This is a genomic window from Lysobacter sp. H21R4 (genome assembly GCF_015277535.1).
Lineage (GTDB): Bacteria > Pseudomonadota > Gammaproteobacteria > Xanthomonadales > Xanthomonadaceae > Novilysobacter > Novilysobacter ciconiae.
Genome location: NZ_CP063772.1, coordinates 1,851,747 through 1,909,417, shown reverse-complemented (window position 1 = coordinate 1,909,417; position 57,671 = coordinate 1,851,747). Strand labels below are relative to the sequence as shown.

At 64.8% G+C, this 57,671-nt stretch carries 40 protein-coding genes and 2 tRNA genes (2 of these 42 cut by a window edge); 35 read left to right on the top strand and 7 right to left on the bottom strand.

The annotated features are described in order from the left end of the window. The 18 genes from INQ40_RS08655 to INQ40_RS08565 form a co-directional block, all read left to right on the top strand. A protein-coding gene (locus tag INQ40_RS08655) for a CpsB/CapC family capsule biosynthesis tyrosine phosphatase (protein WP_194340122.1) crosses the window boundary here: on the top strand, positions 1 to 321 show its 3' portion. It extends 513 nt beyond the left edge of the window; 321 of the gene's 834 nt are visible here — the last part of the coding sequence; its start codon lies beyond the left edge, outside the window; it ends in the stop codon at positions 319 to 321. A gap of 62 nt (positions 322 to 383) precedes the next feature. Further along, a complete protein-coding gene (locus INQ40_RS08650; protein WP_194340121.1) occupies positions 384 to 1,064 on the top strand; it encodes a polysaccharide biosynthesis/export family protein in 681 nt (226 codons plus the stop codon). Next, positions 1,061 to 3,238: a polysaccharide biosynthesis tyrosine autokinase gene (locus INQ40_RS08645; RefSeq protein ID WP_194340120.1), complete on the top strand. Its 2,178-nt coding sequence runs from the start codon at positions 1,061 to 1,063 to the stop codon at positions 3,236 to 3,238. The genes INQ40_RS08650 and INQ40_RS08645 overlap by 4 nt, the downstream gene beginning before the upstream one ends. Positions 3,239 to 3,323: 85 nt before the next feature. After that, positions 3,324 to 3,596 (top strand): hypothetical protein, encoded by a 273-nt coding sequence (locus INQ40_RS08640; RefSeq protein WP_194340119.1) that lies wholly within the window; start codon positions 3,324 to 3,326, stop codon positions 3,594 to 3,596. A gap of 16 nt (positions 3,597 to 3,612) precedes the next feature. After that, on the top strand, positions 3,613 to 4,842 hold the full coding sequence (locus INQ40_RS08635) for a hypothetical protein (protein ID WP_228481973.1): 1,230 nt from the start codon (positions 3,613 to 3,615) through the stop codon (positions 4,840 to 4,842). A gap of 89 nt (positions 4,843 to 4,931) precedes the next feature. Further along, positions 4,932 to 5,276: a hypothetical protein gene (locus tag INQ40_RS08630; RefSeq protein ID WP_194340117.1), complete on the top strand. Its 345-nt coding sequence runs from the start codon at positions 4,932 to 4,934 to the stop codon at positions 5,274 to 5,276. A gap of 86 nt (positions 5,277 to 5,362) precedes the next feature. Then, entirely contained in the window at positions 5,363 to 6,706 is a 1,344-nt protein-coding gene (locus INQ40_RS08625; RefSeq protein WP_228481972.1) for an O-antigen ligase family protein, read from the top strand. Between the two features lie 2 nt (positions 6,707 to 6,708). Next, positions 6,709 to 8,145: an undecaprenyl-phosphate glucose phosphotransferase gene (locus INQ40_RS08620; RefSeq protein ID WP_228481971.1), complete on the top strand. Its 1,437-nt coding sequence runs from the start codon at positions 6,709 to 6,711 to the stop codon at positions 8,143 to 8,145. Positions 8,146 to 8,948: 803 nt separating this feature from the next. Beyond that, on the top strand, positions 8,949 to 9,617 hold the full coding sequence (locus tag INQ40_RS13070) for a hypothetical protein (RefSeq protein ID WP_228481970.1): 669 nt from the start codon (positions 8,949 to 8,951) through the stop codon (positions 9,615 to 9,617). Beyond that, positions 9,614 to 10,126, top strand: a complete 513-nt coding sequence (locus INQ40_RS13155) for an acyltransferase (RefSeq protein ID WP_194340114.1) — start codon at positions 9,614 to 9,616, stop codon at positions 10,124 to 10,126. The genes INQ40_RS13070 and INQ40_RS13155 overlap by 4 nt, the downstream gene beginning before the upstream one ends. Positions 10,127 to 11,223: 1,097 nt before the next feature. Then, a complete protein-coding gene (locus tag INQ40_RS08600) occupies positions 11,224 to 12,495 on the top strand; it encodes an O-antigen ligase family protein (protein ID WP_194340112.1) in 1,272 nt (423 codons plus the stop codon). A gap of 104 nt (positions 12,496 to 12,599) precedes the next feature. Beyond that, the gene (locus tag INQ40_RS08595) at positions 12,600 to 13,424 is read left to right on the top strand and encodes a WecB/TagA/CpsF family glycosyltransferase (RefSeq protein WP_194340111.1); all 825 of its coding nucleotides are present in this window, start codon (positions 12,600 to 12,602) and stop codon (positions 13,422 to 13,424) included. Continuing rightward, on the top strand, positions 13,421 to 14,413 hold the full coding sequence (locus INQ40_RS08590; protein WP_194340110.1) for a glycosyltransferase family 2 protein: 993 nt from the start codon (positions 13,421 to 13,423) through the stop codon (positions 14,411 to 14,413). The genes INQ40_RS08595 and INQ40_RS08590 overlap by 4 nt, the downstream gene beginning before the upstream one ends. 293 nt (positions 14,414 to 14,706) lie before the next feature. Then, a complete protein-coding gene (galE, locus tag INQ40_RS08585; protein ID WP_194340109.1) occupies positions 14,707 to 15,681 on the top strand; it encodes a UDP-glucose 4-epimerase GalE in 975 nt (324 codons plus the stop codon). A 22-nt stretch (positions 15,682 to 15,703) separates the two neighbouring features. Further along, positions 15,704 to 16,606, top strand: coding sequence for a UTP--glucose-1-phosphate uridylyltransferase GalU (galU, locus tag INQ40_RS08580; protein ID WP_194340108.1), 903 nt, complete (start codon positions 15,704 to 15,706; stop codon positions 16,604 to 16,606). A 13-nt stretch (positions 16,607 to 16,619) separates the two neighbouring features. Further along, positions 16,620 to 17,096 carry a VanZ family protein gene (locus INQ40_RS08575; protein WP_194340107.1) on the top strand — a complete coding sequence of 159 codons (477 nt, stop codon included), beginning with the start codon at positions 16,620 to 16,622 and terminating at the stop codon, positions 17,094 to 17,096. A gap of 100 nt (positions 17,097 to 17,196) precedes the next feature. Further along, positions 17,197 to 18,519, top strand: coding sequence for a Vi polysaccharide biosynthesis UDP-N-acetylglucosamine C-6 dehydrogenase TviB (gene tviB, locus INQ40_RS08570; RefSeq protein WP_194340106.1), 1,323 nt, complete (start codon positions 17,197 to 17,199; stop codon positions 18,517 to 18,519). A 186-nt stretch (positions 18,520 to 18,705) separates the two neighbouring features. Then, positions 18,706 to 21,300, top strand: coding sequence for a TonB-dependent receptor (locus tag INQ40_RS08565; protein WP_194340105.1), 2,595 nt, complete (start codon positions 18,706 to 18,708; stop codon positions 21,298 to 21,300). Positions 21,301 to 21,387: 87 nt separating this feature from the next. On the opposite strand, the gene INQ40_RS08560 is transcribed toward INQ40_RS08565, so the two are convergent. After that, complete coding sequence (locus tag INQ40_RS08560; protein WP_228481969.1) at positions 21,388 to 22,815, bottom strand: diguanylate cyclase; 1,428 nt, start codon at positions 22,813 to 22,815, stop codon at positions 21,388 to 21,390. 81 nt (positions 22,816 to 22,896) lie between these two features. Here INQ40_RS08560 and INQ40_RS08555 point away from each other — a divergent pair, with 81 nt between their 5' ends. The 8 genes from INQ40_RS08555 (at position 22,897) to INQ40_RS08520 (ending at position 29,413) form a co-directional block, all read left to right on the top strand. Continuing rightward, positions 22,897 to 23,397: a CinA family protein gene (locus INQ40_RS08555; RefSeq protein ID WP_193983789.1), complete on the top strand. Its 501-nt coding sequence runs from the start codon at positions 22,897 to 22,899 to the stop codon at positions 23,395 to 23,397. 57 nt (positions 23,398 to 23,454) lie between these two features. Next, positions 23,455 to 24,141, top strand: coding sequence for a transcriptional repressor LexA (gene lexA, locus INQ40_RS08550; RefSeq protein WP_194340104.1), 687 nt, complete (start codon positions 23,455 to 23,457; stop codon positions 24,139 to 24,141). A gap of 191 nt (positions 24,142 to 24,332) precedes the next feature. Continuing rightward, entirely contained in the window at positions 24,333 to 25,430 is a 1,098-nt protein-coding gene (gene recA, locus INQ40_RS08545) for a recombinase RecA (RefSeq protein ID WP_228481968.1), read from the top strand. A gap of 31 nt (positions 25,431 to 25,461) precedes the next feature. Then, positions 25,462 to 26,007 carry a recombination regulator RecX gene (gene recX / locus INQ40_RS08540; RefSeq protein WP_194340103.1) on the top strand — a complete coding sequence of 182 codons (546 nt, stop codon included), beginning with the start codon at positions 25,462 to 25,464 and terminating at the stop codon, positions 26,005 to 26,007. Positions 26,008 to 26,086: 79 nt separating this feature from the next. Next, on the top strand, positions 26,087 to 28,747 hold the full coding sequence (gene alaS, locus INQ40_RS08535) for an alanine--tRNA ligase (protein ID WP_194340102.1): 2,661 nt from the start codon (positions 26,087 to 26,089) through the stop codon (positions 28,745 to 28,747). A 154-nt stretch (positions 28,748 to 28,901) separates the two neighbouring features. Continuing rightward, a complete protein-coding gene (csrA, locus tag INQ40_RS08530) occupies positions 28,902 to 29,114 on the top strand; it encodes a carbon storage regulator CsrA (RefSeq protein WP_193983781.1) in 213 nt (70 codons plus the stop codon). Between the two features lie 65 nt (positions 29,115 to 29,179). Then, positions 29,180 to 29,271 (top strand) — tRNA-Ser (locus INQ40_RS08525). A 65-nt stretch (positions 29,272 to 29,336) separates the two neighbouring features. Continuing rightward, positions 29,337 to 29,413 (top strand) — tRNA-Arg (locus INQ40_RS08520). Positions 29,414 to 29,442: 29 nt separating this feature from the next. Here INQ40_RS08520 and INQ40_RS08515 read toward each other — a convergent pair. Further along, complete coding sequence (locus tag INQ40_RS08515; RefSeq protein WP_194340101.1) at positions 29,443 to 30,297, bottom strand: TIGR04325 family methyltransferase; 855 nt, start codon at positions 30,295 to 30,297, stop codon at positions 29,443 to 29,445. A gap of 142 nt (positions 30,298 to 30,439) precedes the next feature. Between INQ40_RS08515 and INQ40_RS08510 the strand changes: the two genes are divergently transcribed. Both INQ40_RS08510 and INQ40_RS08505 read left to right on the top strand, forming a co-directional pair. Beyond that, positions 30,440 to 31,231: a 4'-phosphopantetheinyl transferase superfamily protein gene (locus tag INQ40_RS08510; protein ID WP_194340100.1), complete on the top strand. Its 792-nt coding sequence runs from the start codon at positions 30,440 to 30,442 to the stop codon at positions 31,229 to 31,231. Positions 31,232 to 31,373: 142 nt separating this feature from the next. Further along, positions 31,374 to 32,696 carry a TIGR03013 family XrtA/PEP-CTERM system glycosyltransferase gene (locus INQ40_RS08505; protein ID WP_228482192.1) on the top strand — a complete coding sequence of 441 codons (1,323 nt, stop codon included), beginning with the start codon at positions 31,374 to 31,376 and terminating at the stop codon, positions 32,694 to 32,696. Positions 32,697 to 32,711: 15 nt separating this feature from the next. On the opposite strand, the gene INQ40_RS08500 is transcribed toward INQ40_RS08505, so the two are convergent. After that, positions 32,712 to 33,485 (bottom strand): J domain-containing protein, encoded by a 774-nt coding sequence (locus INQ40_RS08500; RefSeq protein WP_194340098.1) that lies wholly within the window; start codon positions 33,483 to 33,485, stop codon positions 32,712 to 32,714. 234 nt (positions 33,486 to 33,719) lie between these two features. Between INQ40_RS08500 and INQ40_RS08495 the strand changes: the two genes are divergently transcribed. From INQ40_RS08495 to INQ40_RS08470, 6 genes are read left to right on the top strand one after another with little or no spacing between them, the layout of a single operon-like run. Beyond that, the gene (locus INQ40_RS08495) at positions 33,720 to 46,580 is read left to right on the top strand and encodes a non-ribosomal peptide synthetase/type I polyketide synthase (RefSeq protein ID WP_228481967.1); all 12,861 of its coding nucleotides are present in this window, start codon (positions 33,720 to 33,722) and stop codon (positions 46,578 to 46,580) included. After that, positions 46,580 to 47,380: a hypothetical protein gene (locus tag INQ40_RS08490; RefSeq protein WP_194340096.1), complete on the top strand. Its 801-nt coding sequence runs from the start codon at positions 46,580 to 46,582 to the stop codon at positions 47,378 to 47,380. Before INQ40_RS08495 ends, INQ40_RS08490 begins: the two co-directional genes overlap by 1 nt. Next, positions 47,377 to 48,282, top strand: coding sequence for an alpha/beta fold hydrolase (locus tag INQ40_RS08485; protein WP_194340095.1), 906 nt, complete (start codon positions 47,377 to 47,379; stop codon positions 48,280 to 48,282). The genes INQ40_RS08490 and INQ40_RS08485 overlap by 4 nt, the downstream gene beginning before the upstream one ends. Further along, entirely contained in the window at positions 48,279 to 49,187 is a 909-nt protein-coding gene (locus tag INQ40_RS08480) for a glycosyltransferase family A protein (RefSeq protein ID WP_194340094.1), read from the top strand. The genes INQ40_RS08485 and INQ40_RS08480 overlap by 4 nt, the downstream gene beginning before the upstream one ends. A gap of 20 nt (positions 49,188 to 49,207) precedes the next feature. Further along, a complete protein-coding gene (locus INQ40_RS08475; RefSeq protein ID WP_194340093.1) occupies positions 49,208 to 50,122 on the top strand; it encodes a glycosyltransferase family A protein in 915 nt (304 codons plus the stop codon). Positions 50,123 to 50,126: 4 nt separating this feature from the next. Further along, the gene (locus tag INQ40_RS08470) at positions 50,127 to 51,626 is read left to right on the top strand and encodes an oligosaccharide flippase family protein (protein ID WP_194340092.1); all 1,500 of its coding nucleotides are present in this window, start codon (positions 50,127 to 50,129) and stop codon (positions 51,624 to 51,626) included. A gap of 99 nt (positions 51,627 to 51,725) precedes the next feature. Here the strand turns inward: INQ40_RS08470 and INQ40_RS08465 are convergent, their stop codons facing one another. The 3 genes from INQ40_RS08465 to INQ40_RS08455 all read right to left on the bottom strand — a co-directional run bounded on the left by INQ40_RS08465 (position 51,726) and on the right by INQ40_RS08455 (position 56,471). After that, a complete protein-coding gene (locus tag INQ40_RS08465) occupies positions 51,726 to 54,038 on the bottom strand; it encodes a choice-of-anchor Q domain-containing protein (protein ID WP_194340091.1) in 2,313 nt (770 codons plus the stop codon). A 229-nt stretch (positions 54,039 to 54,267) separates the two neighbouring features. Beyond that, positions 54,268 to 55,884, bottom strand: a complete 1,617-nt coding sequence (locus INQ40_RS08460) for a hypothetical protein (RefSeq protein WP_194340090.1) — start codon at positions 55,882 to 55,884, stop codon at positions 54,268 to 54,270. Then, positions 55,881 to 56,471, bottom strand: coding sequence for a DapH/DapD/GlmU-related protein (locus tag INQ40_RS08455; protein ID WP_194340089.1), 591 nt, complete (start codon positions 56,469 to 56,471; stop codon positions 55,881 to 55,883). Before INQ40_RS08455 ends, INQ40_RS08460 begins: the two co-directional genes overlap by 4 nt. A gap of 110 nt (positions 56,472 to 56,581) precedes the next feature. Here INQ40_RS08455 and INQ40_RS08450 point away from each other — a divergent pair, with 110 nt between their 5' ends. Further along, positions 56,582 to 57,463, top strand: a complete 882-nt coding sequence (locus INQ40_RS08450; protein WP_194340088.1) for a YdcF family protein — start codon at positions 56,582 to 56,584, stop codon at positions 57,461 to 57,463. Here the strand turns inward: INQ40_RS08450 and INQ40_RS08445 are convergent. Continuing rightward, on the bottom strand, positions 57,360 to 57,671 hold the end of the coding sequence (locus tag INQ40_RS08445) for a glycosyltransferase family 4 protein (RefSeq protein WP_194340087.1). The gene runs 975 nt beyond the window's last position; 312 of the gene's 1,287 nt are visible here — the last part of the coding sequence; its start codon lies off the right edge, out of view; it ends in the stop codon at positions 57,360 to 57,362. The genes INQ40_RS08450 and INQ40_RS08445 overlap by 104 nt on opposite strands.

The window sequence follows — 57,671 nt, the reverse complement described above, 5'->3', positions numbered from 1 at the left end:
GGCAAGCGCGTCAAGTACTGGGGCGAGCGGTTCGTCGGTGACGGCCACTGCATGGTTCTGGCCACCGATGCGCATCACCCGACGCGCCGGCCGCCGTTGCTGGCCGAGGCGCGCGAGGCCGCCGCTGCGCTGGTCGGCGCGCAGGAAGCGACGCACATGGTGAGCACACGACCGGCAGGCATCCTTGCCGACACTGCGCCGGAGCTGTTGCCTCCCCCGTTGTTTTCCACTCCCGGCTTCACTGTCCGCAGCGCGGATGCGCCGCGTTCGGGTTCGGCGCTGGCACGTTTCCTGCGCGGATTGCGCTCAAGTCGGGCATAATTAGCGGTCAACATTTCAGCGCTGCTCGCCGCACGTTCCGGGGAACCACTGCTTTGCCGAACTTGACAAGATTCGCTGCGCTCGCATGCGCGTTGCTTCTTTCCGCATGTGCCAGTCGAGGTCCGGGCGCCAGCGGTGCGGTGGATGTGCTTCCCCAGGGTGATCCCGTGGCCGAGGCCGTCGGTCGTCCGGAGTATCGCATCGGCCCCAGCGACCTGCTCACCGTCACGGTGTTCCAGGTGGAAGACCTAGACCGCGAGATCCGCGTCAACAACTCCGGCCAGGTGTCCCTGCCGCTGATCGGCGTCATCAATGTCGCCGGCATGACCGTGACCGAGATGGAGGGCGATGTCGCCCGCCGCTACGCGGCCAGCTACCTGCAGAATCCGCAGGTGTCGATCTTCGTCAAGGAATTCTCCAGCCAGCGCGTCACCGTCAGCGGCTCCGTGGCGAAGCCCGGCATCTACCCGATTGCGTCGCAGGTGACCCTTTTACAGGCGTTGGCGTTGGCCGAGGGGCTGGACCCCGTAGCCAGCCACAAGAACGTGCTGGTGTTCCGCACCGTGGGCGGCGTGCGCCATTTCGCCCGCTTTGACGTGGACCAGATCATCGGTGGGAAATTGAATGACCCGGTTCTGCAGGGTGAGGACATCGTCGTCGTGGACACGTCCACCGGCAAGGTGGCGCTGCAGAACCTGATCAAACTTGCGCCGTTTGTCGCGGTGTGGAGGGCCTACCGATGAGCAGCCAGATGGAAAACGTCGCGCCTGGCAGCATCCGCGAGCAGGACCTGGCTGCACCCGCACGGCCGGATGATGACGAGATCGACCTGCTGGCCTACTGGCAGATCCTGCGCGAGCGCCAGTGGCTGGTGCTGGGCGTGCTCGGGACGGTGGTGCTGCTGACGCTGGTGATCACCCTGCTGGCGACGCCGATCTATCGCGCCGCGACCACGGTACAGATCGAACGCGACACCATGAAGGTGACCAGCTTCGAAGGATTGGCACCGATAGAGAGTCCACAGGATCGCGACTTCTACCAGACCCAGTACGAATTGCTGCAAAGCCGCTCGCTGGCGCAGCGCGTCATCCAGGACCTGAACCTGGTCGAAAATCCGCACTTTGCCAAGACCATTGAAAAGGTGAATGAGCGCCTGGCCAAGGGCGACGGTGCCCAAGCGGCGCCTGCGGCCGCTCAGCTGGCACGGGAGCAGGCTCTTGTGGAGTCGATGGCCGAAGCTCTGACCATCGAGCCGGTGCGCAACTCGCGTCTGGTCAAGGTCAACTTCGACTCGCCCGACCCACAACTGGCTGCGCGCGTTGCAAACGCCTACGCCGAAGGCTTCATCGCCAGCAATCTGGAGCGCCGTTTCGACGCGTCCGCCTACGCCACCAAGTATCTTGAAGAGCGGCTGGCGCAGCTGAAGGCGCGGCTCGAAGACTCGGAGAAGGAACTGGTCCAGTTCTCCGAGCGCGAGCAGATCGTTTCGGTGGGCGAGGGCGCACCATCGCTGTCGGCGCAGAACCTGTCCCAGCTCAACGCCAGCCTGTCCAAGGTGCAGGACGAGCGCATACAGGCGGAGTCTCGCTGGCGTCATGCCAATACTGGCAGCGGACTGGGCCTGCCACAGGTGGTGTCCAACCTGTTGATCCAGAAGCTGCGCGAGCAGCGCGCCGGACTGGCCGCCGAGTACCAGCAGAACCTGGGCGTGTACAAGCCGGAATATCCAGATATGGTCCGCCTGCAGGGGCAGATCAGGGAGCTCGACAGCCAGGTTGCGACCGAAGTCGCCAACATCCGCTCCGCCATCAAGGCCGACTACGACGCTGCCGTCCGTCAGGAAGCGCTGATGCGCGAGCAACTGACCACGCTGCGTGGCGACGTGCTTGACCTGGAAGGCCGCAGCATCCAGTACAACATCCTGCGACGCGAGGCCGACACCAACCGCCAGATCTACGACGCGCTGCTGCAGCGCTACAAGGAGATCGGCGTCGCCGGCGGGGTGGGGGCCAACAACATCTCGGTGATCGATCCGGCGATCGTGCCCAATCGCCGGCACTCGCCGCGCCTGGCACTGAACCTCGCGGTCGGCCTGCTGTTGGGTGGCTTCCTGGGCGTGCTGGCGGCATTCGTGCTGCACTTCCTGGACCGCACGGTGAAGACCCCGGACGCGCTGCGCGCACTGATCCCCCGCCCGGTGCTGGGTGTCATCCCGTTGCTGGGCGAAGGTATCTCGCCCGCGCAGGCGGCGGAGGACGCTCGGTCTCCGTTTGCAGAGGCCTATCGATCACTCCGCACCGCGCTTCAGTTTTCCACGCCGCATGGGCTTCCCCATAGTCTGCTGGTTACCAGTGCGAGCGCGTCGGAAGGGAAGTCAACGACCGCAATGGAGCTCGCCCGCAACATCGCCCAGCTGGACCAGCGGGTGGTGCTGGTGGACGCCGATCTGCGTAACCCCTCTGTCCATCGTCTGATGAGCCTTTCCAACAGCGTCGGCCTGTCCAGCCTGCTGGCGGGTGCCGCGCAGATCGGCGACGTGGTCCAACCGGTCTCGGGCAGCACACTTTCGGTGATCACGTCAGGACCGCTACCTCCCAGCCCCCCGGAACTCCTGGCCGGCGACGGTCTGGCGGGACTGCTCGAGTCACTGCGTCGGGATTTCGATGTCATCGTCCTCGATGGTCCTCCGGTTTTGGGGTTGGCCGATGCGCCGCTGCTGGCAAACCGTGTCGAGGCGACGCTCTTGGTAGTTTCCGCAGAGAAGACCCGCAGCGACGCGTTGCAGGTCGCATCGGACCGCCTTGTCAGCGTCCGTGCGCACCTGCTGGGCACGTTGCTTACCGGTTTTGACCACAAACGCAAGGGCGAGGGCTATGGCTACAGCTATTACAGTTATGGCGCCAGCGACGCAAAGTGATGACCCTTCCTATACACGGTCCTGCTAAGCTGCCTTTGTTCGCATTAAAAGTATCCAACCAGCAATCCCCGCTCAGGAGTGAAGTATGAATTTGAAATGGATGTTTGCCGTCGTTGCCTTGGTCGCCAGTGGCAGCGCGTTCGCGCAGGCAGCCGTCCCGGCTGTCGAGATGGTGTCGGCGCAATCTGCGTCGGCCAACGCTACCCCCGCATCAATGCCCGCCTCGGCGGAAAGCTCGGCCAATGCAAAGGCCCGCGGGGCGCGGAATACCATGTGGATTGCCGCTGGCGTCGCCCTTGGCGCCGTGATTATCAACAATATCAATGACTCGAGTGACGACCGTCCGTCCAGCCCGTAAGCGCGGACAATCCGACGTGTCAGGCGAGGGGCCGCAAGGCCCCTTCGCTTTGTCGCGCGCCGGCGCATTACGCACGGCGTTCGCGTGTTGCGCAGCCGCGATCCTGGCCGTTTTGGCGGTGCAGCTGGCTCGGGTGGATGGATCAGTCGGGCGCCCGTACGGCCCGGACCGCCTGATCGAGTCGGTCGATGATCACGCGGACCCTGCAACCGGACTACCTGAAAACGCCGCGACAAGCGCGCGCAAGGCTCTGACCATGCGGCCCATCGATGGGCGCGCCTACCGGGTACTTGGCCAGGTGGCGATGGCCACAGGGGACGACGCCGGTGCAGGCAAATTGTTGGGGATCGCCACCGAGCGCTGGCCGCGCGATCGCATGGCGCAGGCCCTGCTGGCTCAGCGTGCATTGGTCGACAACGACAGCGTCGCCGCAGTGACGCATCTGGACGCGTTGCTTCGTGTGGCTCCCGATATCCGCGCGCCGGTATTTGCGCAAATGCTCACGCTGCTGGAGTTCCCCGAGTTCCGCGCCGCTTTGATCGACCGCGTCGGGATGGACCCACCGTGGCGCGCTGCGCTCGTCCGGACCCTGCGGGCGGGTGACACGCCGCCTGGCCCCGCACTGGCCATGCTGGACGAACTGGCCACCCGACACCCGCTCAAGGATGATGAGCTGCAGGCGCGCGTCGCATTGCTGGCGCGCGGCGGCAGCCCGCAGGTCGCACGTGCCGCGTGGATCAGCTCCCTCGACCCGGCGGTCCGCGGCGCCGCGAAGCCGGTATTTGATGGCGGCTTCGAGCATCCCGATATCAGCGAGGGGTTTGCCTGGCAGATCCGCAGCATGCCGGGCGTGGTGATTGGCCCGGACGCGGGCAATCCGCATTCGGGCAACCATTCCCTTGCCATCGCGTTCAGTGGACGTGCCGTCCAGTTCGCACACGTTCGCCAGCCACTCGCGCTGCCCGCAGGCACCTGGCGCTTGCGGGCGTCGGCCGACAACCGTACCGGCAGCACGCGTCCATTCGTGTGGCAACTGACCTGCGAGGGCAGCAAAGACCGCGTCGCCGAGCTTGCGCTGCCGCAGTCACGCGGGTGGCAGACGGTCGAAGGGGACTTCGCGATCAATGCCAACTGTGCAGGCCAGCAACTGCTCCTGCGTCACACAGGCCGGAATCTCACCGAGCGCCAAATGCGCGGCACGCTGTACGTCGACGATGTCGAGATAGTTCGCGTGGCCGGGGGATAGCCGCTTCGGCTTGATGCCGCTGCGGTCGATGTATATGCTGTGCGGTCAACGCGACCGTGTTTTGCGGCGCTCGAATCAAGGGACGATAAATGAAGCATCTGATTTTGGCATTCGCCGCCACGTTCGCATTTGGCAGCGCTTTCGCGCAATCCCCGGAGCCGTTGCCGGCCGCCCAGCAGGGTGAAGAAGCCGAGTTCCTGGTTGAGGAGTCCTCACTCCAGCCGGTCGTTGACCCGGCCACGGGCGAGGCGGTCATCGACCCGGCCACTGGCAAGCCGGTCATGAAGACCGCCGACGGCGTTCGCGTGGTCAAGACCTCGGCGGCGGTGTCGCCCGGCGTTATCGCCGCCGCAGCAGGCGGCCTGATCGTCGTCGCCGTTGCCGCCGGTGGTGGCAGCAGCAGCAAGAAGAAAGACCCGCCGTCCAGTCCCTAAGCAGCGCTGGAAAACAAGGCGAAGGCTCCCGGCCGCATGTGCGGCCGGTTCCTTTAGCGGGCAAGCAAAACGGAGCGAAAAAGGTGATGCGGAAGGACGGCGCCGGGGGGACGCCTGATCTCATTGGCGGTGTTGCAGCGGCTTCGCTGCTGGTTGTCGCGATGACATTTGGAGGCGGGCCACGTGGGACGGGCGATGCCGTTGTGCATCTGCTTGCCGTGCCTGCGCTTTGGCTTGGCGTGACGCGATGGCGTCACCATCACGCGAGCGCGTTACAACGGGCAGTGCTTTATCTCCTCCTGGGCGCCATCGCCCTGAGCGCGCTCCAGCTGGTTCCGCTTCCAGCAACCTGGTTCTCTGTCCTCCCGCAGCGTGGCGACGTTATCAGCGACTTGATCGCTACAGGTAGCGCACCAGCGTGGCTTCCCATGACGCTCGACCGCTGGGGCACCGTGCGCAGTCTGGCGGCTCTGGCGACCTTCGGCGCCAGCTGGTTGCTCGCTTCCTCGCTGTCGGTGGATACCCGCGAACGGTTGCTCCAGGTCGCGCTCGTGGGCGCGGCAGCCATGGCACTTCTCGGCTTCGCGCAGGCGGCGGCGGGGAGCCATTCGCCACTGCGGTTCTACGACTACCACCATCCGATGGGTGCCATTGGCACTTTTGCGAACCGCAACCATTTCGGCGACCTGCTCGCGATGCTGCTGCCTTTCTCAATCGCGTTCGGGGTGATGGCGCAGCGCCAGCGGGTACAGGCGCTAGTCTTCCTCTGGTACGGATTAACGGTCGTATTGTTCCTGGCTGCAGCATTGAGCTACTCCCGCACCGGTTTCGCGCTCGCCTGCGTAGCGGTGGTCGCCAGCGTGCTGGTGCTTCGACCGGTTGGCAGACCCGCCGCGCGCACTTCCGTAAAGCACGCCGCCCCATTACTCGCGGGCTTGGCGGGGGTGCTCGCGGTCGGTTATTACGCCTGGGACGGCATCGTCCGGCGGCTGGAACAGGATCCGCTGGAGGACCTGCGTTGGCAGTACGTCCAGCACGGCCTGACGATGGCGCGTGCTTACCTGCCGTGGGGCAGCGGTCTGGGCAGCTTCCGGGATGCGTACGCGCCGTTTGAGCCGGTGGACGCGATGGGTTCGACGCACGCGTTGCATGCCCACAACGACCTGCTGCAAATTGGCGCCGAAGCGGGAGTCCCGGGCCTGCTGTTAGTTCTGGGGTTTGTCGGACTGCTGCTTGTTGCTGCGTGGATATCATTGCGCCGTAACCGCGAACAAGAGGATCCGGTGCTGGGCGCGGCAGCAATCGCTGTATTCGTGCCGCTGGCTCACTCGCTGGTCGACTACCCGCTGCGGACGCTTGCCATCGCGGTCGTGTTTGGCTTGGTGCTGGCGGTGCTGACCGTGGGCAGCCGCCAACAGGGAAGCGTTTGAGCATGGCGTTTTCAGAGTTGCATCGCAGCGGCGGACAGCTTCGCCTCCGCACACCGAGCAAGTACACCGCGCTGTTCAACGTGATGCTTCGCGCGTCCGACCTCGGCGTGCTCGTGTTGACGGGGATGATCGCGTACTGGCTCCGCTTTGAAACACTTGATATTCCATTGGACTACCAGCGCAACATCGCCGCCGGCACGTTATTTGCGGTGCTGGTGTTCAACACCTCTTCGCTGTACCAGAGCTGGCGCGGATCGACATTGAGCGCCGAGTATTTTCGCGCCGCAGGGCTGTGGACGGTCGCATTTGCCGCGGGGTTGCTGTTCGCAGTGGGATTGAAGCTGGCCGGCGATGTGTCGCGTGTCTGGTGGGGCGCCTGGTACGCCGGTGCACTGGTCGGCCTTGGTGGAGTACGCCTGCTTTGTCGCAGCTCCGCCGCACTGGTGCGTCAACAGGGGCTGGATTTGCGCACAGCAGTAGTGGTGGGCGCTACCGCCGAGGCCAGTCGCATCGTGGAAACGCTGAAGCGCGAACGCTGGGCGGGCATCCGGGTGCAGGGCTGGTTCAGCACGCCAGTGGACAACGGTCGCATCGACAGCATTCCGCGCCTTGGGGATATGACGACGCTCGCTGCCTACGTGGAGGAGCGGCGGATCAACCAGGTCTGGATCGCATTGCCGCTGAGCGCGCAATCCCAGATTGATACTGCATTGGCCGCGCTGAGACATTCCACGGCCGACATCAAGCTGGTGCCTGACCTGTTCGGCCTGCGCCTGCTCAACCACAGCATCGGCCAGATTGCCGGCCTGCCGGTCATCCATTTGCGTGACAGCCCGCTCGACGGTTACGGGCACCTGGTCAAGGCGATTGAAGACAAGGTGCTTGCCAGCCTCATCCTCGTGCTGATCGCGCCGCTGCTTGTTTTGATCGCCATCGGCGTCAAGCTGAGCTCGCCGGGCCCCGTGCTGTTCCGCCAGAAGCGTCATGGCCGTGACGGCAAGGTGATCAAGGTGTGGAAATTCCGCAGTATGCGTGTGCACCAGGAGGCGGAAGGCAAGGTCACCCAGGCGCGCAAGCAGGATACCCGGATCACCCCGTTTGGCGCGTTCCTGCGCCGGACCAGCCTGGACGAGCTCCCGCAGTTCTGGAACGTCCTGCAGGGCACCATGTCGATCGTCGGTCCCCGCCCGCACGCCATTGCGCACAATCATGAGTACAAGGAAGTGGTGCAGGACTACATGCAGCGCCACCGGATCAAGCCAGGCATCACCGGGTGGGCCCAAGTCAACGGGCTGCGCGGGGAAACCGACACTGTCGAGAAAATGGCAGCGCGCGTGGAGTACGACCTTTATTACGTGCAGAACTGGTCATTGTGGTTTGACCTTAGGATTATCTTGATTACCGCGATAAAGGGCTTTTTTGATAAGCATGCATACTAGCCTTATAGCTTACGATCAAAGCCGATCTGTCCATACAAAAATTGAATCCTCCAGTTGCCAAAGAATTTTCGTTGTCCGCGTTCCGGAAGATATATTTCGGATTTCAGTCGCCCCAACTAGATAACTTGGCCATGTGCGGTTCCAAAAGAAAAACCATCGGCACTCTTGTGTATTCCAAGGGTCTTTCTTCGGGTAGAGCGCAAATTGTGGTCTTCGGGTTGACTGCCGGAGTTCAAGGTCTCTGTTCACTCCTCTTGGTCCCTATTATCGCGCGCGCCTTAAATCATCACGACCTTTCAATTTGGGCCGTGCTGGAGGCGCTCCTAGTTTTGCTTCCCGGTTTACTTACACTGGGCGCGCACCATCAGCTGCTGAGAATGAGGGCGGATGCGATTAAACAATCCCATACGACGCCATCCTTAATACTTAATGGCTCTGTGGCATCTGTCAGTGTGTTTGCAGTTCTAGCATATATACCGGCATCCTTTGCATTCGGGTTGGGGGTCGCGGCTTTAATCTCGGCTAATCTCCTGCTAGATGGGGCTGCAGTTACTGAGCAGTTTCGAAATCGTGGGCTAAAAAACCCGTTCGGCTATGCACGCGTCACTGCAGGGCGCGCGGCACTCTTCTTGGGTATGGCAGCCATTCTATGGCGTATTAACGGTGAGGTTACCCTACACGGGCTCTTGGTCGTCCGGCTGTTTGCGACATTTTTAGTTCTCTTGCCAAACGCTCCGAGGTGTCGCGGTAGCGGGATTTCATCCGTGCTAGAACGGAGATTTATTGGCGCGGCAAGATACGGAATGCCAATTGCGCTTGCAGCTGCAGCATTGAGCGGAGGGGACGCAATCGAGCGCGCAATTTTGCTGGCGCGAACTTTGGACATTGATGTATCAAATTACTATGTTCACGCACGGTTAGTTGCTGTCCTTAACCTAGGATTGATAACCCCCGTAGCGTTGATATTCCCAAGTTTCCGTAGGAGTATTCTAGATTTAGCTGAGGTGGAGCAGCATCATCAGCTGATCATATTCCAGGTGTTGGTGTTTACCGGAGGCATTGCTCTGGTATTTTTACTTAGTGCCGCGTCGCCGCTATTGGTGCCCCTCGTTGCGCCTAGCATAGTGCCAGATCGTACTTTAATGCTTATGCTGGCACTCGGGGCGCTTATGAAGGGTCTCGGCACGGTTTTTGGGATTGGACTGTACTCTTCAGGTGGCAGCAAGAAGGTGCTAATAGGCGCGTTGGCGTCAATATTACTTGGGAGCTTAATTGGGTACTCGCTTCTAGGGTGGAGCGCAACACGGGGGATGGGCATAGGGTCCCTAGTCTCGGGTGTGGTGTACGTTTTGTGGATTGCAACCAATTCTATGAAGATTCGACGCATTGGCGTGTCCGTTCCAGCTTTAAGCTGGATGATTGCATTGCCGTGCGTAGTTTTGATATACGTCTTAATAAAGGGATCGCAATGAAGATTATATGGATGGCTCTATACTATGGCTTCGTTCAATTTATACCATCGAGTTCGTTTCCCGGATTTTCATACATCCGACCAATTCGCCGCTTCGTGGTGTCAAAGTTCGCCGAAGTTTCCGCTGGCGCAAACATAGAGCGCCGCGCCTACCTGGGTTCAGGCCGGGGTGTAAGTATCGGCATGGGATCGGGCGTCGGCGCTAGAGCGGAAATCCACGGCCCCGTGAGGATCGGAGATTACGTACTAATGGCTCCGGAGGTTATTATATTCTCAAGAAATCATTCGTTTATGGACCGTGACGTTAGAATCTGTGATCAAGGTTATGGTCCCGAGCTACCGGTAGAGATATGTGACGACGTATGGATCGGTGCGCGAGCTATTATCCTTCCAGGACTCGTGATTGGAAAGGGGGCGGTTGTTGGCGCAGGATCTGTTGTAACGAAATCAGTGGCACCATACTCAGTGGTTGCCGGAAACCCAGCAAAAACCGTCAAGATGAGGGGTTGAGCTTTGCGCGTCGCACTAGTGCGGATGCAGCACGTCGCTTCGTCGGAGCCGTACATTGAGTTTGAAAAAAATGTGCTCTATCGATATGAGTGCGTGAGGGTGAGTGATCATAGCGGACAGTTCGGATTTTTCGCCGGGCTATCTTCGCTACTCGGATTTAAGGGCGGTCCATCACTTAATATTGATGTTGTGCACACTCATTTCGGCCCGGACGCGCAGTTTGGGAGTGCGCTCGCGAGCAAGAATGGTGTGGCGCATGTGATTAGCGTTCACGGATTCGACGTTTGTTACGAATGGTTCCGGTTTTTTAAACTGAAGCGATTGCGGTATCTTACGTACGCAGTTAGGCGGCGATTCGTTTTAAGGAGAGCCGATATTGTTTTGTGCTGCTCGGAGTACGTTCGGCGCAAAGCAATCGAATGTGGTGTTTCAGAGGGACGAGCGCAAGTCCATTACTTGGGCGTCGATCTTGAGCTCATAGAAAGGGTTAAAGGTCTCCCTGGTTCCGACCTTGCCAGCCGCGGTGAAATTTATATCTCATGTGTCGGTCGACTAGTTCCTATAAAAGGGCAGGATGTGCTGATAAGGGCTTTGCCAATTATTCGGCGGAAAATTCCAAATGTACGGCTGAATATAGTGGGCGCGGGGCCAACTTTGCCGGGCCTCCGCCGATTGGCACGACAGCTTGGGGTGGGTGAAATCGTTTCGTTTCTAGGTTCGAGAAGCCATTTCGAGTCTCTACAAATTATGAATTCCTCTAGATTAGTCGTTGTCCCTAGTAGGCGCATTGGCAGAGTGGAGGAGGCGTTCGGCCTAGTCGCGGCCGAAGCAATGGCTCTAGGCATCCCCGTGGTCGCGACAGACACCGGCGGCCTGACTGAAGTTCTCGGCGGCGGTAGATTCGGCCGGTTAGTGCCAAGTGATTCCCCAGAGGACATGGCAAAGCAAATAGTTGAATCCCTCCTGTCTACCGATCAATGTCAAATCGACGCAGCGCAAAGGGTCGCGAAAGAATCCTATAACGCAAAGTTGCAAGTAGCTAAGCTCGAGAACATTTTTGATAACGCAATTGAGCGATATCAGGCGAGTTCACAGAAATGCATCTGATGATTAATCGTAATCATTTGTTCGCGTTTGCAATAATTATTTTCGTCGCAACCCAGGGGGTGTTGATAAGTCAGTTTCTCTTTTTAGGCGAATCCACGGGTGATAGCGAAGGCACTCCGATTGCTCAGTTATTCTGGGCGGCGGTATCAGTTCTGCAATTGACGATTGGCGGGATGTTTTTCGCTAAGCACTTTCAATCAGTTAAATCTCGAGGAAAAGAAGTCAATTGCAACGTTAAGCGCCTCGTTGCGTGGGGCTTGGCTTTAGTTGCCTTCTGTTTAATTTCAACGATTTGGTCTGTTAACGGCGAAGTGACATTGAGACGGACGTATTCATTAGGGGCAAATCTCCTATTCGGAATATCTGTTTTTGCCGTGCTGGGAAGGGAGCGGTGGATTCAATCGGTGTTTTTTGCTTGCGCCATTCCAGTTATAGCCTCCCTGCTATTCTACGTTCTCGGCGCGGACTGGGCCAGAATGGAGAACGCTTACGTGGGTGCGGCCAGGGGTGTATACGCTCAGAAGAACGTCTTGGGGATGTATGCTTGGGTGGCGCTCCTGTTTACCATATATATGCGACGATCTGGATCAATATCTTTTAGATTCGCATTTCTAGCAGTAGCATCAAGCGCGCTCAGCATCACCTTCAGTCAGTCGATCACAGCCATGCTATCGAGTGTAGTTGCACTTCTATCCTATTTTCTTGTGCTGACGGTGTCGAGAATGTCAGCTCCGATTCGCGTTGTTACAGTACTGGTGGCGGCGATGTTCGGGTTAGCTATCGTATTGATTACAATAACCGGTGGCGGCATCGATAGTATTCTCGGGCGTGATGTTACTCTTACGGGCCGCACTGAGATATGGAGCTATCTGCAACGGGCTATTGCGGATCGGCCGATACTGGGGTACGGATTCGCCGCGTTTTGGAGAACGGACGAGTACGCCTCGTTCTATGTGTCAAGACTTTTTGGATATGCTGTCTCGCATTCTCACAATGGTTTTCTAGATTTGGCTTTGGATTTGGGTCTTCTGTATGCATCTTTAATTTGTGGCGCCATTATCTTGGCGCTTGGAAGCGTGGTGCGCGCCTTGTTGTTGCTACGCCTTGATGGTGTAGACGCCGTTTTTATCGCACTTTTTCTCGGTCTTTTGTTGACGTCGCTATCCGAACCTGTCTTTCTGATTCATAATTCGTTTGTAACGATCCTATTTTGGGTTTCGTTTGCATATGTTTTTAACCTAAAAGGCAGGTATTCAAGGTGAATTAGTTTGGCCTTTTAGGGTCATTACGTATGCTGTATCGATGGTTCCGCGAGATAATCTGGATGCTAGCTTGTTCTTCGTAGATTTTAATTGGGGTTCTTACTATGGGGGATAATATTACCGCGCGCGCTAACGGGGCGGGTTGGACAAAGTTGGAAACCACGCGACTCGCAGGCATCGATATTTGCACGGCATCTCGCGGCCAATTGGTTGATGCGGCAATGCGCGACTGCGCCATTCGGGACGGAATTCCACCCGGGGGTGTTAGTCCGAGGCTGGTTTTTGACGCGAATGGCCACGGCGTTTCTCTCTATTCTTCATCATCGCAGTTTGCCGATTTGATGGCTCAAGCCGATCTCATTCACGCCGATGGAGGATTTTTAGTGGCTGTCTCTAGATGGCTCGGTTCGGCTGCGATCGCGGAGCGCAGCGCCACTACTGATCTGATACATGATATCGCGAAGGCCGCGGTTTCGGCTGACCGGTCCTTCTATCTGTTAGGGGGTACCGAAGAGATTAACAGGGCTTGTGCTAGCGAGTTGAGCAGGATTTACCCAGGGCTGCGAATTGCCGGTAGGCGGGACGGTTACTTCTCGTTAGACGAGGAGGGTGATGTCGTGGCAGAGATAAACAAGTCGGGCGCCGATATAGTTTGGGTGGGTCTCGGGAAGCCGCTCGAACAGGCCTTCAGTGTGCGCAATAGAGCTCAAATGAATTCCGCTTGGGTAGTGACGTGTGGGGGGTGCTTCAATTATATTACGGGCGCGTATAGTCGTGCGCCGCTTTGGATGCAGAATGCGAATATTGAGTGGGTTTATCGGATGGTTACCAATCCTCGGCAGCTACTTATCAGATACCTCACCACAACTCCCCATGCGCTGTGGCTGGTCATTAAGCATGCGTGGTATGCAGGTCGCAATAGACGATGAGGTCTGACATCGAAACGCTAAGCAGCGATAATGGGTGTTGTGTGGATATACATGGCTGGAGTTCTAAAGAACCATTTTTTAGCATTATTATACCGTGTTACAATCGGGCCGCCGAGGTACAGGCCTCGTTGAATTCAGTGCTCGCCCAAACGTTCTCAGATTTTGAGTGCATCATCGTCGATGATGGTTCTGAAGATAGCGACATGCTGCGTTCTCAAGTGGATTCGCTTGAAGATTCCAGATTCGTTTATTTATGGCAGCGAAACGGTGGGGGCGGTGCGGCCCGGAACACTGGAATCATAGCCGCCCGTGGAAAGTATGTTGCATTTCTGGATTCAGATGACGCCTTCTTACCCGAGAAGCTGCAGATTGTTAGTCATTATCTTGAGTCCACCGGCGCTCAGGCCGTTTATTCAAGAGCGTATGTGGACCGTGGTGTGGGGGGTCGATTGTGGGTTCGGCCGGATAGGGGTATCGGAGTTGATGAGGATATGGGGGAGTATCTATTTGTTAGCAATCAATTTGTGCCAACTCCCACAATCGTGATGAGAACACTCCTGGCAAGACAAATTCTTTTTGACCCATCCCTTAGAAAGGGACAGGATTTAGATTTCTGTTTGCGAGCACACCATCTGGGTGTGCGATTTGAAATGATAGATAAGCCCCTTATAGTTTGGGTGGATGCACTCGAAGCTGGTCGCGCCTCTAGGCACTCCGGCGCGCTTGCACCTTCGGAATGGTTGAGACGTTCCACCCCATTAATGACGGCAAAAGCTAAATTGGGCTATAGGGCGACGGTCTTAGCCTATTACCAGCCGAAGTGGAAGTTTTGGCTGGTTTTATGGGATTTGTCGATGGCCATTTTTGTCGCCGGAGTACCCCTTCGAATCGTTGTGCGCCAATGGTTAAGATTTCTCTTGCCACGGAGCGCATATCGCAAGTTGGCGAACTCCATCGTACTAATCCGGGGAGTGAAACGCCAGTATTGAGGGTTAGGTGTCGATGATCATCCTTGGGTTAGGTTGCTGCGTTGGTTGGTAATCTTCTGTTTTAGGTGACATCTTTTTCGTTGTAAAGAATGTTTAATCCTTCACGCCTAATTCGCCGGTCGCTGTTTTTGGCAAAGAAGCCGGCGCGCTCAGGATGTGTATCTCGATCCGTGAGAGACTTCGTCCCCTTATTCTCAGTCGCGTTTTTGTCTGAAAGGTCGAGAGCTATGGGGGTGGATGGAGAGTGTTGGCGTACAGTTATCCCCACCAATACCTTTTCGGTGACGACCTAAATGCACGTTTTGATTTGCGGCGGTGCCGGTTATATCGGTAGCCATATGGCCCGATTTCTCGTCGCTCGCAGTGTTTCGGTTACAACGCTAGATAATCTATCGACCGGGCACCGCGAGGCCGTTCAAGGGGGTGAGCTGGTGGAGGCGGATTTGCTTGACCCTGCGTCCATAGAAAGGGCGCTCGGCGGCCGTCGGTTTGATGCAGCGATGCATTTTTGCGCGCGCTCGCTGGTCGGCGAGTCAGTTAGCCAGCCCTATGCGTACTACGCCAATAACGTCAGCGGCACGCTAAACCTGCTGGAAGCAATGCGCCGGCATGGAATTGGCAAACTGGTGTTTTCATCGACGGCAGCAGTGTTCGGCCAACCGGAGAGGGAGCGGATTGACGAGGACCATCCAAAGGCACCAATCAACCCCTATGGCGCCAGCAAGCTGATGGTCGAGCGCATTCTTGCCGATGCGTCGTCGGCCTATGGCCTGCGCTCGGTGGCGCTGCGTTACTTCAATGCCGCCGGCGCTAGTGACGATGCGTGCATTGGCGAGTCGCACCAGCCGGAGACGCATCTGATTCCGAACGTGCTGCGCGCCGCGCTTGGCACCGGGCCGGCGCTGAAGGTGTTCGGTGACGACTACCCGACGCCCGATGGCACCTGCGTGCGCGATTACGTCCATGTTGACGACCTGGCCCAGGCACATCAACTGGCGCTCGACTATATGGATCGCCATGACGGCGCCCACGCGTTCAATCTCGGCAACGGCAAGGGGTTTTCGGTGCGCGAGGTGATCGATGCTGCAAAGGCCGCCACCGGCCGGGAGATCCGCTACGAGGTTGCGCCGCGCCGACCGGGCGATCCGGCGGTGCTGGTTGCATCAAGTGAGAAGGCGCGTCGCGAGCTCGGCTGGGTGCCTGCCCATACCGATCTGGCTCCGATCATCGAAAGCGCCTGGCGCTGGCATCAAACACAGTCGTACTGACAGTGCATTCAAAGGGAATTAAATGAAGAATCAGCGCATCCGCAAAGCGGTATTTCCTGTGGCCGGTCTGGGAACCCGCTTCCTGCCGGCGACCAAGACCGTGCCCAAGGAAATGATGCCGATTGTCGACCGTCCGCTGATCCAGTACGCGGTTGACGAGGCCGTCGAGGCCGGTTGCGACACGCTGGTGTTCGTGACCAACCGCTACAAGCACTCGGTGGCGGACTATTTCGACAAGGCCTACGAGCTGGAGCACAAGCTGGAGAAAGCCGGCAAGATCGCGCAGCTGGAGTTGATCCGCGATGTGCTGCCCAAGGGCGTGCGTGCGGTCTTTGTGACCCAGGCTGAAGCGTTGGGGCTTGGCCATGCGGTCTTGTGCGCCCGGGCTGCGGTGGGGGATGAGCCGTTTGCGGTGGTGTTGCCCGACGACCTGATCTGGCACCGCAACGGGGCTGGCGCGCTGAGTCAGATAGCCGACCTGGCTGAGCAGAGCGGCAGCAGCGTGATTGCCGTAGAGGATGTCCCGCGCGCGATGACCGGCAGCTACGGCATCGTGGATGCACCGAGCTTTGACAACCGCCACGGCGGCATCGCGTCGATGGTGGAAAAGCCCGCCCCCGGCGTCGCCCCGAGCACGCTGGCGGTAGTCGGTCGCTATGTGCTGGACGCACGGATATTCGACCTGCTGGAGGGACTTGCACCCGGCAAGGACAGCGAGATCCAGCTGACGGATGCGATATCGCAGTTGCTGCCGATCCATCCGGTGCTGGCATACCGTTTCCAAGGCACGCGCTTCGACTGCGGCACCCACCTGGGCCTGATCGAGGCGACCATCCGATTCGCGTTGGACCACGAGGCCCTCAGCGCCGCGACCGTCGTTGCCATGCAGCAGGCGCTGGCCGAGATGGGTGTGGTGGAGCATTGATGCGACGGCATTCATGACCCTCACTGATGGCGTGCTGCTGGCGCTCGCCGTGGGCGTCAGCCTGTGGCTGGGGCGGGGGAGCGGACGGCGGCCCGGCCGGGCGTTGCTGGTGATGTCGGCACTGGCGATCTCGGCGTTGCTGTTCCTGCCGACCGCATGGCTGCAGACCGCAGCCGGCCCAGGCGGGATGGCGTCGCTGGAGGCCATCGCGGCGCGCGTGTCGTGGGACCTGTCGGATGCGGTCCATTTCTTGATCTTTGTCTGGCTCGCGCTGCTGCTACGCCTCCTGCGCCGCGATCTACGCGGATGGCTCGGGATAGCCGTGTTGCTGGTATTGGCCGTGGCGGCAGAGTTGAGTCAAGGGCTGACCTCCGCGCGTGAGGTGCGTCTAGATGACGTGTGCATCAATGTGTTCGCCGCCGGTACCGGACTGCTCCTGGCGGAGGTGACATTCGCGGCTCGCAAGCTTTTGGAAAGGACTCGGCGTTGAATCGGCTTGACGCCTATTTTGGTATGGAGTTGTCTTTAGCTGCGTCATAATTGGTCCGGCCGCATGTTGCTCCGGAATATGTTTCTTTGGGAATTTAATAATGCAACCTCATTTTTCGCAGGAGATGGTCCACATTGCCATCGTGGGTCTGGGGTATGTCGGCCTGCCACTGGCAGTGGAGTTCGGCAAGCAGTACCGGACGGTCGGCTTCGATACCAACGCCGGACGGGTCGACGCGCTGGCAGCGGGCCACGACAGCACCCTGGAGGTGGAACCGGAGCTGCTGGCATCGGCCACCCGGTTGCGCTTCACCACGAGGCTGGAAGACATCGCCTCCTGCAATGTCTACATCGTCACTGTGCCCACGCCTATTGACTCAGCCAAACGGCCCGACCTGACGCCCCTGATCGCGGCCAGCGAAGCGATTGGCAGCGTCCTGCGCGACGGCGATACGGTGATCTACGAGTCGACCGTTTACCCCGGCTGCACCGAGGAGGTCTGCGTGCCGATCCTGGAGCGTTTGTCCGGGCTGCGGTTCGCCAGCGATTGCCGCGCCGACACGGGGGCGACGAACGGTGGCGGGGTCTTCTACGCGGGCTACTCACCCGAGCGCATCAACCCGGGCGACAAGGCGCATCGGGTGACCAACATTCTCAAGGTCACTTCGGGATCCACGCCCGAAGCGGCGGACTTCATCGACGCGCTGTACGCGAGCGTCATCACCGCGGGCACCCACAAGGCCAGCTGCATCAAGGTGGCCGAGGCCGCCAAAGTGATCGAGAACACCCAGCGCGACCTCAACATCGCGCTGGTCAATGATCTTGCGATCCTGTTCAACAAACTCGGCATCGACACGCTTGAGGTTCTGGAAGCGGCCGGGACGAAGTGGAACTTCCTGCCGTTCCGGCCCGGGCTCGTGGGCGGCCATTGCATCAGCGTGGATCCGTATTACCTGACACACAAAGCCCAGGAAGTCGGCCATCACCCCGACGTCATCCTCGCCGGACGCCGCACCAACGACGGCATGGGCGCGTATGTGGCCAGCGAAGTGATCCGCCTGCTGGTCCACAAGGGCATCAATCCGGTGCGCGCGCGCATCCTGATCCTCGGACTGGCGTTCAAGGAAAACTGCCCGGACCTGCGCAACACGCGCGTGGTGGACATCGTTGCCGGCCTCAAGGGGTACAACGCCCAGGTCGACATCTGCGACCCCTGGGTCGACGCCGCGCACGCACTGGAAGAATACGGTTTGGTGATGGTCGCCCCGGAGCACGGCACCTACGACGCGATGATCGTCGCGGTAGGCCATGACGAGTTCCGCGAGCTGGGAGCGGACGGGATCCGCGCATTTGGCAAGCTCGACTCGGTCATCTATGACGTGAAGTACGTGTTGCCGCGGGAGGCGGTGGACGGTCGGCTGTAGCGGATGGGCGTTTAAGGAAAGCGTCACCGCCAAAGTGCGACACAGTTCCATTGCGTATGGAACGTGCTAGCTTCCACCTGCGGGCATCAAGCGCGGCTTTTGTGACCGGAGTCCCCCACGTCCGGTCAGCTGCAGGGGCGTCCCGCGCCACTGTTTTTTATTGCTACCCATCCGGGAGGGGACACCATGGAAGTAGTTCAGCCAGCACGCGCATTGCTCGGCGTCGCGGTTCTGTCGGCTTTGGCCTCGCTGGCCTCTGCGCCGGCTACGGCGCAGGAAGTCCGCGGGGATGCGCCGGAGCAGCGCGCCACCACGCTTTCGGGCATCACGGTTACCGCGCAGAAGCGCGAGGAAGCGCTGCAGGACGTACCGATCGTGATCAACGTGCTCGACGAGCAGTTGCTGCAGGACAGCGGCGTCCACGACATCAAGGACATGCAGGTGCTGGTGCCCGGCCTGACGGTGACCAGCACGCAGAGTGCGGCGCAGACCACCGCGCGCATCCGCGGCATCGGCACGGTGGGCGACAACGCGGGCCTGGAGTCCTCGGTCGGCATAGTCATCGACGGCGTGTACCGCTCGCGCAACAGCGTCGGTTTTGGCGACCTGGGCGAGGTGGAACGCATCGAGGTGCTGAAGGGCCCGCAGGGCACGGTGTTCGGCAAGAACACCTCCGCCGGCGTGATCAACGTGATCACCCGCCGCCCCAGCTACACCCAGAGCGCGGAGGGCGAGATCACCGTCGGCAACTACGGCCTGTTCGGTGTATCCGGTGCCTACAACGATGCGCTGGGCGAGAACGCGGCGTTCCGCGTGTTTGCCAGCAAGCGCAAGCGCGACGGCGTGGACGACGTCAGGTTCGGCGCCGGTCCGCGCACCGAGGACGACGACGGCAACCAGAACTACCACACCTTCCGCGGCCAGCTGCTGCTGGAGCCGACGGACAACCTGTCGATCAACTTCGTCGGGGATTTCAGCAGCCGCGAGGAAAACTGCTGCATCACCGTGACCACCGATCGTGGGCCGACCGCCGCGATCATCAACGCGCTGACCCCGGGCGGGGAGGGAGTGATCCCGGTCGTGGACCTGGACCGCCGGCTGGGCTACGCCAACCGCTCCACCAGCCAGGACCTGAAGGACAAGGGCGTGGCGATGAACATCGACTGGGTGTCGCCGTGGGCCAACGGCGCGACCATCAGCTCGATCACATCGATGCGCGACTGGAAGGCCATCAACGGCCTGGACTTCGACTACAGCGCCGCCGACATCCTCTACCGCGCGCCGGACGAGGACGAGTCGCTGACCCAGTTCGAGACCTTCAGCCAGGAACTGCGCATGACCGGTTCCAGCGACCGGGTGGACTGGATGGTCGGGCTGTTCTATTCCGACGAGGACCTGACCCGCAACGACTCCTACCGCTTTGGTCCGGCCTATGAGCCTTACCTGTCCACGCTGGTCGGCAGTCAGGTGCTTGGCGGGGTTGCGGCGCAGCTGGCACCGCTGGGGCTGACGGTGGACCAGTCCAACCCGGCGCTGTTCCTGTCGCAGGTGAGCGGCCAGCCCTTTGGCACGAACTTCCGCGGCCTGGGCTCGCTGGACGAGCACCGCCAGAACGCCAAGAGCACGGCGATCTTCACCAACAACACCTTCCACGCCACCGACCAGCTGGATATCACCGTGGGCCTGCGCTACACCCACGAGAAGAAGAAGCTGCACACCCTCTACGACAACCCCAACGGCAGCGCGGCGTGCGGGGCGACGCTGGCCAACCCGGCGGCGCGTGTCGCCGGTGCGCTGGCCGGACGCATCAACGGGTTCGGCAGCCTGCCGCCGGCGCTGCAGCAGCAGTTGCTGGCCGGCCTGGTGCCCGCGGTTGCGCCCTCCATCGCCGGTTACATGTGCCTGCCGTGGGCCAACATCGCCCACGACGGCCGCGACGTCACCCAGTCGCGCACCGAGAAGGAGTGGTCGGGCACGTTCAAGCTGGCCTACAAGTGGTCCGACGACGTGATGACCTACGGCTCGGCCGCACGCGGCTACAAGGCCGGCGGCTTCAACCTGGACCGCGTGCAATCGGCCAACGGGCTGTCCAGCGGCGTGCAGGGCATCACCCCGGTGGATGACACGTCCTTCCCGGGCGAGTTCGTGGACAGCTACGAGTTGGGCCTGAAGACCAACTGGATGGAGGGCAACCTGCTGTTCAACGCGGCGCTGTTCTACCAGAAGTACAGCGACTTCCAGCTCAACAGCTTCCTGGGCACCAGCTTCGTGGTGCGCTCGATCCCCGAGGTGGTGTCGCAGGGCGTCGAGGCCGACGTCATGTGGCAGACCGCCATGCGCGGGCTGACCATGCAGGGCGGCCTGACCTACGCCCAGACCGAGTATGGGAACGACCTGCTGCCCGACCCGGACCTGGCGCTGCTGCCTAGCAACACCATGAGCTTCGCCCCGCGCTGGTCGGGCAACGCCTCGGTGACGTATGAGTGGGACATGGGCGCCGATCTGCTGGGCCGCTTCAACATCGGCGGCAAGTACATGTCCAAGTTCAACACCGGCTCGGACCTGGACCCGCAGAAGATGCAGGACGGCTTCGGCCTGGTGAATGCACGCCTGGGCCTGGGCCGGCAGGACAAGCGCTGGATGGTCGAGGTGTGGGGCCAAAACCTGACCAACGAGACCTACAAGCAGGTCGGCATCGACGCGCCGATCCAGCCCGGCTCGTGGAACGCGTTCCTGGGCGCGCCGCGGATGTACGGCGTGACCTTGCGCGTGCGCTACTGATCTGCGGGTAATGCGCCGCCGCCTGCAGCGATGCGGGCGGCGGTTTTTTTTGCCGGTTCGCTTGCGCGCGTGCGACCGGGGCTTGGCTCAGCGCGCCGAGAGCAGCCTGCTGCCCGGCGGCTCGACCATCGCGGCTGTTGCCAGCTCGACCCTATTGCGGCCGTTGCGCTTGGCCTGGTACATCGCCGCGTCGGCGCGTGCCAGGACGCGTTCGTAGTCCGGATGGCCGTCGTGTACTGCCACGCCGATGCTGGCGGTGACCGGGACCTTGCTGCCGTCGCTCATCGTCACCGGTGACGCGGCGATGCGCTCGCGCAGCTCGTCGGCGATCGCCACCGCCTGATCCGCGCTCACCGAGCCGAGCACCATCACGAACTCCTCGCCGCCGAAGCGGAACAGGTAATCGCTGCTGCGCGTGTGCTGGGCGAGGTTGGCGGCCACGTGCTGCAGGGCCCGGTCGCCGCCGTCGTGGCCGTGTGCGTCGTTGATCGCCTTGAAGTGGTCCAGGTCCAGCAGCAGCACCGAGAACCCGCCGGAGGACTCACTGGCCAGCGCCACCTCGCGCCGCAATACGGTCGGCAGGAACCGCCGGTTGAGCAGGCTGGTGAGCGCGTCGCGACCGGCCTCCAACGCGCCGATGTTGTCGAACAGCATGCCGATCAGCGCGCGTGTCTGGGCCAGCTGCGCGCGGATGGACGGCAGCGACGTCGACGGATTTTCCCCGGGACTGCTGACCAGATCATCGATGGAGGCGATCAGCGCCGACACCTGCCGCGTCTCCGCGGTGTCGCCGAAACTGGGCAGGCCCTTGTGGCTGAACCACAGGCCGAACTCGGACTGGGCGAGCTGCGGCGCTGTGCCAACGTCGACCGGGGCGCTGGCGTACCGGTAGAGCAGGGCGTTCTCCCAGTCCAGAAGCAGGGCGCGCTGGCGCTCGCGCTCGGTGCCGATGTTCTGGATCAGCGAGAACATCCGGTACGACGCGTCCAGCCGGGTCGAGCGCTCGCGGGCAACGGAGTAGGCGTGGCTCATCATCTCCAGCGCCAGGTCGAACAGGTCGCTGACCAGCGCGATGGTGGCGCTGGCCAACGGCGGCGGCGCGACATTGATGATGTGCCGGTACAGCTGGTGCTTGAGCATGCGCGTGCCGCGGATCACCAGGTCCACCGGGATGCCAATCCGTGCGTGCACGTCGCCGATCAGGCGCTGCTCGGCGATCTGCGCGTCCACGTCGTCAGGGCCGGAGGTCAGCAGGTTGGTTATCCAGCGCAGCATCGAGGGTTTGAGCCGGCTCTGCACCTGCTCGGACGACAGGAAGCGGCTGGCGCGCGGGTCATCCAGCATCCCGGCATAGAAGTGCTCGGCCAGCGACGGCGGCGCGGAATGCGCCAGTTCGCGCAGCAGCGCCACCTGTTCCGGCGCCACGTCGTCGAGCAATGCATGCCAGGCGTCTGCGACCTGGGTGTCCTGCACCGTGGTCGCGGTGGAGCTGCGGGTCGAGGATGTGTTCATCATGGCGCGCGTGGAAAGGTCCGCCATTGTCCTTTAAAGGGTCGAGCGAATCATCGTGACGCAGGTGGGCGGTATAGTGCCGCCATGAGCAAAGACGTTACGGATGCGGCACTTGAGGCACTCGCGCGCCAGGTGGGTCAGGCCGCCCGGGACAACCACCACCGACTGGCGACTGCCGAGAGCTGCACCGGCGGCTGGATCGCCAAGACGATGACCGACATTGCCGGATCGTCGCACTGGTTCGACTGCGGCATGGTGGCCTACAGCTACGAGGCCAAGCAGGCGATGCTCGGCGTGCAGGCGATCACGCTGGAAGAGCATGGCGCGGTCAGCCGGGAGACGGCGATCGAGATGGTGTCGGGCGCGCTGGTGCATTCCGGCGCCAGCCTGGCGGTCGCTGTCACCGGTATCGCCGGCCCCGGCGGCGGCGTGGACGACAAGCCGGTCGGAACCGTGTGGATCGCCTGGAAGCGACGCGGCGGCTACACGACCGCACTGGTGTTCCACTTTGACGGCGATCGCGATGCGGTGCGTCGGCAGACGGTGGCGGCGGCGCTGCACGGGCTGCTGGATCTGGCGATGTAGGTTTTTGCCGCTCGCTGACTTGTAACGGGTGAGTGCTTGTTAGTAGTATTACTACTAATGAACGCACTCACCGAAACCCAGCACACCATTCTTGCCCTGATCGCGGACCGCATCGCGGTCGAAGGCATGCCGCCCTCGCAGACCGAGATCGCCCGCGCGATGGGATTCTCCGGGGTCCGCGCCGCGCAATACCATCTGGAAGCGCTGGAGCAGGCGGGAGCGATCGAGCGCCTGCCGGGCAAGGCGCGCGGCCTGCGGGTGACATCCTCCGGCGTGGCGATGCTGGGCGGCGATGACGACGGCGGAGACGGGGTCGATGCCGCGGTCGATTCCGCAGCCATCCGCGCGCGCGAGGAGGACGCGTTGCTGTTGCCGGTCCTCGGCCGGGTCGCCGCGGGCGCACCCATCGGCGCGGACCCCAATGTGGGCGAGCACGTGCTGCTTGACCGCAACATCTTCTTCCCGTCCCCGGACTACATGCTCAAGGTCCAGGGCGACTCGATGCGCGACGAAGGCATCTTCGATGGCGACCTGATCGGCGTGCACCGCACTCCCGAGGCGCGCAGCGGCGAGATCGTGGTGGCCCGCATCGACGACGAGATCACCGTCAAGCTGCTGAAAATCGGCAAGGACCGCATCCGGCTGCTGCCGCGCAACCCCGACTACCAGCCCATCGAGGTCACGCCCGACCAGGACTTCTCGATTGAAGGGCTTTACTGCGGCCTCGTTCGCCGGGGTCGGTAGTGCCGCAGTCGTGCGCATTGCCGGTTGTCCGTTGCACGCGTGAGGCTATTTCCGACCGCCGTACCGGCGCCGCGCCGATGGCCGACAATGGCCGTCTCACCTAATTTCCCAATCACGGTCGCGGTCGCAGCGTATGCGACGGCCTCCCACTACGCTGGATTCATTCACTGATGGCAACAAGGAAAACCCCAATGGACGAGAACAAAAAGCGCGCTCTTTCCGCGGCCTTGGGCCAGATCGAGAAGCAGTTTGGCAAGGGTTCGGTCATGCGCATGGGCGACCGTGTCGTCGAAGCCGCCGAGGTCATCGGCACCGGTTCGCTGATGCTGGACATCGCGCTCGGCATCGGCGGCCTGCCCAAGGGCCGCGTGGTCGAGATCTACGGTCCGGAGTCCTCCGGCAAGACCACCCTGACCCTGCAGGCGATTGCCGAGTGCCAGAAGATGGGCGGCACCGCTGCGTTCATCGACGCCGAGCACGCCCTCGATCCGACCTACGCCGCCAAGCTGGGCGTGAATGTCGAAGACCTGCTGCTCTCGCAGCCCGACACCGGTGAGCAGGCACTGGAAATCGCCGACATGCTGGTGCGCTCCGCCGCGGTGGACATCGTGGTGATCGACTCGGTCGCTGCGCTCACCCCACGGGCCGAGATCGAGGGCGAGATGGGCGACCAGTTGCCCGGCCTGCAGGCCCGCCTGATGAGCCAGGCCCTGCGCAAGCTGACCGGCAACATCAAGCGTTCCGGCACCCTGGTGGTCTTCATCAACCAGCTGCGCCACAAGATCGGCCAGATGATGCCGGGCCAGAGCCCGGAGGTGACCACCGGCGGCAACGCGTTGAAGTTCTACGCCTCCGTGCGCCTGGACATCCGCCGGATCGGTGCGGTCAAGAAGGGCGACGAGATCATCGGCAACCAGACCCGCATCAAGGTGGTCAAGAACAAGATGGCGCCGCCGTTCAAGCAGGTCATCACCGAGATCCTCTACGGTGAGGGCATCTCCCGCGAGGGCGAGCTGATCGAGATGGGTTTGGAGGCCAAGCTGGTCGAGCGCGCAGGCGCCTGGTACAGCATGGGCGAGGAGCGCATCGGCCAGGGCAAGGAGAACGCCCGCCAGTACCTCAAGGACAACGTCGAACTCGCCGAGCGCCTGGAGGCCGAGATCCGCAAGCGTCTGGTGCCCATCGAGATCGTCAAGGCGGAAGCCGCGGCGGCGGGTACGGAAGACGAAGAGGATGCCAGGGACGCCAAGGTCGGCAAGCCGGCGAAGGGCGCCAAGGCCGAGGTCTGATCGGGCCGCGTGATCCGATCGATGCAGGGCAATGCAGGACGAAAGCTCCAACGATGAAAGCGGCGGAGGCCTGTTCGATACCGAACCAGGCCGCACGACGGGCCGGCGACGCAAGCGCGAGCCGGCCACACCGCTGCAACGCGCGCTGGGCCTGCTGGCCCGGCGCGAACACTCGCGCAAGGAACTGACCACCAAGCTCACGTCCCGCGGGCTGGACGCGCGCGAGGTCGAGGCGGCGGTGGACAAGCTCGCCGACGCCGGCTGGCAGGATGACAACCGGTTTGCCGAGAGCGTGGTCCGCAACCGCACCGGCAGCGGCTACGGGCCGATCCACATCCGCGCGGAGCTGCGCATGCACGGCCTGGACGATGACGCGATCGCCGCGGCGCTGGATACCTTCGAGGGCAGTTGGGTGGAGAACGCGCGCGATCTGGTGGCTCGCCGTTACGGAAACGCGATCCATGACGACATCGCGGTGCGCCGCAAGGCCGCCGACACCTTGATGCGGCGGGGGTTTTCCGGCGACGTGGTCCGCGCCGCGACGCGCTTTGATCCGGACGATTCGTTCGGCTGCTGAACCCGTCCCTGATACGCTAAGCGGCTTGCGGGGACCGGCGTCGAGTCCACGCACAGCCCTTTGACTTCCCGTGCCAGGCATGAACGCTCCCAACTCCAGCTCCAGCCCGCCCAACTCCAACCAGATCCGCCGTGATTTCCTCGAGTTCTTCCGCGAGCGCGGGCATACGATCGTGCCGTCGGCGTCGCTGATCCCGGCCAATGATCCCACCCTGCTGTTCACCAACTCCGGGATGGTCCAGTTCAAGGACGTGTTCCTGGGCAGCGAGAAGCCGGGTTACGTGCGCGCGGCCGACGTCCAGCGCTGCCTGCGTGCGGGCGGCAAGCACAACGACCTGGACCAGGTCGGCTACACCGCGCGCCACCACACCTTCTTCGAGATGCTCGGCAACTGGTCGTTTGGCGATTACTTCAAGCTCGACGCCATCAAGTGGGCGTGGGAGCTGCTGACCGACGTGTGGGGCCTGGACCCCCAGCGCCTGCTGGTCACCGTGTACCAGACCGATGACGAGGCCTATGCCATCTGGCGGGACGAAATCGGCGTGACCGAGGACCGCATCATCCGCATCGGCGACAACAAGGGCGCGCCGTTCGCCTCCGACAACTTCTGGCAGATGGCCGACACCGGGCCGTGCGGGCCGTGCACCGAGATCTTCTACGACCACGGTGAGCAGCACTTTGGTGGACCGCCGGGCTCGCCGGATGAGGACGGCGACCGTTTCATCGAGATCTGGAATCTGGTGTTCATGCAGTTCGACCGCCAGCCCGACGGCACCCTGGCGCCGCTGCCGGCGCCCTGCGTGGATACCGGCATGGGCCTGGAGCGCCTGGCCGCCATCCTGCAGGGCAAGCACGGCAACTACGAGATCGACACCTTCCAGCACCTGATTGCCGCCGCTGCACGCCTGACCGGCACGCAGGATCTGGACAACAAGTCTCTGCGCGTCATTGCCGATCACATCCGCGCCTGCGCCTTCCTGATCGTCGATGGCGTGTTGCCGTCGAATGAGGGCCGCGGCTACGTGCTGCGCCGGATCATCCGCCGCGCGTTGCGCCACGGCTGGATGCTGGGCCAGAAGCAACCGTTCTTCCATTCGATGCTGCAACCGCTGATCGAGACCATGGGCGAGGCGTACCCGGAGCTGGAAGCCCAGCGCGGGCTGATCGAGCGCGCGCTGCTGGCCGAGGAAGAGCGCTTCGCCGAGACCCTGGATGCGGGCATGCGGATCTTTGATGAAGTGGCTGCCGGTTCGGGCGGCACTATTCCCGGCGCGGACGCGTTCCGCCTGTACGACACCTACGGCTTTCCGGTGGACCTCACCGCCGACATTGCGCGCGAGCGCGGACTGACCGTGGACATGGAAGGCTTCGACGCCGCCATGCAGCGCCAGCGCGATACCGCGCGGGCCGCCGGCAAGTTCGGCAACACCGCGACCATGCCGGCCGAGCTTGCGGGGCAACTGTCGCCGACGCGGTTCCTTGGCTACGACTGCGTGGAGGCCGAAGGCCTGGCAGTCGTCGGCCTGCTGCGCGATGGCCGCGCCCTGGACCGGATCGAGGCGGGCGAGGAAGCGGTCGTCCTGCTGGCCGACACCCCGTTCTACGCCGAGAGCGGCGGCCAGATGGGGGATGCCGGTGAGCTGGTCTCGGCCGGAGCGATGTTCGACGTGCGCGACACGGTGAAGTTCGGTGGCCAGTTCCACGGCCACGTCGGCACGCTGCGCAGCGGCGCGCTCCGTCTCGGTGACAAGGTGCACGCGCGGATCGAGGCGACCCGTCGCGGCGCCATCGTGCTCAATCACTCCGCCACCCACCTGCTGCACGCCGCGCTACGCGACGTGCTCGGTACGCACGTCCTGCAGAAGGGCTCGCTGGTCGCACCGGACCGGCTGCGGTTCGACTTCTCGCACTTCCAGCCGGTGACGACCGAGGAATTGGCCGTCATCGAGCGCAAGGTCAACGCCGAGATCCGCGCCAACCACGAGGCCGAAGTGCACCAGATGGGTATGCAGGAAGCGCTGGATTTCGGTGCGATGGCGCTGTTCGGCGAGAAGTACGGCGATCAGGTGCGCGTGCTGCGCATGGGCGAGACGTCAACCGAGTTGTGCGGCGGCACCCATGTCAGCCGCACCGGCGACATCGGGGTGTTCAAAATCCTGTCCGAGGGCGGCGTGTCCGCGGGCGTGCGCCGCATCGAGGCGGTGACCGGGCAGGGCGCGCTCGACCATATCGACGCGGAGGAAAAGCGCCTGCGAGACGCCGCGCAGCTGTTGGGCGGCAGCCCGGCGGACATCACCGACAAGCTGCGCAGCCTGCTGGAGCGCCAGAAGAAGCTGGAGCGCGAGTTGGACGCGGTGAAGGCGAAGCTTGCCTCCGGCGCGACCGCCGATCTGGCCGGCGCCGCGGTCGAGGTGGACGGCATCAAGGTCCTGGCGGTGCGGCTGGAAGGCTTCGATGCGAAGGCGCTGCGTGACGCGCTTGATCGCCTGCGCCAGCAGTTGGGCGACGCGGTGGTGGTACTCGCCGGCGCGAAGGACGGCAAGGTCAGCCTGGTGGCAGGCGTCAACGGCGCCGCGGCGGGCAAGGTCAAGGCCGGCGAATTGCTCTCCCACGTCGCAACCCAGATTAATGGCAAGGGCGGCGGACGGCCGGACATGGCGCAGGGCGGCGGCGAAGACCTGCCGATCTTGCCAAGTGTGCTCGACGGCGTTGCCGATTGGGTGCGCGAGCGGGTTTCCTGACCGCTGCCTGACTTGTACGGGTCAGCATGACTTCTTTCCATTGTGACAAGTGTCCGGACAAGCCGATAATCATCGTTTACCCAGTAGCGACTGTTTTCGGGGTTCCGGGAGCATGGCTTCGGTGCAGGCGCACCGGCACAAGGAGAATTGGACAATGCTTATCCTGACGCGACGCGTCGGCGAAACCCTGATGATCGGCGACTCGGTGACGGTCACCGTGCTCGGCGTGAAGGGCAACCAGGTGCGAGTCGGCATCACTGCACCAAAGGATGTCGCAGTTCACCGCGAAGAGATCTACCAGCGCATCCAGCGGGGCGAAGATGCGGCCACCGGCAGCGACACCGCGGTGGAAGACCCGGCGGACTGACAAAAGGTTTGCCGCGGGGACGATCAGCCGTTATGCTTCCCGCCCGCATCAATGATGTGGACCGCGGAGAGTTGCCCGAGTGGCTGAAGGGGCTCCCCTGCTAAGGGAGTATGGGGGTTAAACTCCATCGAGGGTTCGAATCCCTCACTCTCCGCCAATCTTCGCAACACGATCGGCAGGGATTGACGGGTTTCAGATTCATCGTCATAATTCTCCGATTACGCGCCCGTAGCTCAGCTGGATAGAGCACCAGGCTACGAACTTGGGGGTCGGAGGTTCGAATCCTTCCGGGCGCACCAAACAAAACGAAAGGGTCGATGAGTCCAACTCATCGGCCCTTTTGCTTTAGATAGAACCCGTGATAGCGGTCGATGCTGTATCGGGGCGCGAACGGCAGCCGCAGATGGCGCTCGAACGATTCCCAGCGGTCGACGACGGTGTAGTCCAGCGCTGACATTTCCTCCAGGAATTGCGGCACCGCGCTGACCCGGTACGGACAGATGGCGGTGCCCAGGTTCTGCAGGGTGAAATAGCTGAGCTCCGGATGCATCGGGGTGAGGTTGACCACCACATGCGCCGGCGCCCGCGCGAGCCGGCTCAACAGCTCCGGCAGGCTGTAGTCCAGATACTGCAGCGCGCCGCTGGCAATCAGGATATCGCGGCCATCGGCATGTGCCACTTCGGTGGAGAAGGCGAGCTGGCGCCATTGGTCGTGGTCGCGCGCCCATTGACGCCCGGCATCGACCACGCTTGGCACGTCGTGGACCAGCCAGTGCAAATCGGGCGGGTAGTCCAGGTAGCGCCGCAGCGCGTAGTAACTCACGCCGATGTGGCCGCCCAGGTCGAACACGCGGCGCTGGCCAGCCGCGAGCAGGCGCGACATCCAGTGCAGCACCGGGTAATCGCTGACCGTCAATTGGTGCAGGCGACTGCGGTAGAGCTCGCCGGCGGCGGCTGTGTCATAGGTGTTCGGCAGGACCTGGGGCGCGGCCGCCATCGCCGCCTCGAAACTGGGATAGACGCCCAGGTAGGTGTTGCCCTGGCGCTCCCGTACGAACCGGCGACGGTAGACGGGTTCGGCCACCAGACGGATGCCGGGCAATTCCGCGGCCTCGTTGGCCATGCGGCGCAGGTTGCCCGCGATCGGGTGCGGCGCGATCGGATGGGGGGCTTTGGCTGCCATTGAGGCGGTCGTCCATCGCGGGAGTTTCCCTGTCTTACGCGGTTTCCGCCCTGCGCCGGACAGCTCGCAGCCGCCGCCCGTTGTGGCCTGCGCGCTGCGCTCACGGCGTTGTCCGCAGACAGGCGACAAAAACGAGGCGCGTATGTCGGACAGTGAGGTGGACGATGACCGGGCCGGTCCGAATCCGGACAGGTTCGGGCTGAGGGCCGCCTTCCGGACCGCGTTGCCATCTGCGGACTGGCCGTCCGGGTCGTCGGCCCAGGTGGCGGTGGCGCTGTTCGAACTGGCGGACTGGATGACCTGGCTGGAAGATGCCGCGCTGCTGCTGGACGCGGGCGATCTTGCGCGCGCGCAGCGCCAGCGTCGGCCGCAGGACCAGGACCGGCTGATCCTTACGTACGCGCTGCACAGGCTGCTGCTGGGCGCGCGGATGGGCGTGGATGCGGTGGCGGTTCCGTTGCTGCGCGACGCGCTGGGCTGCCCGCGGCTGCAGGACGCGGCGATATCCACCAGCCTCACCCACGCCGGGCGCTGGGTGGCCGCGGCGGTGACGGGCGCCGGGCCGGTGGGCGTGGACATCGAGCCGGCAGAACGAACGGCGGTAATGGCGAAGATCGCCAGTCGGGTATGCCACCCCAACGAACTGGCCGCCCTGGCGGGCATGGACGTCGCGGCTTACAGGCGCGCGCTGCTCGCGCTGTGGGTGCGCAAGGAGGCCCTGCTGAAGGCCGCGGGCGTCGGCATGGCACGGGAAATGGACACCTTCGAGGCTCCGGATGAAAGCTCCCAGCCGCTGTCGCCTCCGGAGCCGCAACTGACCCACCTGCAGATGCTCGATATCGGGCCGGAGCTGGTGGGCGCGATCGCCGCGCCGCCGGGGGCGAGCGTGGAAACCGTATGGATGCGCCATACGGTGCCGATGGATCGGCACTAGCGGCCGGATGTGGCAGCGCGCAGCGTTGGCTACAGCACGGGTGAACCGGAAGCCGGTACGGGGGGATGCAGTGAAACCTCAGGTGTCGAGCGCGAAGAGTCGCGCAGCGTTGTGGCTTTGGTTGTTGGAGTCCTGCGTGCTCATGGTCGTGGTTGCCGCGGCCGCGTGGTTGCGGTTCATGCGCGACTCGGACTCCTACCTCTTCTTTCTGGGCACCGCGCCGGTGCGGATCCTGGTGGTGGCGGCATTCATCACCACGGCCATGGCGGCGTTCGGCTTGTACCAGGTGCACGTGCGGCACAACCGGACCGATTTTGTCCTGCGCCTGGTGCTGTCGTTCGCCTTCGGCGGCGTGGCGCTGCTGGTGCTCTATTACCTGGTGCCGGCCGCCTACATCGGACGCGGCGTTCTGGCGCTCGCCCTGGCGTTGGGGCTGATGCTGATATTCGCGCTGCGACTCGTGATGGAGCGCTTGGGGCACATCGAAACCTTCCGGCGCCGGGTGCTGGTGCTGGGCGCGGGCCGCAACGCCAACCTGATCAATACGCGGCTGCGGCGACGCAGCGATCGCCGGTCATTCTCGCTGGTCGGGTTCGTGGCCGTGCCCGGGCAGGAGCTGGTGGTGGCCGACGCCGTGGTGCTTGAGGACGTGATGGGACTGGCCGATCTGGCGCGCCGCCTGCAGGTGCACGAGATCGTTGTCGCCCTCGACGAGCGCCGCGGCGGAATGCCGATGGAGGCCATGCTGGCGTGCGTGCAGCGCGGCGTGTCGATGACCGACCTGTCGACGTTTTTCGAGCGCGAGGCGGGAGTGGTGACGATGAGCATCGCCGATCCGTCGTGGCTGGTGTTCTCCGGCGGGTTTGACCATTCGATGCCGCGGCGGCTGACCAAGCGCCTGTTCGACCTGCTCGCTGCGGGGGCGTTGTTGCTGGTGGCGTGGCCGGTGATGCTGGTGGTGATGGCCTGCGTGTGGGTCGAGAGCGGCGGCCCGGTGCTGTACCGGCAGACGCGCGTCGGCGAGGACGGCAGCGCCTTCGAGCTGGTCAAGTTCCGCAGCATGCGCGCTGACGCGGAGCAGAACGGCGTGGCGCAGTGGGCGTCCGCGGACGACAAGCGCAGCACACGGGTGGGTCGGTTCATCCGGATGACGCGGCTGGATGAGTTGCCGCAACTGTTCAACGTGCTGCGCGGTGACATGAGCTTCGTCGGGCCGCGTCCCGAGCGGCCGCAGTTCGTCGACCGCCTGAACCAGGACATCCGCTACTACAACGTCCGCCACTGCATGAAACCGGGGCTCACCGGATGGGCACAGCTGCGCTATCCCTACGGCGCGTCGGTTCGCGATGCGGAGGAGAAGCTGAAGTTCGACCTGTTCTACGTCAAGAACCACGGCCTGCTGTTTGACCTGATGATCCTGCTGCAGACCGTGGAGGTGGTGCTGTTCCGGCGCGGTGCGCGTTGACCGCGCGGCACGGCATCATCGCGCCGCGTGCGCCGGCGACGTACCGCTCACCTTCAAGGGATGCAGCGGCGAGTTGTACCAGTCGACCAGCTGGCCGTCCTCGAACCGCAGCCAGGACGGGCCGTAGTCCCAGCGGTTGCCGTTGACGGCAAGCGGCTTGCCCTGGATCAGGATCACGCTGGTCGTATCCATACCCGGCTCGAGCAGGCGACGGCGCGCCGGGGTCGCCGCCATGTCGGCGGCGTCGGACGTGAGCGCGCCGGCGATACCGGATGCGATCGGCGTTGCGCCATCCGACGCAGCCGGTGCCGTGCCGAGGAGGTCGGCCGGGATCGTTGCCTTGACCGCGGTGTCCACCTGCCGGTCCCAGGCAAGCGCGAGGAACAGCATCGCCGCCGCGAGCACGCCGGCGAAGGCGAGCGGCCATTTCGTGGGCGTCGGGCGGAACCCGGAGAGCGGGGCCGGGTCGCCTGCCATGGCCGGCGCCGGATCGATTGCGCGCTGCCCAATGAGCGGCTCGACGCTGGCGCTGGCGGTGCGCCCTGCTGGCGTCGTCGAAACGGCACGGTCAATCAGCGAGCCGGGCAGGCGGCCGTGCCGGCGGTGGAAGCGCACGGCGGTGGAATACAGCCGCAGCAGTTCGGGCAGTTCATCGTTGTCGTCGATATCCGCATTCCGGTCCGGATGGATCCGGCCGATGCGTTGCCGATAGGCGTGACGCAACTCCGCCAGCGTGCACCCGGGGCGCAGGCCGAGGCTTGAGTAGAGCTGGCTGAAGTCGGTTTTCATCGATTTGCCGCGATCCAATTTCGCCCGAACACGCCATCGTGGCGTCCCTGACGGATGGAATTCAAGCGCAGGCGCCGCGACAGGCAGTCCGTTGGCCGCGAGCCCTCCCGCTGTGCGTTTCATCTAAGTAGCAGGTTCCGTAGCGGAGACCTGACAGGCTGCAAGGGGCGCCGAGTGTCAGCAACCAGTGTGGCAATGAATCCGTATCCAGCCATTGCGATCGCAACAGCCGGCGTGTCCGCACGCACAGTGACCTCGGTCTTCGATGCCGTATGCGCGCGCGACCCGGGTGCCATCGCGGTGGTCGACGGCGCTGTTGTGCTGACCTACGCGCAGCTTGATCGGCGCGCGCACGCCCTGGCTCAGCGAATGCGCGGGGAAGGAGTCTCGCCTGGGGACGTGGTGGCGGTCGCAACGCCACGTTCAGCGGCATCGGTGGTGGCGCTGCTGGCGGTGCTGAAATGCGGCGCGGCCTATTTGCCGTTGGATGCCGGTCAGCCGCCCGAGCGCCGGGCATTCATGCTCCGCGACGCGGGCGCATCCGTGGTGCTGGTGGGGGAGGGCGGTGACAGCGGATGGCCCACAACGGTGCAGCCGATAGCGGCGGTCCCGAGCGGGCCGGGCGAGCCTGAAACGGGCCACCGGGCAATCGCCGCCGCGCCGGCCATCGACGGCGATTCGCTGGCCTACGTGATGTACACCTCCGGGTCGACCGGGCGGCCCAAAGGCGTGGAGATCCGCCACCGCTCGATCATCCACCTGGTGTGCGACGTGGACTACATCGAGCTGGGTCCGGACACGCGCATGCTCCACGCCGCGCCCCTGGGCTTCGACGCGTCGACCCTGGAACTCTGGGGGCCGCTGCTCAACGGGGGCCGCGTCGTTGTGCATGACGAGGCCACTTCCACTGGCGCAGGCCTGGCGCGGTGCATTGCCACGCACGGGGTCACCACCGCGTGGTTGACGGCTGCACTGTTCAACGCGGTAGTCGATGAGGATCCCGCACACCTGGCCGGCCTGCGCGAGTTGTTTACCGGTGGCGAGGCGCTGTCGGTGCCGCACGTGCGGCGTATGCTGGCCGGCGCGCCGCGCACCCGGTTGCACAACGGTTACGGTCCCACCGAGTGCACCACGTTCACCTGCACCTGGCCGATCCCGCACGACTTTCCCGCCAGCGCGGCGCGCGTGCCGATCGGCCGGCCGATCGGCACGACGCGCGTGCTGGTGCTCGACTCCAGCGGTGAGCCGGTGGCTGACGGTGTCACCGGCGAACTCCATGTCGGAGGACAAGGTGTGGCTCGCGGCTATCTCCGCCAGCCGGGGTTGACGGCAGAGCGTTTCGTGCCGGACAGGGTTTCTGGCGACGGCGGGCGCCTCTATCGCACCGGCGACCTGGTCCGCTTGCGGGCAGACGGGGCGCTGGAGTTCATGGGTCGCATGGACGATCAGGTCAAGATCCGCGGTTACCGGATCGAGCCGGCGGAGATCGAGGCGGCGCTGTCAGCGCTCCCCTCGATCCGTGCCAGCTGTGTCGCCGCCTTGGCCGACAAGGCCGGTCGCCAGCACCTGGTGGCGTACTGCGTCGCCGATGGTGATCGGTACCGCGAACCGGACCTGCGTGCGGCGCTCGCCGCCAAACTGCCGGAGTACATGCTGCCCGCGCGCTACGTTCGTCTGGACGCGCTGCCGGTGACCGCGAACGGCAAGCTGGACAGGCGCGCGCTGCCGACGCCGGACCGCAGCAGGCCCGAGCTGGCATGCGCGTATCAGCCGCCGATGGGCGAGCTTGAGGCGCGGGTGTGCGACGCGATGGCGGAGTTGCTGGACCTCGATCGGGTCGGGCGCCACGACAACTTTTTCGAGCTCGGTGGTGATTCACTGTTGGGATTGCGGCTGCTGGAAGCGATCGGGCCCGACGCGAACGGGCAGCCGATCCCCGCTACCAGCCTGTTTAGCAGCCCCACGGCCGCGGCACTCGCGCGTGTGATCGAGGCGGGCGCGGTTTCCGGAGCGGATAAGGCGACCGCCGCTTCGGAAGTGACCCGCGCTCGCGATGCGCACCGACCGGCGGCGACGCTGGGTGGCGCCGGTGCCGAGCCCGTCGCCATCATCGGCATGGCCGGGCGTTTTCCCGGTGCCGCGGATGTCGAGGCGTTCTGGCAGAACCTGCTGGACGGGCGCGACTCCATCACCCGATTCGGCCTGGAGGGACTGGATCCCGCGGTGCCGGAGACCGATCGCGCCGACCCGTTGTACGTGCCGGCGCGCGGCGTGGTCGACGGCGTGGAACAGTTCGACGCCGGCTTCTTCGGGATCGGGCCGCGGGAGGCCGAGCTGATGGATCCGCAGCAGCGGGTTTTCCTGGAGCTGTGCTGGGAGTGCCTGGAGCGTGCCGGCCACGTGCCGGACGCGACGCTCTCGCCGGTTGGCGTGTTCGCCGGCATGTACAACGCGACCTATTTCCAGCGCCACGTCGCCGCGCACCCGGACCGGGTCGGGAAGGTCGGCGCATTCCAGGTCATGCTGAACAACGAGAAGGACTACATCGCCAGCCGGGTCGCGCACAAACTCAACCTCACCGGCCCGGCGGTCAGCGTGCACACCGCCTGTTCGACCTCGCTGGTGGCGATCTGCCAGGCCATCGACAGCCTGCGCGGCGGTCAGTGCGACATGGCGCTGGCCGGGGGCGTGGCGATCACCTGTCCGCCCCGCAGCGGATACGCCTATCAGGAAGGCGCGATGCTGTCGCCGGACGGCCATACCCGCACCTTCGACGCGCAGGCACAGGGAACGGTTTTCAGCGACGGCGCCGCGGTGGTGCTGCTGAAGCGCCTGGCCGATGCCATCGCCGATGGCGACCACGTGCATGCGGTGATCCGCGGCCGCGCGGTCAACAACGACGGCGCAGACAAGGCCAGCTTTACCGCTCCCAGCATGCGCGGGCAGGCGACGGTCGTGTCCATGGCACTCGCCGATGCGGGCGTCGATGCACGGTCGATCGGCTACGTCGAGGCGCACGGCACCGCGACGCCGCTGGGCGATCCCATCGAGGTGCAGGGCCTGACCTCGGCGTTTCGCTCGAGCACCGACGAGGTCGGGTTCTGCCGCATCGGATCATTGAAAAGCAACGTTGGCCACATGGTTACCGCGGCCGGCGCGGCCGGCGTGATCAAGGCAGCGCTGGCCCTGGAGCGGCAGTGCGTTCCGGCCAGCATCCACTTCAGCCGGCCGAACCCGACGATTGATTTTGCCGGCTCGCCATTCGTGGTGAACGCGGCGCGCAGCGATTGGCCGGCCGGTCCGGTGCCGCGTCGGGCCGGCGTCAGTTCGTTCGGGGTGGGCGGCACGAACGCCCACGTCGTGCTGGAGGAGGCGCCCGCCACGTTGCCATCCGAACCGGCCAGTGGCCCGCAGTTGCTGGTGCTGTCGGCGCGCACGCCGGCTGCCTTGGCGAACGCTGCGAGGCTGCTGGCGGACCATCTGCACACGCAACCTGCGGACAACCTGGCCGATGTGGCCTGGACGCTGGCAGTCGGGCGCAAGGCCTTTGCCCACCGTGTCTCGGTGGTTGCCGACCACCACGGCGCAGCGATAAGCGCATTTAGCGCAGAAGGCACTGCCCGCGCGATCACTCGCAGCGAACCGGCGCGCGAGCCCGGCTGCGTGTTCGTGTTCCCCGGCCAGGGCGCGACCTACCCGGGCATGGGGCGCGGTCTGTACGAGACCGAGCCTGTCTTCCGCACTGCCTTCGATGCGTGCCTCGCGGTCCTGGATGATCGCCCCGGCGACCTGGCGGGCCTGGATTTGCGCGAGCGGATGTTCAGCGACGACCCGCAGGCCCTACGGCCGACGGGCATGATGCAGCCGGCGACGTTCGTGATCGAGTACGCCCTGGCGAAGTGGTGGGCAAGCCTGGGGCTCGTGCCTGTCGCAATGGTCGGCCACAGCGTTGGCGAGTTCGTGGCCGCCACGCTGGCGGGGGTGTTCAGCCTGACGGACGGTTTGCGACTCGTCGCGCAACGGGGTCGGCTGATGCAGGAACAACCGGCCGGGGCCATGCTTTCGGTGCGCCTGTCGCTTGCGCAACTGCTGCCACGCCTGCCTGCCGGGCTGTCGCTGGCAGCCGAAAACGCGCCCGCTGCGTGTGTCGTGTCCGGTCCTGTCGACGCGATTGCCGCCTTCCAGGCCGAACTGGAAGGCGAGGCGATCGCGTGCCGCTTGCTGGAGACCTCCCACGCGTTCCATTCCGCGATGATGGATCCGGTGGTGGAAGCCTTTCGCGCCGCGATGGACGGGGTGGAGTTGGCGCCGCCAACTATCCCGCTCGTCTCCACTGCGACCGGCCAGTGGTTGGATACCAACGCGGCAGGCTCGACCGCTTACTGGGCGCGTCACCTGCGCGAGCCCGTGCGTTTTGCCGCCGCGCTGAAGTGCCTGCTTGCGGATCAGCCGGACCGGGTGCTGCTGGAAGTCGGCCCGCGCGCGGGGCTGAGCCGCCTGTCGCGCCAGCACCCCGCCGTACAAAAGCAGGGGATCGCGTGCATCGCCTCGCTTGGGGATACGCCCGCGGCGGAGACCGCAAGCGTGCGTGTCGCTGTGGGCGAGCTGTGGGTCAAGGGGGCCGCGCTGGACCCGGCGCGCCTGGACCGGCGGCAACGCCGCCAGCGGGTGCGCCTGCCGACCTACCCGTTCCAGCGCACGCGGCACTGGGTGGATGCCGCTGCCAGCGCACCGGCCGTGTCGCACGGATCCCCTGCATTGGAGGCCGTCGCCCCGGATCCGCACTCGACGTTGCCCGCTGCGGCGCAGGTGCACGGTGCAACACAGACTCCCGCGGTACCGGAGGCGTCGAGCACGCAGGCATCGCACGAGGACGCGTACGCACGCGGCCTCGCCGGCCGGCTCAACCAGGTGGTGGAAGAGGTGGCCGGCTTCGACCTGACCGACAGCGACGCATCGATGAACTTCATCGAGCTCGGCCTGGACAGTCTGATGCTGACGCAGGTGGCATTGCAGCTGCAGAAAACGTTCGCGGTGAAGATCACCTTCCGCCAGCTGATGAGCGAATGCGCCAGCCCGGAGCGTCTGCTGGCATGGCTCGAGGCGAACCTGCCGGTCGCGAGCCCGCTGGCAGAGGCCCCCATCGTGCCTGCGACGACTTTGGCGGTTCGCGCGCCCGCGGCGGTCGAAGCGACCGCTGCCGACCAACAAAGCGCGGCGCAGATCACCGCCGAGCCGGCGGCGCACGTCAGGTACGACGTGAAAAAGGCGTTTGGTGCGATTGCGCGGATCGATACCGGCGCCGGTTTCGTCCCCGACGCCGACCAGCAGCGGCACCTGGATCGCTTTATCCAGCGCTACGTCGCCGGTACCCGTGCGTCCAAGGACTACGCGCGCCGCCATCGCCCGCACATGGCCGACCCGCGGGTGGTCAACGGCTTCCGTCCCCTGCTGAAGGAGATCATCTACCCGATCGTGATGGAGCGCTCGCGCGGATCGCACCTGCAGGATCTGGACGGAAACGACTACGTCGACGCGCTCAACGGCTTCGGCATGAGCCTGTTCGGCTGGCAGCCGGACTTCGTGCTGGACGCGGTGCGGGGGCAGCTGGACCTGGGCTACGAGATCGGACCCCAGCACCCGCTCGCCGGTGAGGTGGCGCGCCTGGCCTGTGAGGTCACCGGCCATGACCGCGCCGCCCTGTGCAATACCGGATCGGAGGCCGTCCTGGGCGCCCTGCGCATTGCGCGCACGGTGACCGGACGGGAAACGGTGGTGCTGTTCACCGGCGCCTACCACGGGATCATCGACGAGATGATCGTGCGCGCCCACCGCACCCTGGGTGCGGTGCCGGCCGCCCCGGGCATCCTGCGCAACACTGCCGAGCACGTGATGGTGCTGGAGTACGGTACTGCGCAGACGCTGGAGATCCTGCGCACGCACGCACATACCATTGCGGCCGTGCTGGTGGAGCCGGTGCAGAGCCGTCGCCCGGATTTCCAGCCGTTCGCGTTCCTGCGCGAATTGCGCGCGCTGACCAGCGAGGCCGGCGCGCTGCTGGTCTTCGACGAGGTAGTCACCGGCTTCCGTGCCCATCCGGCCGGCGTCCAGGGACTGTTGGGCATCCATGCCGACCTGGCCACCTACGGCAAGGTGGTCGGTGGCGGGTACCCGATCGGCATGATCTGCGGCAAGCGCGAGTACATGGACGCGCTCGACGGCGGCCAGTGGGACTATGGCGACGATTCGGTGCCGCTGGTCGGGGTGACCTACTTCGCCGGCACGTTTGTCCGTCACCCGCTGGCCTTGGCCGCCGCCAAGGCCGTGCTGACCCATGTGCGCAAGCACGGTCCCGGTCTGCAGGAGGCACTCAATGCGCGAACCGCAAGGATGGTCGGCGAGCTCAACACGTTCTGCCGACGGGTCGGGGCGCCGGTCGCGGTCAGGCATTTCGCCTCGGTCTGGAAGACGGTGTTCCTGGAGGACCACCCGCTGCAGGACCTGCTGTTTGCGACGATGCGCAGCCGCGGGATCCACATCCTCGACAACTTTCCCTGCTTCCTCACCACCGCTCACAACGATGCCGACTGCCAGCGCATCGTGGAGGCGTTCAAGGCCGGCATCACCGAATTGCAGGAGGCCGGTTTCCTCCCGCGGCCGGGTGCGGCGCAGGTCCGCGTGGCGCCCACCACCGAGCCTCAACGCGAGATCTGGCTGGCCAGCCAGTTGGGCACGGACGCGTCACTGGCGTTCAACGAGTCGATGACGTTGCAGCTGCAGGGCGTGCTCGACCGCGACGCGTTGCAGCTCGCTCTGAGTGAGCTGATGGCTCGGCATGACGCGTTGCGTGCCAACGTCTCGGCGGATGGGGAAACCCTGCGCATGCCGGATCACGTCGACCTGGCGCTGGGCTGGTGCGACCTGGCGGGCATGGACGGCTCGGCGCGCGCGGCGAAGGTCGCGGAGCGCCAGCGGCTGGCGGTGGAGACCCCGTTCGACCTGTGCAGCGACTGCCTGTTCCGGGGCGAGTTGCTGCGAGTGGCCCACAAGGAGCATCTGCTTCTGCTCACCGCCCACCACATCGTTTGCGATGGCTGGTCATGGTGGGTGCTGGTGCGTGAGCTGGGCAGCCTTTACGCCGGATACAGCGGCGCTCCCGCGCAGCCCCTGCCGCCGCCGGAGAGCTTCGCCGATTACGCCATCGCGCTTGCCGGCGATCGGGATCCTGCGACGGTTGCGGCGGACGAAGCGTACTGGCTGTCGCGATTCGCCGATGGATCGCCCGTGCTGGAGCTGCCTCTGGATCGGCCGCGCCCCTCCCGCCGCAGCTACGCCGCCGCGCGGGAAGACCATGTGCTTGATGCGCCGCTGGTCGAGGCCATCCGCGCGCTGGGCGCCCGCCGCGGGGCGAGCCTGTTTGCGACGTTGCTGACCGCCTTTGCCGGACTGCTGTCGCGCCTGAGCGGGCAATCGCAGGTGGTGGTGGGGATCCCCGCCGCCGGACAATCGGTGGACGGCCACGACAACCTCGTTGGCCATTGCGTGAACGCGCTGCCGCTCCTGTTCGCGTTCGACATGGCGCAGCCAGCGTCCACGGCGATCGACGACACCCAGTGCCTGCTTCTGGATGCGCTGGAGCACCAGCGCTACACGTTCGGAACTCTGCTGCGGAAGCTGCGGATCGACCGTGACCAATCCCGGCCCCCGCTGATCAGCGTGATGTTCAACATCGACCAGGCGCTCGGGCTCGAGGGTGACACCCTGCCGGGGCTGAGCCTGGACTTCTCCACGAATGCGCGGACGTTCGAGAATTTCGAGCTGTTCGTCAACGCGGTGCAGGTGCGCGGCGAGTTGCGGCTGGAATGCCAGTTCAACCGAGAGCTGTTCAATGCTTCCACCATCCACCATTGGATGGGCTACCTGCGCACGCTGTTGCAGGCGATGGTCGGGGACGGTGAGCAGGCGCTGGGCCGCTTGCCGCTGCTTGACCAGGCGCAACGGCAGCAGGTGCTGCAGCGATGGAACGACACCCGTACCGACTGGGCGGGCGAGCTGTTGGTGCATCGGCTTTTCGAGCAGCAGGTGGACCGGACCCCGGATGCCGTCGCGGTGTCGTTCGGATCGCGGACACTCGACTACCGGACGTTGAATGCACAGGCCAATCAACTGGCGCACCACCTGCGGGACCTCGGTATCGGCCCGGACCAGCGGGTGGCGCTGTGCCTGGAGCGTGGTCCCGAGCTGGTGATTGGCTTGCTGGCAGTGCTCAAGGCCGGGGGTGCGTACGTCCCGCTGGACCCGGGTTATCCGCCGGCGCGGCTGAAGTTCATGCTCAAAGACAGCCAGTGCCGGGCCGTGCTGACGCAAACATCGCTCCGCCCGGTGCTCGCCGCTGCCGGCACTTCCCTGCCGCTGCTGAACCTCACCGCCGCGGTGCGCGCCTGGGACGGGGAATCGGCGACCAACGTGTCGCAGCGGGACAGCGGTCTCGAGCCCGGCAACCTGGCGTACGTGATCTATACCTCCGGCTCCACCGGCACGCCCAAAGGCGTGATGCTCGAGCACGCGGCAGTGTCTAATTACCTGCACTGGGCCATGCGCGCCTACGCGCCTGCCCATGGGGCGGTGGTGTCGTCGTCGATCGCCTTTGACGCGACGCTTACCAGCCTGATCACGCCGCTGCTGTGCGGAGGCACCGTGCGTCTGCTTGCCGAAGGTCAGGAGGTGGACGGGCTGGTCGACGCCGTGCAGGACCCGCGCGGTTGCGGGCTGGTCAAGATCACGCCGGCGCATCTGGAAATCCTGGGGCGGCGGCTGCAGGCCAGCGGCGCCCGGAGCCACGTGGGTGTGTTTGTCGTGGGCGGCGAAGCGCTACCGGTATCCACCGTGCAGCTGTGGCGCGAGATCCAGCCCCGCGTGCGCATCGTCAACGAGTACGGACCGACGGAGACTGTCGTCGGCTGTTGCGTGCACGAGACAAGCGGGGAGCTGGAGAATGGGTCGAGCGTCCCGATCGGTCGACCGATTGCGAACGCGCGGATGTACATCCTGGACGGCTGCAGTCAGCCGGTGCCGCCGGGCGTGACCGGTGAGCTGCATATCGGCGGGGCCGGGGTGGCACGCGGTTACCTGAACCGTCCGCAGCTGACCGCCGAGCGCTTCGTGGATGACCCGTTTGACGACCGGCCGGGTGCGCGGATGTACCGCACGGGTGACCTCGCACGCTGGTTGCCGGACGGCTCGATCGACTTTCTTGGCCGGAACGATGACCAGGTCAAGATCCGTGGCTACCGGATCGAGCCGGGCGAGATCGACGTCGCCCTGGCGGCCCACCCCTCGGTGGCCCAATCGACGGTGGTGGCCCGGGAGGATCGCCCCGGTGATGTGCGCCTGGTCGCCTACGTCGTGGCGGCGCCGGGCAGTCGCATTGAGCCGGCCGCCCTGGCCGCGCATCTGGCAACGACGCTGCCCGGGTACATGGTGCCGCAGCATTTTGTGGTGGTGGAGGCGATCCCGCTTACGTCCAATGGCAAGGTGGACCGGCAGGCATTGCCCGCGCCGGCAAACGATACCGCCTCGCTGCCGGACAACGAGCCGCGCAGCGAACTGGAAAGCGGCGTCGTGGCGGCGATGGCCCAGGTGCTGGGCCTGCCGGATCTCGGGATCCACGATGACTTCTTCGCGGTGGGCGGCCATTCGCTGCTCGCCGCCCAGCTGACGACCCGGCTCACCGCAGAGCTGGGCGTGCGGGTGAGCCTGCGCTCGGTGTTCGACGCACCTAGCGCGGCGCGACTGGCCGCACTGATCGCCACCCTCCAGAACGACGGCCAGAAGCCGCAACGCCCGATCCAGCCTCGCGCGGACCAGGCCTTTGCGCCGCTGTCGGTGATGCAGCAGCGGCTGTGGGTGATGGAACAGATGGAACCGGGCCGCGTGGTGTACAACGCGCCGTCCGCCCACAGGCTGCATGGGGATTTCGACGAGCCGGCGTTCCAGCGCGCCTTCGCCGAGATGGTGCGGCGCCAGGCGGCCCTGCGCACGGTCATCGCCGCCGATGGGGACACAGTGGTGCAGCACGTGCTGCACCATGTCGACGCGGCGCTGGCGGTGGAGGACCTGACCGCGCTGGCCGGCGGTGCACAATTCGCCGAGCTGATGCGCCGGATGGAGGCGATGACCGCCACGCCGTTCGAGCTCGAGGGCGGGTTGCTGTTCCGCGCGCGCCTGTTCCGGCTGGGGCCGCAGGATCACGTGCTGTACTTCATGACCCACCACATCATCTGGGACGGCTGGTCCTTCGACCTCATGTACGCCGAGATGGCTGCCCTCTACCAGGCCTTCAGCCACGGGCGCGCGTCGCCCTTGCCCGAGCTTTCGGTCAGCTATGGGGACTTCAGCCAATGGCATCTGGACTGGCTGGACGGAGCCGAGCTGGCGGCGCAGCTGGCCTTCTGGAAGCAGCATCTGGACGGTGATCTTGAACCGCTGGAGCTGCCGCTCGACCACCCGCGACCGGCAGAGGCGTCCGGTCGGGGCGGTACCGAGTGGAACCATGTGGCGCCGGCGCTGACCGACGCGGTGCGCCATGTCGGTGCGCGCGCGGACGCCACCTTATTCATGACCCTGCTGGCCGCGTACTACGTACTGTTGCACCGGCTCACCGGCCAGCGCGATCTGGTGGTTGGCCTGCCAGTACGCAACCGCAGCAGCCAGTCGCTTGAGCCCGTGATGGGGCTGTTCGTGAACGTGTTGCCGTTGCGGCTGCGGATTGACCCCGAGCACAGCTTCATCGCCGTGGTACGCCAGGTGAGGCAGGCGGTGCTGGATGCGTTCGCCTACCCGGAGGTGCCGTTTGAGCACCTCGTGCGTGAGCTGGACGTCGCCCGCGACCCCAGCCGATCACCGATCTACCAGGCCCTGTTCTCGTTCCAGGACGCGCGCCAGCGCCCGACACGCTGGGGCGGACTGCGACACGAGCACGTGCTGCTGTTCCAGAAAGCGGCGGCCAATGACATCGGCATGTGGTTCCTGGAGCATGGCGAGGGCCTGTCGGGTGGCCTGACCTACAACGCTGACATCCTGGAGGCAGGATCGGCCGTTTTGATCAATCGCCGCTACCAGGCGCTGCTGCACTCGGTGTGCCGCGACGCTTCCACGCCGGTGGGCGATATCGGCATTCTCGACAGTGGCGAATTGCGGCAGTTGGCCGCCTGCAATGACACCGCCGCCGAAGGGCCTGCGTTCGGCACCCTGCACGCATGGCTGGATGCGCAGTCCATGGTGACGCCCTCGCGCACCGCGATCCGTTTTGCCGGCTTGGATACCACCCACGCCGCGCTGCACGACCGAAGCTCGGCCCTTGCGGCGCGGCTCGTCGCCCGTGGCGTGGTCCACGGCTCACTGGTCGGGATCTGCCTGGAGCGGTCGGTGGATCTGGTTGCCAGCATGATCGCGGTGCTCAAGGCGGGTGCGGCCTACGTGCCACTCGATCCGGCCTATCCCGCGGACCGCCTTCGTTTCATGGCCGAGGATGCCGGTCTGGCGCTGGTGATCAGCCAGCAAAGCCTGGTGGACGCGCTCGGATGGCCGCGAGAAGACCAGTTGCTGGTGGACGCGCAGGACGAGGCGCCCCACGGCGTCCATGTGCCGGTCAACGGATCAACCGGCACCGTCAGCGGGGAGTCGCTTGCGTACGTGATCTACACCTCGGGCTCCACCGGCAGGCCCAAGGGCGTCAAGGTGTCGCATCGCGCTGTGCTCAACTTCCTGCTCAGCATGCAGGAGCGGCCCGGCCTGGGGCCGCAGGACCGGCTGCTCGCAGTCACCACGACCTCCTTCGATATCGCCGTACTGGAGATCTTCCTGCCGCTGGTCAGCGGGGCGAGGGTGCTGCTCGCCAGCCGTGAGACCACGACCGACGGATTCGCCCTGCGCCGTCAGCTGGAGGAGGAGAACGCGACGCTGATGCAGGCAACGCCGTCGACGTGGCGGATGCTGCTTGGCGCCGGCTGGAGGCCGCCGTCCGGCTTCCGGATACTCTGCGGCGGCGAGCCGATGCCGCCGGACCTGGCGTCCCGGCTGGTTGAACTTTCCGATGACGTCTGGAACCTCTACGGGCCTACCGAAACCACCGTGTGGTCGACCTGCTGGCGGGTGAGCGCAATGGCCCGCGGCATTCCCATCGGCACGCCGATCGCCAACACGACGGTGCACATCCTGGATGCCCGGATGCGCCGCTGCGCGTTGGGCGTGGCCGGGGAAATCTGCATCGGTGGGGCCGGTGTCGCGTCGGGCTACCTTAACCGGCCGGAGCTGACGGCCGAGCGCTTCGTGGCTGATCCTGAGCCCGCCGGTCACCGCAGTGCCGGCCTGGGGGGCGCGGTTCCCGCCAAGCTCTACCGCACCGGAGATCGCGGCCGCTGGCGCAGGGACGGGCAGCTCGAGCACCTGGGTCGCCTGGATTTCCAGATCAAGCTTCGCGGCCATCGCATCGAGCTGGAGGAAATCGGCAACAACCTGCTGACCCATCCGGTGGTCGCGCGTGCGACCGTGATTGCGCGTGAAGACCGGCCCGGGGACGTCCGACTGGTGGCCTACGTGGTTCCCGCTGCCGGCGCAGCCATCGTGCCGCGGGACCTGCTTGGCCATCTGCGCCGATTCCTGCCCGATTACATGGTTCCCCAGCATGTGGTTGAACTGGCGACGCTCCCCCTGCTGCCAAACGGCAAGATCGACCGCCACTCACTGCCTGCGCCTGCCACGCCGGGCGGTGCAGAGGCACCACCGGCGGCGGGGTGGGACCCGGCGTACGCGTACCTGCAAGCGCTGTGGAGCGAATTGCTGGAAACGCGCGTGGGGCCCAGCGACAACTTCTTCGACCTCGGCGGGCACTCGATGCTTGCGGTGCAGATGGCCAACCGTGTTGCACGCGAGACCGGCGTCCGCCTCAAGCTCATGCGGCTGGCCACACAGACGCTGGGCGAAATTGCAGCGGACACGCCGGAGCTCGCCGCCAGGCTGTCCCCTCCGGGCATGCGCAAACGATTCACGCGTGGACTGACGCGACTTTTCGCGCGGGCGAGGGATCCGGCGTGATGATGGACGCCTTCTACTTTGGGGAAACGCGGCGGCCCCTGTTTGGGGTCCTGCACCGGCCGGCAAGACCCATCAGGTCGCCGCTGCTGATGTGTCCGCCGCTGCTGCAGGATGGCATCCGCAGCCATCGGGTCCTTCGCGCCATCGCTGAGGGTCTGGCTGGCGCGGGCGCACACGTCATGCGATTTGACTGGTACGGCACGGGCGATTCGGGAGGAGCCACCGGAGAACTGACCCTCGCCGGCCTGCTGCTCGATCTGGGCGAAGCCCTTGCGATGCTCCGCCCACTGGCCGGCAGGGCCGGCTGCCGCTGGCTGGCGCTTCGAAGCGGAGCCATTCCTCTGCTGGCGCACGCATCGACGCAGTTCGAGCCGGTGGACCTGGTTCTGTGGGATCCGACCCTGTCGGGCGAGCAATTGGTGGGCGAGTGGTCGAAGCAGCACCGCAAGCAGTTGCTCGAAGCGGGGCGCTACCCGACGGGGCATGGCATTGCGCAGCCCGATGAACTGCTCGGCTTTGCGGTGGATCCGGGATTGCTGTCGGCCATCGCCACGTTCGACGCCGGCCAAGTGACACTGCCCGCGGGCAGTCGCGTGACCATGGCAGCGTGGAAGCCCGGACCCGCGCACGAGGGTTTCGTCGAGCGCCTTCGCAGCACGGGAGTTGCCGTGGAGTGCCGGACCTTCGAGGTCGACGACCGTCCCTGCTTTGAAGACCCGCACCGGTTTGAGACCCAGGCGTATCCCAGACGCAGCGCGGCACAACTGGTTAGCTGGCTGACCGGAGGGGACGCGCCGTGAGCAACGTCATCCTCGAGCCGGCCTGCGAGTCAGCGGATCGGTCGCGCAATGGCCGCGACCCCATCGGCCGGCAATCGAACGCGCTTGGCGAGAGCGTCCGGCAATTCGGCCCGGGCCTGCTGGGCATACTGCACGTTCCTCCCGCGGGTGTTGGCACGCGTGCGGCGGTGGTGCTCATGAATGCGGGACTGGTGCACCGGATCGGGCCCTTCCGCGGCTATGTCCTGCTGGCCCGGGCGCTGGCGGCACACGGTTTTGCGGTGCTGCGCTTTGATCAGGGAGGTCTGGGCGACAGCGCGGCCTCAACGCGGGGTTCGACCGAGCGCAGGCGCGTGGAGATGGATGCCGCGATCGAGATGCTGCGCAGCGAAACAGGTACTGATCGCTTCATCGTGGGCGGGATCTGTTCCGGCGCCGATGACGCGTTCCTGCTGGCGGTCCTGGACCCGCGGATCTCCGGGGTGATATTGCTTGATGGTCTGGCCTACCGGACCCCCGGATTCTGGCTGCGACACCTGGTCCGGAAACTGCGCGCGCCGCATGCATGGCGAACGCTGCAACGCCATCACTGGCTGCCGGGCCTGGACCTTTACCGCGAACACCCTGCGCGGAGCGCCGCCGTGCAGCAACTGCAGCGCCTGGTCGAACGCGACGTCCGCATCCTGTTCGTCTTCACCAGCGGCAGTTCGCATTACTTCAACCATCACGGGCAGTTGCGCGCTGGCCTTGGAAACGCCGCGGCGGCGGCCCAGGTGACGCTGGAGCATTGGCCGGACTGCGACCACACCTTTTTCCTGCACTGCGATCGCCAGCGCCTGCAGCAGCGTGTGCTGGCCTGGGCGCAAAGCGAATTCCCCCGCATCAACGCCGCGCCGATACCGGTCGCGAGGCCGGCTCCGTGAACGAGTCCGCTCCACTCGTCAGCGTCATCATGCCGGTGTACAACGGCGAGCGGTTCTTCGAGGCCGCGCTGCTAAGTGCGCTCGAGCAGGATTTCGATGATTTCGAGATCGTCGTTCTTGATGACGGCTCGACCGACCGCAGCACGGCGATTGGCCGGTCCTATGCCGCGGATCATCCCCGTCGCGTCCGCTATTTCCGCCAGGCCAACGGCGGGTTTTGCAGCGCCCGCAATGCGGCTATTGCGCACGCTCGCGGCCGCTACCTGGCGTTGCTGGACGCGGATGACCTGTGGATGCGCCACCACCTGGCAAATGCGGTCGCGGCGCTGGAATCCACGGCTGGCACGGCACTGGTGCATGCAGATGTGCGCTTTATCGACGAGCACGGCGCCGTCCTGGCGGACTACCGCGATCCTGATCGCTGGGCCAAGTGGGGGCACGACCCGTTCACCGCCATCCTGTTGCGTTACGAGCACGTCGCCTGCACGACGGCGGTGTTTCCGCGCGATCTGGCGCTGCAGCTGGGCGGGTTCGATGTGCGCTACACAGGCCTGGGGTGTGAGGATCGCGACATGTGGTTGCGTCTGTCGCTGCAGGGCCGTGTGACGCACCTGAGCTATCACGCGGCGGACTACCGAGTGCACAGCGGCGGGGTGAGCCGCCACTCCGACCGCATGGTGAAGGCCCGCCGGCTGCTGGTGGACCGGATGCTTGAGTTCCCCCAAGGGAGGCGCCTGCGCCGGCCGGCGCTGTCGGCGGTGGCTCTGAGCGAAGCCGAGGAAGCCGATTGCGGGCCGATACGGCAAGTAGGTGCGTATGCGCGCGCCATCTGGCTGCGACCGATAGACCCACGGGCGTGGCGCGGCGTCATGCGCGCGCTGTGGGACGTGGCAGCGGTTCGATGAGGATCGACGATCGAGGGGCGATGAACGTGATCAGCGTGATTATTCCGACCCACAACGGGGGAGCGCGGATCGGCCGGGCGGTCGAGTCGGTATTGGCCCAGGACCATCCGGCAGCCGACATCGAGATCGTCATCATCGACGACGGCTCGAACAACGATTCGCGTGCCGTCCTTGAGGAACTGGCAGCGCAATACCCACGGCAGATTGTGCTGCGGCACCAGACCAACGCCGGGCCAGCCTCGGCGCGCAACTATGGAATGCGCATTGCCCGGGGCGAGTTTTTTGCGTTTCTCGACGATGACGACTATTGGGCGCCGTCCAAGCTGAGCCGCCAGGCCGCGCTGCTGGAAAGCCGGCCGTCGTGCGGCCTCGTGTACTGCGACGCGGTGTTTGTGGATGAGGACGGCAGCGAACTGATTGGCTACCCGCGCACGATGGGCCTGCATCGCGGCGATGTACGCCTTGCCCTTTATCTGGACCAGTTCTTGATGCCGACCGCCGTGATGATCCGGCGGAGCTGCATTGAGCGATGTGGGGATTTTGATGAAGCCCTGGCGGTCGGGGAGGATTACGAGTTTTTCCTGCGCATCAGCGAGCACTACGAATTCGACTTCATCGCCGAACGGCTTACCTATCGGGTGGTACGGCCCGGTAGCCTCAGCCGCATCGATTACTCCCTCGATGCGCGAACCGACCTGGCGACGTTGCGTGCCTTCATCGCACGCAATCCCGACATCGCCCGGCAGCATCCCGACAAGGTCCGCGCCAGGCTGGGCGACTATCACATCGAGTTTGCGAACCGGCTCTTCCGCGAGCTGCGGATCCGCGAAGGCGCTGTGCAGTGGAGCAGGGGATTCCTCGCGTATCCGCGGTTGCGGCCGTTGAAATCATCGATCGGAGCCATCGTCCGCGGTGCGCTGGACACCAGCGGCTAGTTCGATGACGCGGGGACCACAGCGCTCGACAGGCCTGGAAGGCATCGGCACCCATTACCGTCGCTACGCGATGGGCAACGTGATGGCGTTGGCAGCCGGCCTGCTTTCCTTCCCGATACTGACCCGGACACTGAGCAATTACGAGTTTGGGGTCATCGGATATCTCGATGCGATCCTGCTGGTACTTGCGGCGGCGTTGAAGCTCGGCCTGGGCGATGCACTGCTGCGTTTCTATCCACACGGCCAAGGGGAGGCCGCGTTCCGGACGTACCTGGCCAGCATCCTGCTGGTGCCGTTGCTGGCCTCGCTGGCGATGTGGCTGGTGCTCATGCTCGGACTGGCCGTGTCCGTCGCGCTTGGCTGGGTACCGCAGGGCGTTGCTGCATTGCTCGCGCTTGCCGCCGTTCCATTCACCGTATTCGCCAGCTACGTGCAGTGGCTGATGGGCGCGCAGGAGAAATCCGGCGTCAACGTCATCACCGGAACCGCCGCACGCTGGTTGCAGACCCTGTGCGTGGTCACCCTGGTCCTGATGCTGTGGCCGAGCGCCACGTCGGTGTATCTGGGCCGGCTGCTTGCCGCGGCCGTCATGGCGGTATGGATGGGCCGCTGGTTATGGCAGCAGACCGCGTTCAGCCTGAAGGACGTGGACTTCAAACTGACCCGGTCGGCGATCATCTACGGCATTCCGCTGGCGCTCAATGAAATCTCCCAGATCCTGTTCGGGTTCGTCGATCGCCTGGTGCTGAAGGCCGTGCAGGGCGACATGGAGGTGGTGGGTCTGTACGTCATCGGTTCATCGCTGGCGATGTACGTCAGCATGCTGGTCAGTTCAGCCCTGGGCCAGGCCTATACGCCGGTATTGAACCGCCTGTACATCAGCGAGGGTGCGCAAGCGGTTGCACAGTTCAAGCAGCGCATGCTGGTTCCGCTGACGCACGCGGTGGTACTTCTGGTCACCGCGCTGATCGTGACCGGGCAGGATTTCTTCATCCTGGTGGCTGGATCGGACAAGCAAGGCTCTGCCCCCGTTTTCGTGATGCTTTCGGTGACCTTTCTCGGCGCGACGCTGTTTGCCATGGGTGGCTATGGGGCCATCCTCGCAAAGCGCACCGGGCTGGTACTGATCGCGAATCTGGTCGCGGTCACCGTCAAGATCGGCATGAACTTCCTGCTGATACCCGGTTCGGGCGTCATGGGAACGGTCTACGCCACCATGATCGGACAGGTCGTTCTCGCAGTCGGCATCTACGTCACCTGCCCGGCAGATCTGCGCGTCATGCCTGGCCGAAGGGTGCTGTTGCAGTCGGTAGCGCTGGCACTCGCCAGCGGGACGGCGGCGTGGGCGCTGGCGCAGGCGATGGGTGCACAGCCGCCCGTGCTCAGGCTGGCGGTGTGCGGATCCGTGCTGATGGTGCTGTACTGCGCGCCCGTGCTGGTCATGTTCCCCGGCTTGCGCCGATGGATCTCCGGTGCGCTGCCGTCCCGCGGTCAGGCCCTTTGAAACGGTCGCCTGGAATTCAGCGGATCGACCTGCCGCTCCATGAAAAATGGGCGCCCCCTGAGGAGCGCCCATCATTGTCTCAATCCGATCTTCGATGCCTCACTGGGCAGCGAAGTTGGCGTATGCCGAGACCGTCTCCCGCTGGCTGGTGGCGTCGGAGCGAACACTGTAGCTGCCGACGTCGGAGGCGGCCCGGCCCAGGCTCAAGCGCCCGTTGGCGTACCCGCTGGCCGACGTGAGGGCGGCCACCTTGGCGATTCGACCATTGGGCCGGGTCACGTTGAAGATCACGCGTGCCCCCCTGACCGGAGTCGATCCTTTGAGCACCCGCGCGGTCATCGTCACGCGATCGCCGCGGTTGTAGACGGCCTTGTCCACCGTGACGCTCTGCGTGAAGCTGCCGGCGACCGGCGGCGTGGGAACACTCGCCGCGGCGACGGTGTAGGTCGCGGACGCACTGGCAGTGTGCGCCTGACCCACCGCGCTGCTGACGCCCGCGCCAATGCCGTAGCTGCCGGCCTTGGCGGCCGTCGGCGAGGTCACCACCAAGGTCGTCGTAGCGGTCTTGCCCGGTGCGATCGCCAACGAGGAGGCGAGCGTCGCGTTCCATAACGACGCCACCGTCCTGGCCAACTTGAAGCTGGTGCTGGCGCAGACACTGGTGTCGTTGTTGCGTACCGAGAGCGTGTAGTCCGCTTTGGTGCCCGCCTTCATGGCGCTGCTGGGACCGGCCAGGGTGACCGTGGGCGCCGCCCGCTGGCAGTTTGCCGGCGGGGTGACGGGCGGGGTTACCGGCGGCGTGACCGGTGGGTTTACCGGTGGCGTGGAACCTCCGCCGCTCTGTACTTCAATGGCACCGATATCCGAACCCGCGCCCACCGGGCGCTTCTGCAGCAGGAAGTCGGTGTTGAATCCGCTGATCGCAATCGCCTTGTCGATGACCGGGCTGCCGGCCAGCGGCAGGGGATCGAAGTTGGCCATGCTGCTGTTGGTCAGCTTCGGGTCCTTGTCGCAGATGCTTCCCGGCGGACACTGGCTCTTGGTCTGCCAGACCAGGTTGCCGGCGAAGTTGGGTACCGCGTTGCCCCCATCGGCGTAGTAGGCGCACGTCTGCTCCGGCCAGCCGCTGCGGGTGGCCAGGTAGTCCGGCTTGCCGACCAGGACGTTGTTGAGGATGTCCAGCTTGGTGGTGGGGGTGCCGCCGCCGGTCAGGATCAGGCAGTCGCCTTCACCGACGATGGTGTTGTGGCGGATGGTGGCACTTTGACCCGGCTGCAGTCCCACCGACACGGTGTTGCCCAGCGCGCGGCACTGGTCGCCGTTGAGCATGAAGTGCTTGCCGGCGAAGTAGGAGCAGTAGCCGTTGACCACCGAGTTCTCGATGAGCGTGTTGCCCTGCACCTTGAGCTGGTTGCCGGCGTTGGAGGTGGCGTACACGCGGCGGACGGTGACCGAAGTGCCCGGGGCGCCGTCCATGTAGAGCAGGTCCAGGCCATCGGAGGTGTTGTGGTGGATGAAGGAGTCCTCAATCAGCCACTGCCCGCCGGTCTTGGCCGTTCCCAGGCCGTCGCCGTAGCCGCCGCCTTCCTGCGCCCAGCACGCCCACGGCTCGCCGGTCTTCCAGCGCTCGCCGCAGCCGTTCCAGGCGATCTCCACCTCGCGCAGGATGATCTGGCCGGCGTTGGAGCTGGCCGGACCGATGTCACCGTCCCAGCCAACCCAGCCATTGGCGTTGATCTTGACCCGCTCCACGGTCCAGTCGGTCAGGCCGCCGGCACGGATGCCGGTGTGGGCCAGGCCGTGGATGTTGAGGTCGTGCAGCCAGACATTGCGCGAATTGGAGGCGGCCAGTCCGGTGGAGGCCCACGGACCGAAGGGCGCCTGATCGCGCTCGCAGCGCGCACCCGCATTGCTGTGGTTTTCCACGCAATCGCTCTGGTCGGTGATCTCCAGGTTGCCGATCTCCACGTTGGAGCTGCCGTGCAGGTTGAGGACCATGCTCACCCGCTCGTTGCCCCACAGCTTGGGCGGGTTCTTGGCGTCCTGGCCCAGGATGCGGGTCCTGGCATTGGCCGAGGGCCCGCTGGGGACGGGCGCCATGAAGCAGTCGTAGGCCCAGGCGGAGTAGCAGCGGCCGCTGGTGTCGGCTGCGCCGGGTGCGCCCCAGCCGATCATGTAGCTGCCAGAACCGATGATCAGCGTGTCGCCACCGGCGATGCGCGCGGTCTCGTTGGGCGGCAGCGCGTAGTAGGGGTGTTTCCAGGCACAGGCCTGGTTGGTACCGGAGCCGGAGTAGCGGGCATCGGCCTTGCCGGTGCACTGGGCGGCCGTGCCGCCGTCGGTTCGTACGTAGTAGGTGGTGGCAGCCTGGGCTGAGCCGATGGCGGCCAGGGAAAGCAGGAGCGGAAACATTGGTTTAAGCAATGCTCGCGCCCCGCGACGGGTCGGGGGAAGTCTTGAGGACATCTGGGGTTCCGGGCAAATGGATGAAGTGGGACTCATCCTTGTTGTCCGCCCGGGGATTATTGACATTTGACTGACGCAAATTGTCCATTGCGTCACAGTTTGGTCGGATGTCGCGTGACGCCCGTCACACGAAGATCACGACTGGGGGTTCCAAAAACCCAGTATAAACAATACCTTAACGATTCCGGCCCATCTGGATGTACTCGTCAAAGTGCTTGCCGGACGCTCGTGGGCCGGCCCTGTGCATGACCGGGCTGCCAGGCAGCGGTCGGGGATCGAAATCCGCCAACGTGCTGTCCGTCAGTCCGGGATTTTCACCGCAGACGTTGCCGGACGGGCAACCCTTGGTCTGCCAGACGAAGTTGTCGGCAAAGTGCAGGGTGGGGCGGCCCCCATCGGCGTAGTAGGCACACGTCTGCTCCGGCCAGCCGCTGCGGGTGGCCAGGTAGTCCGGCTTGCCGACCAGGACGTTGTTGAGGATGTCCAGCTTGGTGGTGGGGGTGCCGCCGCCGGTCAGGATCAGGCAGTCGCCTTCACCGACGATGGTGTTGTGGCGGATGGTGGCACTTTGACCCGGCTGCAGTCCCACCGACACGGTGTTGCCCAGCGCGCGGCACTGGTCGCCGTTGAGCATGAAGTGCTTGCCGGCGAAGTAGGAGCAGTAGCCGTTGACCACCGAGTTCTCGATGAGCGTGTTGCCCTGCACCTTGAGCTGGTTGCCGGCGTTGGAGGTGGCGTACACGCGGCGGACGGTGACCGAGGTGCCCGGGGCGCCGTCCATGTAGAGCAGGTCCAGGCCATCGGAGGTGTTGTGGTGGATGAAGGAGTCCTCAATCAGCCACTGCCCGCCGGTCTTGGCCGTTCCCAGGCCGTCGCCGTAGCCGCCGCCTTCCTGCGCCCAGCACGCCCACGGCTCGCCGGTCTTCCAGCGCTCGCCGCAGCCGTTCCAGGCGATCTCCACCTCGCGCAGGATGATCTGGCCGGCGTTGGAGCTGGCCGGACCGATGTCACCGTCCCAGCCAACCCAGCCATTGGCGTTGATCTTGACCCGCTCCACGGTCCAGTCGGTCAGGCCGCCGGCACGGATGCCGGTGTGGGCCAGGCCGTGGATGTTGAGGTCGTGCAGCCAGACATTGCGCGAATTGGAGGCGGCCAGTCCGGTGGAGGCCCACGGACCGAAGGGCGCCTGATCGCGCTCGCAGCGCGCACCCGCATTGCTGTGGTTTTCCACGCAATCGCTCTGGTCGGTGATCTCCAGGTTGCCGATCTCCACGTTGGAGCTGCCGTGCAGGTTGAGGACCATGCTCACCCGCTCGTTGCCCCACAGCTTGGGCGGGTTCTTGGCGTCCTGGCCCAGGATGCGGGTCCTGGCATTGGCCGAGGGCCCGCTGGGGACGGGCGCCATGAAGCAGTCGTAGGCCCAGGCGGAGTAGCAGCGGCCGCTGGTGTCGGCTGCGCCGGGTGCGCCCCAGCCGATCATGTAGCTGCCAGAACCGATGATCAGCGTGTCGCCACCGGCGATGCGCGCGGTCTCGTTGGGCGGCAGCGCGTAGTAGGGGTGTTTCCAGGCACAGGCCTGGTTGGTACCGGAGCCGGAGTAGCGGGCATCCGCCTTGCCGGTGCACTGGGCGGCCGTGCCGCCGTCGGTTCGTACGTAGTAGGTGGTGGCAGCCTGGGCTGAGCCGATGGCTGCGGTAGCCAGCAGCCACGTCGCCGTGCGGAGTGCCGTGCATGGGCGATGGCGACCGCGTTCGCCGGCGCTTGACCGGTGCCGCCGCCAGGTCGCGCTCACGGAGGCGATTCCACCGCGACAGGTTGGGTTCTGCGCCTTTTCTCACCGGCGTCGGGCAACGAAGTCATGCGTACCGCGGCGCCGACCACGCGCATGTGCGCCGGCACATCCTTGGTCACCGCTGTATTGGCGCCGATCACGACTCCGTCGCCGATGCTGATGTCGCCAATCACCTTCGCCCCGGCGCCGATATAGACGTTGTCGCCGATCCGCGGCCAGCGGTCGGATTTCCCCGCGCCCTTGTAGCCGATGGTGACGCCTTGGGACACGCTGAGGTTGGCCCCCGCGTCGCAGACAAGGAAGATGCCGCCAAAATGGCCAATGTACAGCCCCGGCCCGATGTTGGAATTAACCGAGATGTCGATCCCGAACACCAGTTCCATCGGCACCTTGAGCACCCGGTAAACCAGCTTGAACGGGAGCGACAGCCAGCGCGGCCTGATCGACTTTGCCCAGCGTCCGTACCGGTACAGGCAGGTGGCGATGAATCCGTAGGTGAGACAAGCATGAAACGCTGCGGCACGGCGTCCTTCGGCGCTCTCCGCCCGGTAATAACGACGCAGGTCCTGTGAAAGCAATTCGAACAACGGCGTCACCTGACGTTGGCTCGGGCGGTCGACCGGAGGTTCCGGCACTGGGATACCCTTGCTATTACGCACTGGGCGTCAAGCACCGGCCAAACCATGAAGCGGCTGCGATGACCTACCTCCTGTATTCGCCGCTGAGCTGGGTGCTGCTGATCGCTGGCGGCCTGCTACTGGTGTGGACCAGGCTGGGACGGCGCGGTCGGGCCGTTGGGATCGGCGTGTGGGTGCTGGCAATGGTCTTGCTGACCCCTTGGGGCGGCAACGCGCTGATCCGCCACGTGGAGTCCGAAATCCCGGCAGGCATGGACTGTGCGTCCGCTGCGGTGGACTGGCCGGAGACCGTGCCGATCGTGCTGATGTCGGCCGGATTCGAGACCGACCCGGCGTCGGATGACCCGTATGTTGCGCTGTCCACGAAGAGTTGGCGGCGCCTTCGAGCGGCGGTCCTGCTGTCGCGGAGCATGCCCGAAGCGCCGTTGTATATCGCCGGAGGCGGCCCCTTCGTGCTCAAGGAGTCGGCGGTGCTGTCGGCGCTGGCACGCGATTGGGGCGTCGCCCCCGCCACGCTTCACGCCGAGGACGGGTCCACCACGACCTGGGAGAGCGCATTTGCGCTGCGCTCGATGATCGGCGGGCGCGTGCGGGTGGTGAGCTCCGCGCTGCACCTGCCGCGCTCGTTGATCGCGTTCCAGGCCGCCGGGTTCCAGGCCTGCGGCCAGCCCAGCGACAGCGACTACCAGGGCCCCGGAGGCCTGGGCTATTACCTGCCACAACGCTCCGGCTTGCGGCGCTCGGAGATGGCGATCTACGAGCTGCTCGGCCAGGTGCTGTACCGCTACCGCGCCAATGGGCTCGTTCCTGCGGTCCCTGCAGGGCAGGCGGGCGTAGTCACGCCACCGCGTGTATCGGCAGCCCCCGGGCTTCGGCAAGGTGTGCTCCAGAAGGGGCGTCCTCCAGCAAGGTGTCGTAGAAGACCAGCGCCGTGCGGCTGATGCCTTCCCAGCCGTAGTGCGACTGCGCGCAGCGGCGCGCCGCCAGACCGAGTGCATGGGCGCGGGCCGGATCCGCCAGGAGTTCCAGCACCGCATCGGCAAACGCCTGCGGCTCGTCGGCAAACAGCGCGTCATCGCCGGGTTGCAGGAAGATGCCTTCGCTGCCGATGCGCGTAGTGACGATGGCCTTGCCCAGTGCCATGGCCTC

Excerpts from the sequence above, each read along its gene's own strand:
- INQ40_RS08645 (WP_194340120.1), top strand. The coding sequence starts at position 1,061 with ATGAGCAGCCAGATGGAAAACGTCGCGCCTGGCAGCATCCGCGAGCAG.
- INQ40_RS08640 (WP_194340119.1), top strand. The coding sequence starts at position 3,324 with ATGAATTTGAAATGGATGTTTGCCGTCGTTGCCTTGGTCGCCAGTGGC.
- INQ40_RS08630 (WP_194340117.1), top strand. The coding sequence starts at position 4,932 with ATGAAGCATCTGATTTTGGCATTCGCCGCCACGTTCGCATTTGGCAGC.
- INQ40_RS08625 (WP_228481972.1), top strand. The coding sequence starts at position 5,363 with ATGCGGAAGGACGGCGCCGGGGGGACGCCTGATCTCATTGGCGGTGTT.
- INQ40_RS08620 (WP_228481971.1), top strand. The coding sequence starts at position 6,709 with ATGGCGTTTTCAGAGTTGCATCGCAGCGGCGGACAGCTTCGCCTCCGC.
- INQ40_RS13070 (WP_228481970.1), top strand. The coding sequence starts at position 8,949 with ATGCCAATTGCGCTTGCAGCTGCAGCATTGAGCGGAGGGGACGCAATC.
- INQ40_RS13155 (WP_194340114.1), top strand. The coding sequence starts at position 9,614 with ATGAAGATTATATGGATGGCTCTATACTATGGCTTCGTTCAATTTATA.
- INQ40_RS08600 (WP_194340112.1), top strand. The coding sequence starts at position 11,224 with ATGCATCTGATGATTAATCGTAATCATTTGTTCGCGTTTGCAATAATT.
- INQ40_RS08595 (WP_194340111.1), top strand. The coding sequence starts at position 12,600 with ATGGGGGATAATATTACCGCGCGCGCTAACGGGGCGGGTTGGACAAAG.
- INQ40_RS08590 (WP_194340110.1), top strand. The coding sequence starts at position 13,421 with ATGAGGTCTGACATCGAAACGCTAAGCAGCGATAATGGGTGTTGTGTG.
- galE (WP_194340109.1), top strand. The coding sequence starts at position 14,707 with ATGCACGTTTTGATTTGCGGCGGTGCCGGTTATATCGGTAGCCATATG.
- galU (WP_194340108.1), top strand. The coding sequence starts at position 15,704 with ATGAAGAATCAGCGCATCCGCAAAGCGGTATTTCCTGTGGCCGGTCTG.
- INQ40_RS08575 (WP_194340107.1), top strand. The coding sequence starts at position 16,620 with ATGACCCTCACTGATGGCGTGCTGCTGGCGCTCGCCGTGGGCGTCAGC.
- tviB (WP_194340106.1), top strand. The coding sequence starts at position 17,197 with ATGCAACCTCATTTTTCGCAGGAGATGGTCCACATTGCCATCGTGGGT.
- INQ40_RS08565 (WP_194340105.1), top strand. The coding sequence starts at position 18,706 with ATGGAAGTAGTTCAGCCAGCACGCGCATTGCTCGGCGTCGCGGTTCTG.
- INQ40_RS08560 (WP_228481969.1), bottom strand. The coding sequence starts at position 22,815 with ATGATGAACACATCCTCGACCCGCAGCTCCACCGCGACCACGGTGCAG.
- INQ40_RS08555 (WP_193983789.1), top strand. The coding sequence starts at position 22,897 with ATGAGCAAAGACGTTACGGATGCGGCACTTGAGGCACTCGCGCGCCAG.
- lexA (WP_194340104.1), top strand. The coding sequence starts at position 23,455 with ATGAACGCACTCACCGAAACCCAGCACACCATTCTTGCCCTGATCGCG.
- recA (WP_228481968.1), top strand. The coding sequence starts at position 24,333 with ATGGACGAGAACAAAAAGCGCGCTCTTTCCGCGGCCTTGGGCCAGATC.
- recX (WP_194340103.1), top strand. The coding sequence starts at position 25,462 with ATGCAGGACGAAAGCTCCAACGATGAAAGCGGCGGAGGCCTGTTCGAT.
- alaS (WP_194340102.1), top strand. The coding sequence starts at position 26,087 with ATGAACGCTCCCAACTCCAGCTCCAGCCCGCCCAACTCCAACCAGATC.
- csrA (WP_193983781.1), top strand. The coding sequence starts at position 28,902 with ATGCTTATCCTGACGCGACGCGTCGGCGAAACCCTGATGATCGGCGAC.
- INQ40_RS08515 (WP_194340101.1), bottom strand. The coding sequence starts at position 30,297 with ATGGCAGCCAAAGCCCCCCATCCGATCGCGCCGCACCCGATCGCGGGC.
- INQ40_RS08510 (WP_194340100.1), top strand. The coding sequence starts at position 30,440 with ATGTCGGACAGTGAGGTGGACGATGACCGGGCCGGTCCGAATCCGGAC.
- INQ40_RS08505 (WP_228482192.1), top strand. The coding sequence starts at position 31,374 with ATGGTCGTGGTTGCCGCGGCCGCGTGGTTGCGGTTCATGCGCGACTCG.
- INQ40_RS08500 (WP_194340098.1), bottom strand. The coding sequence starts at position 33,485 with ATGAAAACCGACTTCAGCCAGCTCTACTCAAGCCTCGGCCTGCGCCCC.
- INQ40_RS08490 (WP_194340096.1), top strand. The coding sequence starts at position 46,580 with ATGATGGACGCCTTCTACTTTGGGGAAACGCGGCGGCCCCTGTTTGGG.
- INQ40_RS08475 (WP_194340093.1), top strand. The coding sequence starts at position 49,208 with ATGAACGTGATCAGCGTGATTATTCCGACCCACAACGGGGGAGCGCGG.
- INQ40_RS08470 (WP_194340092.1), top strand. The coding sequence starts at position 50,127 with ATGACGCGGGGACCACAGCGCTCGACAGGCCTGGAAGGCATCGGCACC.
- INQ40_RS08465 (WP_194340091.1), bottom strand. The coding sequence starts at position 54,038 with ATGTTTCCGCTCCTGCTTTCCCTGGCCGCCATCGGCTCAGCCCAGGCT.
- INQ40_RS08450 (WP_194340088.1), top strand. The coding sequence starts at position 56,582 with ATGACCTACCTCCTGTATTCGCCGCTGAGCTGGGTGCTGCTGATCGCT.